The 48,490-nt window shown below is 35.9% G+C and carries 44 protein-coding genes; 16 read left to right on the top strand and 28 right to left on the bottom strand.

Going from position 1 to position 48,490, the window contains the following annotated elements:
• Positions 1 to 178 precede the first annotated feature (178 nt).
• From VJJ26_01215 to xerA, 5 genes are all read right to left on the bottom strand, one after another.
• Positions 179 to 2,485, bottom strand: coding sequence for a tail fiber domain-containing protein (locus VJJ26_01215; GenBank protein ID HLC06783.1), 2,307 nt, complete (start codon positions 2,483 to 2,485; stop codon positions 179 to 181).
• 392 nt (positions 2,486 to 2,877) lie between these two features.
• Positions 2,878 to 4,119 carry a hypothetical protein gene (locus tag VJJ26_01210; GenBank protein HLC06782.1) on the bottom strand — a complete coding sequence of 414 codons (1,242 nt, stop codon included), beginning with the start codon at positions 4,117 to 4,119 and terminating at the stop codon, positions 2,878 to 2,880.
• 343 nt (positions 4,120 to 4,462) lie between these two features.
• On the bottom strand, positions 4,463 to 5,554 hold the full coding sequence (gene recF, locus VJJ26_01205; GenBank protein ID HLC06781.1) for a DNA replication and repair protein RecF: 1,092 nt from the start codon (positions 5,552 to 5,554) through the stop codon (positions 4,463 to 4,465).
• The gene (gene dnaN, locus VJJ26_01200; protein HLC06780.1) at positions 5,547 to 6,680 is read right to left on the bottom strand and encodes a DNA polymerase III subunit beta; all 1,134 of its coding nucleotides are present in this window, start codon (positions 6,678 to 6,680) and stop codon (positions 5,547 to 5,549) included. The genes recF and dnaN overlap by 8 nt, the downstream gene beginning before the upstream one ends.
• Positions 6,681 to 6,805: 125 nt before the next feature.
• Positions 6,806 to 7,708 (bottom strand): site-specific tyrosine recombinase/integron integrase, encoded by a 903-nt coding sequence (xerA, locus tag VJJ26_01195; protein ID HLC06779.1) that lies wholly within the window; start codon positions 7,706 to 7,708, stop codon positions 6,806 to 6,808.
• A gap of 132 nt (positions 7,709 to 7,840) precedes the next feature.
• On the opposite strand from xerA, the gene VJJ26_01190 reads away from it, so the two are divergent.
• The 4 genes from VJJ26_01190 to VJJ26_01175 are packed head-to-tail and all read left to right on the top strand — an operon-like array spanning position 7,841 to position 10,555.
• The gene (locus VJJ26_01190) at positions 7,841 to 9,190 is read left to right on the top strand and encodes a polymorphic toxin-type HINT domain-containing protein (protein ID HLC06778.1); all 1,350 of its coding nucleotides are present in this window, start codon (positions 7,841 to 7,843) and stop codon (positions 9,188 to 9,190) included.
• Between the two features lie 9 nt (positions 9,191 to 9,199).
• Positions 9,200 to 9,556, top strand: coding sequence for a hypothetical protein (locus tag VJJ26_01185; GenBank protein ID HLC06777.1), 357 nt, complete (start codon positions 9,200 to 9,202; stop codon positions 9,554 to 9,556).
• The gene (locus VJJ26_01180; protein ID HLC06776.1) at positions 9,553 to 9,903 is read left to right on the top strand and encodes a hypothetical protein; all 351 of its coding nucleotides are present in this window, start codon (positions 9,553 to 9,555) and stop codon (positions 9,901 to 9,903) included. The genes VJJ26_01185 and VJJ26_01180 overlap by 4 nt, the downstream gene beginning before the upstream one ends.
• A gap of 37 nt (positions 9,904 to 9,940) precedes the next feature.
• Entirely contained in the window at positions 9,941 to 10,555 is a 615-nt protein-coding gene (locus VJJ26_01175; protein ID HLC06775.1) for a hypothetical protein, read from the top strand.
• A 62-nt stretch (positions 10,556 to 10,617) separates the two neighbouring features.
• Here VJJ26_01175 and proS read toward each other — a convergent pair whose 3' ends face one another.
• Positions 10,618 to 12,039: a proline--tRNA ligase gene (gene proS / locus VJJ26_01170; protein HLC06774.1), complete on the bottom strand. Its 1,422-nt coding sequence runs from the start codon at positions 12,037 to 12,039 to the stop codon at positions 10,618 to 10,620.
• Between the two features lie 139 nt (positions 12,040 to 12,178).
• On the opposite strand from proS, the gene VJJ26_01165 reads away from it, so the two are divergent.
• On the top strand, positions 12,179 to 13,048 hold the full coding sequence (locus VJJ26_01165; protein HLC06773.1) for a prolyl oligopeptidase family serine peptidase: 870 nt from the start codon (positions 12,179 to 12,181) through the stop codon (positions 13,046 to 13,048).
• Positions 13,049 to 13,245: 197 nt separating this feature from the next.
• The gene (locus VJJ26_01160; protein HLC06772.1) at positions 13,246 to 13,656 is read left to right on the top strand and encodes a hypothetical protein; all 411 of its coding nucleotides are present in this window, start codon (positions 13,246 to 13,248) and stop codon (positions 13,654 to 13,656) included.
• Positions 13,657 to 13,734: 78 nt separating this feature from the next.
• On the opposite strand, the gene VJJ26_01155 is transcribed toward VJJ26_01160, so the two are convergent.
• A complete protein-coding gene (locus VJJ26_01155) occupies positions 13,735 to 14,211 on the bottom strand; it encodes an FKBP-type peptidyl-prolyl cis-trans isomerase (GenBank protein ID HLC06771.1) in 477 nt (158 codons plus the stop codon).
• A gap of 63 nt (positions 14,212 to 14,274) precedes the next feature.
• Positions 14,275 to 15,228 (bottom strand): DMT family transporter, encoded by a 954-nt coding sequence (locus VJJ26_01150; protein HLC06770.1) that lies wholly within the window; start codon positions 15,226 to 15,228, stop codon positions 14,275 to 14,277.
• Between the two features lie 141 nt (positions 15,229 to 15,369).
• Between VJJ26_01150 and VJJ26_01145 the strand changes: the two genes are divergently transcribed.
• Positions 15,370 to 17,400 carry a hypothetical protein gene (locus VJJ26_01145; GenBank protein HLC06769.1) on the top strand — a complete coding sequence of 677 codons (2,031 nt, stop codon included), beginning with the start codon at positions 15,370 to 15,372 and terminating at the stop codon, positions 17,398 to 17,400.
• A 19-nt stretch (positions 17,401 to 17,419) separates the two neighbouring features.
• Here VJJ26_01145 and VJJ26_01140 read toward each other — a convergent pair whose 3' ends face one another.
• The 15 genes from VJJ26_01140 to VJJ26_01070 form a co-directional block, all read right to left on the bottom strand.
• A complete protein-coding gene (locus VJJ26_01140; GenBank protein ID HLC06768.1) occupies positions 17,420 to 17,857 on the bottom strand; it encodes a hypothetical protein in 438 nt (145 codons plus the stop codon).
• Positions 17,858 to 17,894: 37 nt separating this feature from the next.
• Positions 17,895 to 18,716: a TIGR00282 family metallophosphoesterase gene (locus VJJ26_01135; GenBank protein HLC06767.1), complete on the bottom strand. Its 822-nt coding sequence runs from the start codon at positions 18,714 to 18,716 to the stop codon at positions 17,895 to 17,897.
• Positions 18,717 to 18,718: 2 nt separating this feature from the next.
• Complete coding sequence (gene rny / locus VJJ26_01130) at positions 18,719 to 20,278, bottom strand: ribonuclease Y (GenBank protein HLC06766.1); 1,560 nt, start codon at positions 20,276 to 20,278, stop codon at positions 18,719 to 18,721.
• A gap of 119 nt (positions 20,279 to 20,397) precedes the next feature.
• Positions 20,398 to 20,688 (bottom strand): cell division protein ZapA, encoded by a 291-nt coding sequence (locus VJJ26_01125; GenBank protein ID HLC06765.1) that lies wholly within the window; start codon positions 20,686 to 20,688, stop codon positions 20,398 to 20,400.
• Complete coding sequence (locus tag VJJ26_01120; GenBank protein ID HLC06764.1) at positions 20,685 to 21,002, bottom strand: hypothetical protein; 318 nt, start codon at positions 21,000 to 21,002, stop codon at positions 20,685 to 20,687. Before VJJ26_01120 ends, VJJ26_01125 begins: the two co-directional genes overlap by 4 nt.
• 165 nt (positions 21,003 to 21,167) lie before the next feature.
• Positions 21,168 to 21,515, bottom strand: a complete 348-nt coding sequence (gene rplT, locus VJJ26_01115) for a 50S ribosomal protein L20 (protein HLC06763.1) — start codon at positions 21,513 to 21,515, stop codon at positions 21,168 to 21,170.
• 34 nt (positions 21,516 to 21,549) lie between these two features.
• Positions 21,550 to 21,765 carry a 50S ribosomal protein L35 gene (gene rpmI / locus VJJ26_01110; protein ID HLC06762.1) on the bottom strand — a complete coding sequence of 72 codons (216 nt, stop codon included), beginning with the start codon at positions 21,763 to 21,765 and terminating at the stop codon, positions 21,550 to 21,552.
• Between the two features lie 21 nt (positions 21,766 to 21,786).
• On the bottom strand, positions 21,787 to 22,329 hold the full coding sequence (gene infC, locus VJJ26_01105) for a translation initiation factor IF-3 (protein ID HLC06761.1): 543 nt from the start codon (positions 22,327 to 22,329) through the stop codon (positions 21,787 to 21,789).
• A gap of 15 nt (positions 22,330 to 22,344) precedes the next feature.
• A complete protein-coding gene (gene recA / locus VJJ26_01100) occupies positions 22,345 to 23,472 on the bottom strand; it encodes a recombinase RecA (protein ID HLC06760.1) in 1,128 nt (375 codons plus the stop codon).
• Entirely contained in the window at positions 23,469 to 25,394 is a 1,926-nt protein-coding gene (locus VJJ26_01095) for a SurA N-terminal domain-containing protein (GenBank protein HLC06759.1), read from the bottom strand. Before VJJ26_01095 ends, recA begins: the two co-directional genes overlap by 4 nt.
• A gap of 39 nt (positions 25,395 to 25,433) precedes the next feature.
• The gene (locus VJJ26_01090) at positions 25,434 to 26,078 is read right to left on the bottom strand and encodes an SPOR domain-containing protein (GenBank protein ID HLC06758.1); all 645 of its coding nucleotides are present in this window, start codon (positions 26,076 to 26,078) and stop codon (positions 25,434 to 25,436) included.
• Positions 26,079 to 26,087: 9 nt separating this feature from the next.
• A complete protein-coding gene (gene miaA, locus VJJ26_01085) occupies positions 26,088 to 27,050 on the bottom strand; it encodes a tRNA (adenosine(37)-N6)-dimethylallyltransferase MiaA (protein ID HLC06757.1) in 963 nt (320 codons plus the stop codon).
• Between the two features lie 128 nt (positions 27,051 to 27,178).
• Positions 27,179 to 27,715, bottom strand: a complete 537-nt coding sequence (locus VJJ26_01080; GenBank protein ID HLC06756.1) for a CarD family transcriptional regulator — start codon at positions 27,713 to 27,715, stop codon at positions 27,179 to 27,181.
• A 335-nt stretch (positions 27,716 to 28,050) separates the two neighbouring features.
• Positions 28,051 to 28,221 carry a hypothetical protein gene (locus tag VJJ26_01075; protein ID HLC06755.1) on the bottom strand — a complete coding sequence of 57 codons (171 nt, stop codon included), beginning with the start codon at positions 28,219 to 28,221 and terminating at the stop codon, positions 28,051 to 28,053.
• A gap of 131 nt (positions 28,222 to 28,352) precedes the next feature.
• The gene (locus VJJ26_01070) at positions 28,353 to 28,757 is read right to left on the bottom strand and encodes a hypothetical protein (protein HLC06754.1); all 405 of its coding nucleotides are present in this window, start codon (positions 28,755 to 28,757) and stop codon (positions 28,353 to 28,355) included.
• 1,148 nt (positions 28,758 to 29,905) lie between these two features.
• Here VJJ26_01070 and dnaK point away from each other — a divergent pair.
• Both dnaK and VJJ26_01060 read left to right on the top strand, forming a co-directional pair.
• Positions 29,906 to 31,786 carry a molecular chaperone DnaK gene (dnaK, locus tag VJJ26_01065; protein ID HLC06753.1) on the top strand — a complete coding sequence of 627 codons (1,881 nt, stop codon included), beginning with the start codon at positions 29,906 to 29,908 and terminating at the stop codon, positions 31,784 to 31,786.
• Positions 31,787 to 31,991: 205 nt separating this feature from the next.
• Positions 31,992 to 32,606 carry a hypothetical protein gene (locus tag VJJ26_01060; GenBank protein ID HLC06752.1) on the top strand — a complete coding sequence of 205 codons (615 nt, stop codon included), beginning with the start codon at positions 31,992 to 31,994 and terminating at the stop codon, positions 32,604 to 32,606.
• A 106-nt stretch (positions 32,607 to 32,712) separates the two neighbouring features.
• Here VJJ26_01060 and VJJ26_01055 read toward each other — a convergent pair whose 3' ends face one another.
• Positions 32,713 to 33,546 (bottom strand): alpha/beta hydrolase, encoded by an 834-nt coding sequence (locus tag VJJ26_01055; GenBank protein HLC06751.1) that lies wholly within the window; start codon positions 33,544 to 33,546, stop codon positions 32,713 to 32,715.
• Positions 33,547 to 33,675: 129 nt separating this feature from the next.
• On the opposite strand from VJJ26_01055, the gene VJJ26_01050 reads away from it, so the two are divergent.
• A complete protein-coding gene (locus VJJ26_01050) occupies positions 33,676 to 35,313 on the top strand; it encodes a hypothetical protein (protein ID HLC06750.1) in 1,638 nt (545 codons plus the stop codon).
• A gap of 89 nt (positions 35,314 to 35,402) precedes the next feature.
• Here the strand turns inward: VJJ26_01050 and VJJ26_01045 are convergent, their stop codons facing one another.
• Positions 35,403 to 35,657, bottom strand: coding sequence for a hypothetical protein (locus VJJ26_01045; protein ID HLC06749.1), 255 nt, complete (start codon positions 35,655 to 35,657; stop codon positions 35,403 to 35,405).
• A 273-nt stretch (positions 35,658 to 35,930) separates the two neighbouring features.
• Here VJJ26_01045 and ychF point away from each other — a divergent pair, with 273 nt between their 5' ends.
• A complete protein-coding gene (gene ychF, locus VJJ26_01040) occupies positions 35,931 to 37,037 on the top strand; it encodes a redox-regulated ATPase YchF (GenBank protein HLC06748.1) in 1,107 nt (368 codons plus the stop codon).
• A gap of 28 nt (positions 37,038 to 37,065) precedes the next feature.
• Here ychF and VJJ26_01035 read toward each other — a convergent pair whose 3' ends face one another.
• Entirely contained in the window at positions 37,066 to 38,541 is a 1,476-nt protein-coding gene (locus VJJ26_01035; protein HLC06747.1) for an AAA family ATPase, read from the bottom strand.
• A 162-nt stretch (positions 38,542 to 38,703) separates the two neighbouring features.
• Between VJJ26_01035 and VJJ26_01030 the strand changes: the two genes are divergently transcribed.
• The 4 genes from VJJ26_01030 (at position 38,704) to VJJ26_01015 (ending at position 44,398) form a co-directional block, all read left to right on the top strand.
• Positions 38,704 to 40,440, top strand: a complete 1,737-nt coding sequence (locus tag VJJ26_01030; protein HLC06746.1) for a family 1 glycosylhydrolase — start codon at positions 38,704 to 38,706, stop codon at positions 40,438 to 40,440.
• A gap of 114 nt (positions 40,441 to 40,554) precedes the next feature.
• The gene (locus tag VJJ26_01025) at positions 40,555 to 41,736 is read left to right on the top strand and encodes an ATP-binding protein (protein HLC06745.1); all 1,182 of its coding nucleotides are present in this window, start codon (positions 40,555 to 40,557) and stop codon (positions 41,734 to 41,736) included.
• A gap of 115 nt (positions 41,737 to 41,851) precedes the next feature.
• Positions 41,852 to 43,228, top strand: coding sequence for a family 1 glycosylhydrolase (locus VJJ26_01020; protein HLC06744.1), 1,377 nt, complete (start codon positions 41,852 to 41,854; stop codon positions 43,226 to 43,228).
• 36 nt (positions 43,229 to 43,264) lie between these two features.
• Complete coding sequence (locus VJJ26_01015; GenBank protein ID HLC06743.1) at positions 43,265 to 44,398, top strand: glycoside hydrolase family 3 N-terminal domain-containing protein; 1,134 nt, start codon at positions 43,265 to 43,267, stop codon at positions 44,396 to 44,398.
• Positions 44,399 to 44,698: 300 nt separating this feature from the next.
• Here the strand turns inward: VJJ26_01015 and VJJ26_01010 are convergent, their stop codons facing one another.
• Positions 44,699 to 46,393, bottom strand: a complete 1,695-nt coding sequence (locus tag VJJ26_01010; GenBank protein ID HLC06742.1) for a hypothetical protein — start codon at positions 46,391 to 46,393, stop codon at positions 44,699 to 44,701.
• A 192-nt stretch (positions 46,394 to 46,585) separates the two neighbouring features.
• On the opposite strand from VJJ26_01010, the gene VJJ26_01005 reads away from it, so the two are divergent.
• A complete protein-coding gene (locus VJJ26_01005; GenBank protein ID HLC06741.1) occupies positions 46,586 to 47,077 on the top strand; it encodes a hypothetical protein in 492 nt (163 codons plus the stop codon).
• On the opposite strand, the gene VJJ26_01000 is transcribed toward VJJ26_01005, so the two are convergent.
• Positions 47,059 to 48,105: a hypothetical protein gene (locus tag VJJ26_01000; GenBank protein ID HLC06740.1), complete on the bottom strand. Its 1,047-nt coding sequence runs from the start codon at positions 48,103 to 48,105 to the stop codon at positions 47,059 to 47,061. The genes VJJ26_01005 and VJJ26_01000 overlap by 19 nt on opposite strands.
• Positions 48,106 to 48,490: the final 385 nt, after the last annotated feature.

The raw sequence follows: 48,490 nt of genomic DNA, 5'->3' as shown, positions 1-48,490 counted from the left end.
AATCCTTCTAAACTAAGGTAATGATGTACCAATTAAAAAAAAGATAATATTATTGGTCACTCTATAGAAGCAAAAAGACTCTTGAATTAACAAGGGTCTTTTTTGTTTTATGCAAATTATCTGAAGTTATGCTAAGCGTTATATACAAACAAGAACTGATTCCATATAACTTGCTTTTTTATACAGCCACTTCTAGAACTTTAACTCGATTCGTCAGTTCTTGTATTTGCACAAGTAAACTAGCAATAATTTCATTCACTTGTTCACTTCTTGCGTGCTGTTTTTTCATTTCATTTAAAAGTAATACTGGCAACACATGATATTGAACTGTTTCTGGTTTCCCATCTTGACCTCTCACAACAATAGCAGGGAATACTTCATCAACTTCTTCTGCTATTAAACCATATTGTGTTGTGTTACTTTCATCACCATTATATATGAATATTACTGGACGTAATTTGAGAATATCTGCTGAATTATCACTCATATCATGTATGCCATGCTTACGTGTCGCTGATGATGAAATCGTTCCAAGTTGTCCAGCAGCATTTACAAGAACAGCAACGGCTGCTCCTGCAGTTGTTACCCCACTAATACCAGCAATAAAACAAGCCGTTTGTAAAGTTCCAATTCGTATAGTATCACTTTCTGAAGCAGCACCTGTATCAGCGCCTATATAAATGTTACCACTACCTGTTGTAAGTGTTAGCCCTGCTTGAGAACCAATTGCTATATTATTGCTTCCTGTTGTGTTAAACAATGCATTATAACCCATAGAAGTATTATTAATTCCAGTAGTATTTTGCTGTAAGGCATTTGCGCCTATTGCAGTATTAAAGGCACCTGTTCCATTGGCAGTCAATGCACTTGTACCAAATGCACTGTTGTTACCATTGCCACTCGTAGTGAAATTACCAGCATTAACACCAACAAATGTATTACTTGTTCCAAAATTATGAACGAATCTATTGCCTGCTTTTAGAATATTTCCTACCGCAGAACTGGTTGAGTTTTGTAATTCAAGATTATCACTCACAACACTGTCGGTAACACTTACTCTTCCCGCAGAAAATTCGCCAGTTGCACCACGCCTTACAATAGCATTTACAGTATTTGCGCTTACGGCATTGGTAACAGTAGCACCCTGTGTACCGGTAACTTCACCTGCTAACGCACCACTAAAATTGGTTGCAGTAGTGGCATTACCATTTAAACTTGCTGTAATTATTCCTGCAGCAAAATCACCTGCTCCATCACGCAATACTATTGTGTTTGGTGTATTAGCACTTGTTGCTGTTGTTGCGGAGTTAGCAACTTTACCGGCAGTACTAATTGTTGCCAATTTTGTATCTACTATTGCTGCTGATGCTGACACATCAGCGTTTACGATTAATGAGCTGGATAATAATCCTGATGCATCATTATGAACAACTCCTGCAGGAGTAAAACTTGGAATTTTAAGGCTACCATTAATAACTTCATCTGTGACTGATAGAGTAGTCAATGTCAGATCAGTAATCACGAGAGAACCACTGAATGTTAAATTCTGTATTACAGCGTCACTTATTGACAATGTACCACTAATAGATCCATCAACAACTGATAAATCATTAACACAAAGATCATCCATACAATTATTAACTACCAAATCATTAACTGATAATGTGCCACTTACCGCTAGATCAACAACTGATAAATCAGTAAACGATAAGGAACCATTTAGTGTTAACTTATCTATCGTTGCATCAACAACAGATAAGTTATTAATACAAAGATCGTCAATACAATCATCAATAGTCAAATTTATTATAGAAAGATTATTTATAGATGCATCTGAAGTAGAGAGAGTTCCCTCAATAATCACATCTTCTTTAAAGGTAGCATCACTTTCAAATAATGATGTTTTACAAACTCGTAATTTACCATGCAAATGTGCACCTTGTTTGGTATGAAGATGTTTTTTCAACGTAGTTTTACCCGAAACGTATAAATTTCTATGAATTTTTTTGGTTGATGATCTTAATAACATTTCATCTGGATCTTGTTCAAAATCTTCAAGATCAATAGTTAATATACCATCAACAACCTGATTGATTACGATATCAAGGTCCTTTGCTATATGTTCTGCTTGGACAACATCTATTTTTTTGTGATTGCGCTGCAAAACACTTTCAGCATATTCAAGTGTTTCAAGAGCAATGTTATATTCTGCACAAGAAAAACCATTCGAAAGATGTCTATTCAACGCATGAAGTAATGAATTATCATTGTCATCTAAATCGCTTATTTGAGCCACAACTCGAGTAATACCACTTAGTTCTTTGCCAAGATAAACATATGGTCCATCAGCATTATTATTAATAAAATCGGCTTCAAATTTTGAAATAACAATATCTTCTACCATTGAAGACAACGGCAGCGGTGCAACCATTAAAGACATTGATAATAGTAGAGAAAAAAATCGTGAAAATCTCAAATTAGCCATAGAAGCCCTTCTTTTTAAAAAGACAACACTATTAATGCGAAATCTATAGAAGCAAAAAAACTCTTGCGGTAACAAGAGCTTTTTTATTTTTTTATAAGAGCTTATCCGAAAATTCAAAATTATCTAAAATCTTTAATTTTATCCCTGTGCTCGTCAGCTTAACCCATTTCCAGTTCCTTCCAATGGGTACCTAATTGAAACGAAGTGAAGATTGGGTTAAAAAGGATATCTTCGAGCGCTCGAAGATATCCTTCAACCAGCCTTCGTCAAGACTTCGGCCGGCGCAGTCCGCCATAGCTTTAGCGACGGCGGGCAAGTTTAGGACGAGCGCACAAGAAATTGACCAGAATAGGAACTTAATTAATTTTCGGATAAGCTCTAAAATTATTTATTTATACGGTACTATAGTGATTATAAATCTTCAAATTATGGTGCAAACATGGGTCATCTGGGGCAGATTCCATAGCCTTTAATACAGCACATTTTCCTATTTCACACTCTCCAGCATATATTGCGCACTGTCCCAAAATATCATATCTCAAATAATCGTATATTTTTTTTTCAACAAAAAGACTATTCTGATAAGGATAAGGTAGTTGTGCAGCTCGCATTGCAAATAAATAGGCCGTTGCGTGTTGGTTATTGCGAATATAATAACATGATATTCTAAAAAGAGGCTCAGCTCGATATGGTATCATGTTATGTGCTTGTAAGTAGTAATATAAAGCATCTTCCCATCTATATTTTTGAGCAGTACCACTTTTTTTTGATTCTTCTAAAAGATACTCAATTGCATATCCGATGCGATATGCCGCTAAATATTTTTCTTCACTTAATAGACCAAGATCAAATCTTTTTTGATAATAAAAAATAGCTTGTTCCCATTCATTTAAAAACTGACACGTTTGGCCAAGATAAAATAATGTACGCATATTTGTCGGATCTTGTTCATGACTTTTTTTTAATAATGCATAATCACGAGCAAAACGAGCTTTCGATTTTTCTTGTCCACACGGTTGTGGTGCATATTCAAAGTAAAAAGCATCTGGTACTATTCCACTTGCCATATCAGGGATTGATTCATGAACAGGTCCGGTGTAACGAACATTATATCCACGACGTATAAGTCGTGGTACATAATTATTAATGGAATCTTGAAAAGTAAAAAGTCGTGTTAAATAGCAACTTCCTGTACAATCAGGAGCAATATAATCTTTATGTATTCTGCAAAAACTGATCAATTCATCAACATTATATGCATACCATTCAGCATCAAGCATTATTAAAAAGGTATAATTTGCAAAAATTTGTTCTGCTAAATCCAGTGCTCTATTGCGCGATGTGGAAAAATCTACAAATGGTTCTTCAATAATATGTGCATTCAAAATACCTGATTCTTTAAAGTAGGCATTTATTTTTTGCTGGGTACCATCATTCGAACCTGTATCAAATACAAGAAAAGATTGAATTCCGGCATCAACAAATGGCTTTAAGGTAGGAATTATAACATCAACCTCATTTTTAACCATTATAACAACGGCCAAGAGATTATCACTGGCATCAACATGCGATATATTTTGACCAAAAATGGAAAAAACTAAGAAAAGAATATGTATGACGATACATTTTTTCATTATTACTCCTTTTGTTATGATTTTTGGAAAATAACAATAAAGGAGTTAAATAACAAGAACAATTTTTGACTTATGGGCCAAAAAAAACCATCGCATTGACGTTTAAATCAATGCGATGGAAAAAAGGAGAGTAGTAATGAAGCCTAAGTTAAGGGTTTTGTGCGTCTCTGTAAGCAATTATTAGTACTAAGATTAACCATTATTTCAAAAAAGTCAAAGTTATTTTAATTAATTTATGTTGATATCTTCGACAAAATCAATAATAATTCTCAATTAATATATATGAAAAAATTTATTCAGTCAAAAAAGACGCCAAAAATAGGCCGAATCAACCTAAAACAATTCACATAGAAATTATTTTATAATCAGTCTGAGAAGCAATTAACGCGCTTTCCAAGGCACTATCGCGCCGAGGAGAGGTGAAAATTAATTGACAGTTAAGTTCAAAAAGAGCCGACAACAAAGATTTGCCCCGTTCCACATCAAAATCGGTCATAAAATCGTCCAAAAGAAAAATAATTGGGCCATTTTTTAGCATCAATTGCTTAATTTGAGCTATTTTAATCAGCAAAACGATCATTTTCTGCTGTCCTCTCGATGCATAAGCCCGAGATTTTTTACCTTCCAACACTATGCTAAAATCATCAACATGGGCCCCAAAAAGAGAACGTTTAAAATAACTTTCCGATCGCATAAGCTCTTCTAGAGAGGTATTTTTGTGTAGAAATCGCTCAAAAGGTAGGTCGCTACCCTTTTTTGCTTGGTAGACAAATGAAAGAGACAAATTCTGATCAATATACTGTGCAAGCATGGTATTAATGTCTGCCTCCAGCTGCGCAAGTAACTGCTTGCGAATTTCTTGTATATCTAACGAATGTTCCCACAGCTTTTTGGTCCAGATGAAATATTCTTCTTTATCGATTATTTCTTTTTGTAAAAGAGCGTTACGGTTTTCTAGAACAACTCGATATTCACGCATTTTAATAAGAAATGATGCATCATCAAGCAATAATGCCTGGTCCATAAAAGCTCGTCGCTCTTCTGGACCATCTTGAATTAATTTAAGATCATCTTCAGTAAGACTAACAACACGATAATATGACAACAAATCCTTATACGATACAGTTGTTTTATTATCAACTTTGACCAAACGCTTGTTATGTGCAAAACCTATTTGAATTGTGTGATCGATAAGATCGTTTTTCACCAGAAACTTTACAAAAAAAGATTCCTTACCCAAAGCTACCAAATCACGAGAAAGATGCGTTCTGAATGAACGCAAATAACATCCATAATACAATGCCTCAAGCAAAGACGTTTTACCTGTCCCATTTGCGCCACAAATAAGCACAATAGAACTATCTAAATCAATCGTTGTTTGTTCAAAACATCTAAAATCTTTGAGGTATATGCTCGCCAACTGCAATTTATTCATGTGTTTGAGCTACAGGCATCACAAGATAAAACATAGAATATGCGCTATTTTCATTTTTGGCTTGAGCATCAAAAATAATTGGCTTAGATTTACCTTGCAGATAAAACTGTATTTGTTCTCCTGGAAACACTTGTAATCCATTGAGTAAATACGGAGCATAAAAACGAATATCACACTCATCGCCACTAAAATCAAAAAGAGGCACTTCTTCTTCTAATGTACCAACTTCTTTATTATGTAAGGAAACTTTCAGTTTTTCTAAACCAAATGCAAAATTTGTTGCAATAAACTGTCCAGAAAGAAGACAAGATGAACGACGAAGTGTTTTAATAAAATGAGAACGTTCAACACGAGCAGGAACAAAACCTTTTTTATCTAAGATTGTTCCATATGCAGGAAATCCGTCAACAAGTAACTTGGTAAAAAAATTAAATGACTCACCAGAAAACACTAATTGATTACCGCACAAACCAAGAAAAATATTAGCATCATTACTGCTTTCTAAAATCTTTTTCACTTCAAATACAGCTCGGCGCGGTAATAACCATTTGCGTGATTCTTCCAAGGTGTAATCAGCCGTTTGTACCTGAGCAAGGCAGTGACCATCACTTGCAGTCATTTTTAATTCTGATTCAGATATTTCAAGCAATAAGCCATTTAAGGAAGAATTAGCATTGTTTTGTGGAATTAAAAAAGCAACCTTATTAAGTAGCTCAAGTATAAAGGGCGCATTTAATTGCATTAAATTTTCAATGCGTTCTGGAAATGGTGGAAAGTTCTGTGCATCTTGAATATTTAATACAACATTAACTAATCCTGCTTTTACTAAAAGGGATGTATCATCAAGAATAAAAGTGATATCCCCTTCTAATTCTTTTACCAAATCAAAAAGACGACGGCCTGAAACTAAAAACATGCGAGGCTCGTCAATATCACATTCTTTGAGCAGATAACTTGCTTGCAAACTAATTTCTAAATCAGTACTTTTTAGAACTAATTCCTTATGGCCCACCTGAAACAAGATTGTTGTGGTTGCATCAAGAGTAGTTCGCTTTGTACAAATAGGTTGCATAGAAGATAAAATAGATAACAACGGTTTTTGTTCTACAACAAATATATTTTTCATTAATAATCCTTATGAAATACGCACTTTTTTCAGTATAACCTACGTTATAAAAATAAAAAGTTTTTTACCCAATGTTCTACTCTGTTCTACATGGGTCCCCAACTGTAGCGAAGCAAAGGTTGGGGCTATGATCGCGGGTGTTTTTTATCATATATTTTTCGCAATTGTGAAGTTTCAACATGAGTATACACTTCTACCGTTGTAATTTCTTCATGACCAAGCAATACTTGTAACGAGCGCAAATCAACACCTTTTTCTAGCATATGAGTTGCAAATGAATGGCGTAATTGATGTGGTGATATTGCTCGTTTTATCCCAGCCCGTTCACAAAGTTTTTTTAAAATCCCCCAACATGATTGACGAGAAATAGGCTTTATTTTTTTTCCATACATTATCGGAAACAAATACATAGGATCTACTGATGCTGGAAAATTATTATGTGCATGTTTTTGTAAGTAATTATGCAATAACAATAATACTGCTTGCGGCAAAGGGATCATGCGCTGTTTGCCACCTTTACCTTCAATGGATATGAATCGTGTATCAAAATGAATATCAGATATTTTTATATTAATGAGTTCACTGACACGCATTCCAGAACTATACAATAAATACAGTATAATTGAATTACGAATACCCAAAGGAGAACGATCTTTTTCTGAGTGCGTAAGCACTTTGCTCACTTCTTCTTGTGTAAGATAGGTAGGGAGTCGTTTTTCAATTTTTGGAATATGCAACTCTTTTGCAATGTTTTTAATATCAAATACACGACTTATATAGCCAAAAAATGTTTTTAATGTTGATATTTTTCTGGCAATGCTGCGAGCAGAAAGCTTAAGGCCATACAGGTGATGAACAAAGGTTTTCAGTTCATCACCTGTGATTTTTTCTAACACAATATTATTTTTTTCTAAAAACCCAATAAATTGCTTAAGATCACGCTGATAGGAAAAAAAAGTGTTGTTTGCAACACGCTTTTCCGTCAAAAGATATGCTTCAAACTTTGTTTGAATATGCTTTGCATCCATGTTGACTTTCTTTTTTTAATGTATGTATCAATAAATTATTTCTTAGCTTATCTATGCACCTATTGTACACTAAACTACTTAGAGAGTTGTTATTTTATATAATTTCTAAGCTCTAGTAAAAAAGGAATATTGGTGCAGCGCACAACAAAAAAAGCAATCTTCGTTTTATATGTCGTTTCGTTTCTTTTTTTCCACAGCATCACACATGGACATGGATTTGGGTCTAATACACCGATACAACTAGGTAGCGGATCTTGGCAAACTATACATACTATTTGCTTACGCGCATTACATGATACAATTTCAGTTGCAAGTTATGATATACATACCTTTTGCAACGCCAATCAATATGTAATAACAGGAAGACGAAGCAAGTCAAATTGTTACATTCGACTCGGTTTTGATGTTGGATTTAATGATACCAGTCATGATGACATTATATGCACGCCCATGCAAGAGTTTTATATACCAGCAACTCATCAATGGATTCCCGCATACCTTCTCAAACCCGGTGATGCATTATTAACCAAAAATATGATTGCAAAACCAATCACATATAAGAAATTTGTTCCACAACCTCTCAGGATTTATACACTCGAAATACAAGAATCACACGCATTTTTTGTTGGTAAATATTCTATTTTGACTCACAACATTATTTTACCAATAGCCGCAAGTCTTGGATTCACCATTCCCTTTGGTAGCGTTGCAACAGGTGCAGTGGGCAGCTTTTTTGGCCCCATTGGTCTAATGGGTGGTGTTGTTCTTGGCGGTATAATTAGTATTGCAGCAAAAGCAATATATGAAAATCGAATACTAAGTTATAAAACACCGGTCTATAATATTGCCTCAATTAAAGCCTACTGCCATCATAAAGAAATTAATTCCACAATAAAACCTACCGGATGTTTTATTCCTGACCATGCAGCAAACACAACATACATACATGTAACACCCATAGAAAATCCGTTACCTCAAACAGCAATTGGCTGCATACAAATAGGCGTAATGCAAGAAAATCAAGTTGCAAAAGGCTGCAACAAAAATAACGAATTGGAAAAAACTAATAGTAATGGTTGTTTTCAGCCAGCTGAATATAATAATCAACCACTATTTAATACTCAAGACAAAGCATCTGTAACAGAAAACAATAAAATTCGCTATCAAGGCCCATATGTACGCAACTGGAAAGAATTTGAAGAAAACTGTCTTATTGGTCAACAATATGGAAAAAAGTTTATCAATACTGGTAAGCAAAACCCAAAAGATGGGGCCCCTATAAGACAATTATCTGAAGATATTCCAAAAACTGAAATGTTTAAAAAAGGATATCAGTTTGCACCAGACAGATTACACGGCGATCATTTTGAAGTCTGGGATAAAAATGGAAAATGGATTGGCGTTGCCAATCTGGATGGATCAAAGAATTACACAAAGTCTAACGCTGAAAAAAATCAACCTAAACGAAAATTAAACGATTAAAAGGAAATCATGGATAAACATCTAAAAGAAGTAGAAGATAGATTAGTACTAGCTAAGCAAAACTACCGAGGTCCATTTTGTTGTTTTAGTATGGACAACATGCTCGAAAATAGTGATCAACTTTACAATGTTGAATATAATCCCAAAGTACGAGAGTATTTCTTAAAGTCTTTAGAAGGACCATATATATGCACAATTGAATTTTGCCCATGGTGCGGAACTCAACTAATGAAAGAATTACGAGATGAGTGGTTTGATATCTTAGAAAAAGAATATGGATTAGATTTACCAGATATGCCCGAACAAAAAAAACTAATCCCTGCTGAATTCAAAACTGATGAATGGTGGAAAAAACGAAACTTATGAAACAAATAGAGGATAGATTAGCTCTAGCTAAACAAAATTATAAAGAACCACATTGTTGTTTTGTCATGGATTATTCTGTTGATAAATCAAATTCAGAAAATATTTCTCCTACGGATTATAGCCCCAAATTTCGAGAATATTATTTACAAGCAACCATAGGACCTGGTGGCAGACAAATTAATTTCTGTCCTTATTGCGGAGCTACATTACCTCAAGGGCTCAGTGATATGTGGTTTGATATTCTAGAAAAAGAGTATGGATTAGATTACCCATCATTTCCTGAACAAAAAAAGAAAATTCCTGCCGAGTTTCTAACAGACGAATGGTGGAGAAAACGAAAACTATAAACAAATGAGATAAAAGTTAACATCATAGGAAGAAAATATGCATGATAATATCAAGGAATTAAAAGCTCAATTTGAACTAGAACAACAAAATTATAAAGGACCATTTTGTTGTTTAGAAATGGATTCCATACTTGAAAATAGCAATCAGCTTTATAACGTTAAATACAATCCTAGATTACAAGAGTATTATCTAGAATCCATAGAAAAGCCATATATACGTACTTTTGAATTTTGTCTGTGGTGTGGATGTCAATTGCCAGAGGCACTAAAAGAGGAGCAATTTAATGCTTTAGGATTAGATTATCCATCTCTTCCTGTGCAACGATTAAAAGAAAAAATGACACAAATAAATGGAAATAATGAATATTTTATATGTTGTCCAGATATGAACTTTGTGTTGAATGATTCATTGTTTAATATCGAATATAACATTTCTATAAGAGAATACTATCTGAAGTCTGTACGAGAGTCATATATACGCACCTTCGAATTTTGTCCTTGGTGCGGATATCAGTTTATGTCAAATTTACGACATGTGTTATTTGATATTTTAGAGAAAGAATATGGGCTTAATCTACGCATACCCCAACACAGAGAAGAAATTCCTGCTGAATTTGAAACAGATGAATGGTGGAAAAAGCGAGGCCTTTGATTTCTCAACAAAGACTATAGCGACAACAACTTTTTGCTGTCGCTATAGTCTTTGTATACATTTTAATACGAACGAGCAACCAACACATCTTTTGTGCTTGGTTGTTTACAATGGAAGCATGTTGTAAAGGTAAGCCCTTCAATAATACAACGAATACTTGCTTTATATTGTTTCAGTTCCGCTTCGCATTCAGCTTTTTCGCACCAACTTGTTTGATAGAATTTTCCATCATTTTCCAAAGCTGGTCCAAAGTCAGCTAAGCTATCGCTTTTGTGACGCATACTAGCAACTTTGGCCTGAGCACGCTCAAAAAGAGTATTTTGAATAAGATCTAACAATTGTTGTATCTCAGCAACAATACCAGCCAATGGAATAAACTTTTTACCAAGGCCAATACGGTCAACAACAACTGCCTGGTTATTTTCTAAGTCTTTAGGCCCAATTTCAACACGCACTGGTACACCTTTAAGTTCCCATTTAAAGAACTTTGACCCAGGAGTTTTGCCATCTTCATCATCTATGTGTACACGTATGCCTTTTTCCTGAAGATTTCTTTGTAATGTTTGTACCGCTGTCATGATAGCTGAACTGTCTGTTCCTGATTTAAAGATAGGAATAATCACTACGTGAATTGGGGCTATTTTAGGAGGAAGGACTAACCCTTTTTCATCGCCATGCATCATAACGAGTGCACCAATCAAACGAGTTGTAGTACCCCAACTGGTTAAGTACGGATACGACTCTTTTTCTTGGCGATCCTGAAACTTCATCTCAAATGCATGAGCGAAAGATTGTGATAATAAGTGAGAAGTTCCCATTTGCAAAGCTTTACCATCAGGCATAAAAGCTTCAAAAGTCATTGTTTTTTCAGCGCCAGGGAATTTTTCATGTTCTGTTTTAAAACCAGTAGCAACAGGCACTGCAAGATAGTTGTGTGCAAGATTAACATATTCTGCGAGCATAGTTTTAACTTCTTCATACGCTTCATCATATGTTTCATGAGCTGTATGACCTTCTTGCCAAAAAAACTCGGTAGTTCGTAAAAAAGGCCTTGTGCGCATTTCCCAACGAACAACATTAGCCCATTGGTTAATTTTTATTGGTAAATCGCGCCACGAACGCAACCAACGAGCGAACATATAGTGAATAATAGTTTCTGAAGTTGGACGTATTACCAGTGGTTCTTCTAACTCTTTACCGCCTGCATGAGTTACAATAGCTAATTCTGGGGCAAAGCCAGCTACGTGCTGAGCTTCTTTTTTAAGAAAAGATTCAGGTATAAGCAAGGGAAAAGCGGCATTTTGATGGCCAGTTTCTTTAATACGCTTATCCAAAACATCTTTAATGTTTTCCCAGAGAGCATATCCATACGGTCTTATCACCATACAACCTTTTACCGGAGCATGATCAACAAGCTCAGAATCGTATATAACCTCATTATACCAACCGGAGAAATCTTGCTTTATATCAGGAAGTTTTTTCATAAAAAAGCTCACTTAGCGGTTTAAATTTATTAATTTTATGCTAGAATTATATTATATAGGCTAAAAAGTACAAAATCCACCTAGAAAAATGAGCATAAAGGCACTTTTGGTCTTATCAAGCCATTAAAGGGGATTCTCTGTGAATATCAAAAAAACTATTCTTGCTTACGTTCTCATAACAACTGTTGTAATGCCCACTTTGTGCATGCCACAAACAGTAACTCTCTTTTCTCACGGTATTGCTGATACGTGGAAACAAGTCCGTGGATACGCTAAATCATATACCAAAAAAGATATTGTTCATCACAATGACCGCTGCCTTATTAGTACACCCTTTGTGTCGTTCAATTATCCTGATGCAACCAATAGGTTTTACCGAGTTAACTATAACGAAACCAGTTTTGGACAAGAGAACGAAATTGGCCGCCTTCATAGTGCCTATCAACAAACATTATCCAAATTTGAAGATTGTGATGTTATCCTTTATGGACTATCTCGTGGAGCTTCCAATGTGTGTATCTTTGCAGGATTGAATCAATTAGACAATGTTAAAGCATTACTCCTTGAGTCTCCTTATTTTACCATGGGCGAAGTAATCGAAAGTATAATGATAAAGAAAAACCTTACATGGCTGCCTTTATCATATGGCGAAACTGTAGCAGAGTTTATTTTTAAGAAATATACGCGCTATGGTTATAGCCCTGCAAATTGTATTGAAAACATCTCTAAAGATATACCTATTTTTATAATTTGTTCAAAAGAAGACCATCTTGTTCCTTATTCAAGTTCGATTAATGTATACAAAAAATTAATTGAATCTGGACATAAGCACACCTATATTTTTATTACCGATCAGGGAAGACATGCTGCAATTTTGCAGGGACCTAATGGTGAAAAATATCAATGGGTTGTGAATGCATTTTATAAACGATACAATCTTCCGCATTGCCCTACTAGTGCTGCACAAGGCGAATCTCTTCTTGCCAATTGTCAACCAATATTTGTTTAAAAATTCCTATTCATGACATCCCTTTATTTTTGGTTATAAAAGTACTTTTTCACAGTCATAAACTGTATATCTACTTCTTTTAAATCTTGTTTTTAAAAAAAATATTTATTCATTCTGTTGATTTTATAAAATAGTTTTTTGTACAATTGAAATTGAAGTAAGTATAAGGTTGAGTACAAACCAAAAAAGGAGTCACTATGGTAGTTAAGAAAGCGAAAAAAGCTGTAGCGAAAAAAGCTACTGCAAAACGTAAGCCAGCTAAAAGAAAAGCTGCTGCAAAACGTAAACCAGCTAAAAAAGCAGGTGCTAAACGCAGAGTAGCGAAAAAAGCTACTGCGAAAAAACGTAAGCCAGCTAAAAGAAAAGCTGCTGCAAAACGTAAACCAGCTAAAAGAGCAGGTGCTAAACGCAAACCAGCTAAAAAAGCGGGTGCTAAACGCAAACCAGCTAAAAGAGCAGGCGCAAAACGTAAGCCAGCTAAAAAAAGAGCTGCTGCTAAAGGTATAATGGCTAACATCGCTGAAGCTATTAGCCATATCGGAGAACCTAAACGTAAACCTGCTAAACGCAGAATGACTGTAAGAAGAGCTGCTAAAAAATCTGAGTAGTTCTTGCCTCTATCAAGTAAAAAAAACTAGGGCTTTCTTATGGAAAGCCCTAGTTTTTTTTTATATCACTAATTATTTTTATGAAACTTTAAGCAATTCCACATCAAAAATAAGGTTTGCGTTTGCTGGAATAACTGAACCAGCACCACACGCGCCATACCCTAATGCCGATGGAATATAAAGACGACGTTTTTCGCCAATCTTCATAGTCATAACCCCTTCATCCCATCCCTTGATAACCTGTCCAATACCTATCTGAAATTCAAATGGCTTACCACGATTGTAGCTGCTATCAAATTGTTTACCAGGCTGACCATTAACATCAAGCCAACCAGTATAATGAACAGTTACTAATTTTCCAGCATTTGGACTGGCACCAGATCCTTCTTGAAGAACTTCATATTCCAAACCAGAGGCTGTTTTTGTACGTGTCATTTTGTTACTTCCTAATTGTGTTGTTTTGTTGTTGTTTACTATGTTTTTTGTGTTTTTACAATGTACAAGTAAAAAAGCGGTTGCTACCGTTAAAGAACAAACTACTACTAATCGCTTCATATTCTTCCCTTTAAAAAAGTTAATAATTGCTGATTATAGCAGTTTTTTTACTTGTGTTAAATTTTATAAGCCTTTTTCTTCAAACGCAATCGGCCTTTTCTCGTGAAACAGATAAAGCCCTAAAACAACAAAACTTATTGTCGCAAAGAAATGCCAGGTGACCTGTTCGCCTAGAAATATCCAGCCAAGTAATGCCGCAAAGAGCGGCGTCATAAAACCAGCGAATGATAAGAAGGTCGCAGAATAGCGGGATAATAAGTAACCATAAAGGTTATAGCAAATAATATTGGCAATAATAATAAGTGCTAAGCTATACGCACCCAACATGATAAGATTTTCACCAAAGGTACCATAATATACCGCGAGTGTTTCATGTGCTGTTGGAACATTTTTAATCGTTGGCCAGCCTTCCTTAACCAGCGAAAGCATCAGAGCCAATATTCCTCCTCCGGTCATTCCAATACCATTGATCATAATAAATGAGTATCCCTTATAAATAAGATCTTTCATAACCATCCAGCCATATGCACTGGAAATAACTGAAGCGATCAATGCTATTTCGTAGCAAGATATAAAACCAAGATGCCAACCTATTGTTTCTAGTGGAGTTTGCGCAATTAAGATGGGAATAAAACCTAAAAACCCTATTGCCAGACCACACAATTGCCGATACGATAACGTTTCTGCAAACAAAAAGTACGAAAAAATAGCCGTAATAAACGGCGATAGATTATATAAAAGACAAGTTTTAGCTGAAGTTACATATTCCAAGGCCCAAAATTCAAGCGTATATGCGCAAAAAATATGAAAAACTATAATGCGTAAGAACAAAGAATAATCGTAGGTATTGATTATAATTTTTCGCTTTGCAATAAGACGATAATATGCAAGGAGCAGGCTACCACCAAAAATCATACGCATTCCAATGAATAAAAATGGCGGTACATATGATAATGCAGCTTTGCCGAGCGTAAACGTACTGGCAAAAAGTAAATAGAGTACAATAACGAGAATCATAAATATAAACTCTCTAGGTATAATTAGACAACTGATAAATTATTAAAATTATATCACATCTGTTGCTTTTTTTAAATAATTTTTGTGATAGTAAGTATGATTATGTATATCTGTATTTAAAAGATGTAGATGGGGGGCGATATGAATTATGTAAGAACGATTCTTATAACTACTCTCTTGCTCAGCATATATAATCTTTATAATGCAGAGTTTTCTACAGATATCCAAGTACCCCCACTTATTGAACAATCAACTTTTGCTGAAGAAGAAATTCCATCAGAAGATACATCAAAACAAGAAACTGAGATCGAAGAAAAAAATGAACTGCAAAATTGGAATGATCATCTTGAGCTTTTAACTACTGACGGTGAGTATTGGGATAAAGAGAACAATATTCCGAGTGATGGATGGAAATCTACAGCCTTTGATTTGGCTGAAAAAGTTCTTAAGAAAGATATAAGTCTTGCCGAAACACTTAAATCAGATTTTCTTGAAGCTATTCAGAGCAAAGTAACGCTAGAAAAAGGCAATCAGCTCATTGAAGAATTTGATGCTATAATTAAAAAACTGTTGGCACAACTAGAAACTGAGAAAAAAGAAACAGTTATACCAGCTCCAGTAGTACCAGAAATAGTTACTCCAGAACCAGTCAGCCAACCTGAACCACTCCCACAACCAGAAACACCTGCTGCACCACAAGAAAACACAAGCACAACACAAACACCAGAACAAGCACCTAAAGATTTAAGCACTGAATGGAAAAATCAACTTAAAGAAGTGAAACAATCGGGTGAAAATTGGCTACAATTTTATGACATTCTCAATAAAACATGTGATATTGCAAAGCAAATACTTATATCCGAGCCTCGCAAGCAACAAACTCTACAAGCAGATTTTTATGACGCTCTGCAAACACGTGCTATAGCAGGAAAAAAGCTTTTTTCGCTTAACTCTGATCAAACTATGACTTTCTTCAATAACTCAATCGGCATTTTTAGTCCAGAAGAACAATCTTCATACTATCAACAATCGCAACAAGAAGCACTTGCTCTGCAAGAAAAATATGCTAAAGAAGATGCTCTTGCAAAAGAAGAACAAGAAAAACAAAGACAAAAAGAAGAACAAGAAAAAATGAAAATCTTAGCTGCTTTTACCAAATTAGAAGAAGAAGGAAAAGTAAGCAAATCACAAGTGCATGCAGTAGTAACAGAATTAGAAAAAATGAAACTAGCAATGGCTCAAAAAGATGCTGAAACTAAAAAACAAATAAAAGAAGCACGTGAAGCCCTTGCCAAAAATATGGAACAATTAGCAGCAGCGCAAAAAGCTCCTGCTGAAAAAGGAATATTATCAACCTTCACTGAAGCTGTCAGTAACTGGTGGTATGGACCTGGCGACCAAAAACCAGCCGGATTATCAGCAGAAGATCAAGAAAAACTTCTTGCCGTTATGCCACAAGGAGCAAGAGAAAGATTTAAAGATTTTCAAAATATACTGCTTAATTTTAATGCAGCGAAATACTGGAATCAACAAGATGAATTACCTAATAAAATTTGGGTCAAAGAAATGCAAGGAATAGTTAAAGATCTTGTAACAAAACATCAGATTATTTCTCTCCCTGAAGTATCTACTATTGTTCAAACAGTTTTGATATCAGCAGAGAAAATGTCACCTGCTAATATCAAGAAAACTATAGATATAATTGGAAAACCGGTAAAAGATGAACAAGCAAAACAACAACGTCAAGAAGCTGCAAAGCAACAAAAAATACAAGGAATAAAAGACAAAAAAGAACAAATCCTTCTTGCGCAACAAAGAAAAAAAGATGAACAAGAACGAAGAGAGCAAGAAATAAAAAAACATGAACAAGTCAAAACATCATATAAAGATGAAAAAAAACAATGGTATGACTTATTGGAACAAGTTGCTCAGAATAAACAAGCAACAATAGACGCAAATCATGCTCGTACGCAAGAAGCTATTCAGAAATCACAAACTCTATTAAATCTTGCAAGCAATATTCCAACAAAAAATAAGGCTGCTATTTCGCAAAAATTAAAACAAAAATTTAGTGTTGCTCTTTTGGAACAACAAAAAAATAATGTTGGTCCAGTAAATATTTACCAGACCATGGATTTATTTAATAAAGAAATTAATAAGATGTTTGATTAGCTCATCATTTCATTATTTATTAACGGCTGTTAATGTTTATCAATGATTTTTCAATAAAAAGTACCTTTTTATCAGTTGGATTGTTGTCTTTTTCCACAATAATAAAGAAAGGATCTTTTTGAAAAATTTCCTTCCGCCACCTCTTTGCTGAAGACAAATCATAAGTTTTCTTATCATCTGAATTTTCTGACAATTTCAATTTTAATGTATAAGAATAACTATAAAAAGATTTCTCTTTCCGCTTTCCGATACGATGAGAAGTATAGAACACCTCAGCTACATTACGAAGTGCACAATTCATTTTTTGTAATTGGAGATAAACAGGAGAAAGTTGTTTTTCCACAGCAATTATTTTATAAGAATCATCTATAAATTTCGCCAAAGGAACTTCATCCATGGCATGCATCATAAATATCGAACAGCTGAATAAGAGATAAGAAGCTACTATTTTTTTCATGTTATTATATTTATTTATTGATTATGTTATTTACGTATTAATCGTCTTCGCCATCAACCTGCAAATCATTATCGATGATCATCACGCGTTGTATTTTGACAGCTTTTCCTGTTGCAGTATCAACTTCTATCCAAGCACCGGATATAACAATAGGAACCGATGAATCTGGAACAAATCTTACCGGCAAGGCAGTCAAAAAGTTATGAATAATTGGTTCTTTTTTCATTCCAAGCATTGAATTGAATGAACCAGTCATACCAAGATCGGTAATATGGGCAGTTCCGCCAGGTAAAATACGCTCATCTGCTGTCTGAACATGCGTGTGCGTACCAACAACACCACTGACACGACCATCAAGAAAAAATGAAAGAGCCATTTTTTCTGATGTTGCTTCTGCATGGAAATCAACAAAGATTATGTTTGTTTTTTCCTGCAACTGATTGATAATAGCATCTGCTTTATAAAAGGGACAATCAATAAGTTCCTTCATAAAAACACGGCCTTGTAGATTAATAACACCAACACGGTGTCCTTCAACCATAAAGGTTGTTACACCAACACCTGGAGTTGCCGCAGGAAAATTTGCCGGACGCAATAAATTGCTGTGTTCATCAAGATACGGATAAATTTCTTTATGTTTCCAGATATGATTACCACTGGTGATAACATCAACACCATTATGCTCAAAAAAACGAACATTTTTTGTGGTAATACCACGGCCATGTGCGCAATTTTCACCGTTAACAATCACCGCATTAATATTATGCGCACGCTTTATCTTATCAATATGTTTTTGGAATATTGCTCGACCAGCAGCTCCAACAACATCTCCAATCAATAATACTCGTAATGTATCCATCTTTACCTTGCATATTCAATTGAACGTTTTTCACGAATAACATAAACTTTAATTTGTCCAGGGAACGTCATTTCCTGCTCAATTCTACGGGCAAGGTTGTGAGCAAGTAGATTTGCCTGTTCGTCATTAAGACTATCTTCTTCTACAATAACACGTATTTCGCGACCAGCCTGAACAGCATATACTTTTTTAACACCATCAAATGAAGATGCTATTTCTTCCAATTTTTCTAAGCGTTTAATATACGCAGTTAATGTTTCTCTACGAGCGCCAGGGCGTGATGCTGAAATAGTATCGGCAATTACAACAATAATTGCATAGATCGATGCAAATGGTACTTCTTCATGATGGGCAGCAATAGCGTTGACGACTATTGCATTTTCGCCACAACGTTTTGCAATATCAGCACCGATTGAAGCATGCGGTCCTTCTATTTCAGCAGTAACTGCTTTACCAATATCATGCAACAAACCAGCTCGTAATGCTAATGTGCCATCAAGACCTAATTCTTCAGCAATCATGCGTGCAAACACGCCAACTTCTTTACAATGCACTAACACATTTTGGGAATAACTTGTTCTAAAATGTAATTTACCAATGAGTGTGATAATTTCGGGATGAATGCCTTGTAAATTAAATTCAAGAACCGCATTTTTACCATATTCCTGAATAATTTCTTCAATATCTTTTTCGCATTGAGCAACAGTTTCTTCAATACGCGTTGGATTGATTCTTCCATCGGTAATGAGTTTTTCTAACGTACGCACCGCAACTTCACGACGTATGGGATTAAAACCAGAGACAGTTATATCTGGAGCTTCTCCAATGATAAACTCCATTCCTGTAGCCATTTCCAACGCTTTAATATTTCTTCCTTCTTTTCCAATAATTCTTCCCTTCATTTCTTCATTGGGAAGATGGACTATTCCGGATAAATAAGGAGCTACAAGATCTGCCGTATATCGCTGCATAGCGCTTACAAGAATGTTAGTTGCACGTTCTTTTGAAGTTTGACGAGCTTCTTCTTCAACCTTTTGTACATATTTTTGACTAGCAAGACGCACTTCGGCTTCGATTGTTCCAAATAATGCATTTTTTGCATCATCTTTTGACATGCTGCTTACATATTCTAATTTTGTTATAAGCTCGCTATAGAGGTTTTTTACTTTGGTATCGTTAATACGAACGGCATCTTCTAGCCGAGACAAATTACGTTCTTTTTGTTGTAACTCAATACGTAAATCATCCAACTGTACTTCACGTTTTTCTAGATGTTCAGATTTTGTATTTAACTTTGTTTGGAGACGATCAATTTCAATGCGTTCACGTTTAAGTTCTAATTCAAACTCTTTTCTTTTATGATACATTTCATCTTTAATTTTTATTAAAGCTGCTTGTTTTTCTGCATCAATATCACGCTTTGAATTCTTTAAACGATCTTTAGCATCATTCAGCAACTCGGATGCTGCTGCACTTTTTCTATATGCAAGCAACAGAAAAACTAATGCCGCACCGAAAATGGCGACACTAGCTCCTATAAAAAGAATAGACATATCCATCATGAGCATTCCTAAATGCTAGACAAGCTTTGTGCTTGTAGCGTAATTAACGATAATAAAATTAGTGCTAAAGCAGAATGTAAGCTTACACTAATGGAATGCACACAAGAAGAAGATTACTTTTACAAATTTAATAACGAAAGTTCTTGATCAATATAATTTTCTAAAGCAACTATTTTTTGTTCTTTATTGCTATGTTCACGTTCGCAATGTAGCAACTTATTTGCAATACGCAACGCTGATAATACTGCTATTTTTTTTACATCAGTAATAGCAAAATGATGGCTAATTTCTTTCATTGTAAGATCTACCATTTCTGCTGCCCTTAATACAAGTGCCTCAGTTTCATCGCTAGAAAGAACATAGTGCTCTTCAAAAATTTGTACTTTATAACTCTTTTTTTCATTCATCATGGTTGATTTTCATTCTCAACAATTGAATCTATACTCTTTATTAAGTCATCAAGAACCAGGCGTGTCATAGAACGTTCTTCTGTGAGCTCCTGAACATGGCCAGTTTCTTTTAGTATTGATTTTTCTATTGTGTTCAATTGGAAAGTCAATTGTGCATTACCTTCAGCAAACTTTTCATTCTCTACTTTTAATTCAGCAATTTCGCTTTTTAACGAATCATACTTTGACTGCAAGGCATCATGTTTCTGTTTCATGTCTTTAGCTAATGCAATCAAAGTTTTTATTTTTTCTTCTAGAACTAATACTACTTCCATAAGTCTCCTTTTTTTTAACCCCAAGTTCTTATCCCGGCTTTCAGTTTTTCTTCACCCGGGCACCCAATACAGAGCGGAGCGAGAATTGGGTCAATCAGAACAACTAGGCAGATATTCATTTCTGGAAGTTAGTCTAATGATTCATAAAAAGCATTGTCAAGAAAACTATTGTTTAGTTATCTCAACAATCTTAGAAAACGCAGCCGGCTCAAATATTGATAATTGACTAAGCATTTTTCTATTTAAGTCGATATGTGCAACCTTGAGACCATGAATAAATTTGCTATACGATGTTCCATGAGGTCTCACTGAAGCTGTGATACGAGAAATAAAGAGTGAACGCATATCACGTTTATAAAGTTTTCTGCTTTTAAAGGCAAAAGCCCACGCACGCATCAATGTTTCATGAGCTCTTTTGAAAATATTTTTGCGTTGCCCCCAAAAACCCTTAGTTTGCTTTAATAAGCGTTTATGTCTTTTTTTTGTAGCTATACCGCGTTTAACTCGTGACATTATTAATCCCTAAATTAATTATTAATTATATTTATTAGTATGGTAGTAAAAGTTTAATTCCAGGCAAATCTGCTGCAGAAAAATAGGTCGCTTTACGTAATTGACGATTTGTTTTAGCATTTGCTCTAGTCATCAAGTGGCGTCTAAACGCCTTACCACGTTTAATTCTAACGATTTTTCCACCTGTTTTTGAAAAACGTTTCTTTGCAGAAGAATTTGTTTTCATTTTAATTTTGGTCATCTTTGCCATTGATCATCCCTGATAGTATGTTTATTTTAAATAATAAATACGTGACCACATTTTACCCATTTTTGAGTCTTGTTCTTGCATAAGATTGTCTGTCCAATCATGCCCTTCAAAACTCTTTTCTATTTTGGCAAAAAGCTCTGATCCACGTGCGTCTTTAGTTGCTATTTCTCGACCTCTAAATGAAAGCGTTATTTTTACGCGCTTTCCTGTAGTTAGAAATTGTACGGCTTGCTTAATTTTTGTTTGATAATCATGCTCGCCGATCTTGGGACTCATTTTTATTTCTTTTATCTGAATAACTTTTTGATGCTTTTTAGCTTCAATAGTTTTCTTTTTCTTTTCGTATAACACTTTGCCAAAATCCATGATTTTAACAACGGGTATACCATCTTTACCGCTTTGTGCTATTAACACAAGATCAAGTCCCGCTTCTTCCGCCTGGCGTAAGGCCTGACTTCTGCTTATAGTACCAATATTTTCGCCATCCTGCGTTATAAGTTGAACGCTTTCAGCACGAATTTGCTGATTAATTAACTGACCGGTTTCTTTTTTATCTTTCAACATGGACCTTTTTCTCTATTACTCAAACTCTGCTTGCGTATCATTTTCTTTTATTTGAACATTAAACTCCGGTACAACCAGAGCATTTTTTTCAGCGACAATTGCCTCAGAGACTTTTGCATACACTGCATCAAACGCTTCCGGTGCTTTCAAGTACTGTAACACTTGATCGCGACCTTGAGCTATTTTGTTATCATTAAATGCAAACCATGAACCTGATTGCACAATAATTTTAAAGTGTAGGGCAGCATCAAGAAGATCAAGCTCCTTACTGATACCTTCACTAAATAATAAATCGACTTCAACTTGTTTAAACGGAGGAGCAACTTTGTTTTTTACAACACGTACTCGCACACGATTACCAATGTTGACGTCGTTTTTCTTAAGACTCGCTATTCTACGAACATCAAGCCTAACTGAAGCATAAAATTTTAACGCGTTACCGCCAGTTGTTGTTTCTTTGTTTGCAAAAGGCATAGCACCAATATTTTGTCGAATTTGGTTAATAAAAATAAGTACTGTTTTCGACTTGTGAATTACAGGAGTTAATTTACGCAGCGCCTGAGACATAAGCCTTGCCTGAAGTCCCATGTGAGAATCTCCCATGTCACCTTCAAGTTCAGCTTTTGGAACTAAAGCAGCAACTGAATCAATTACTATAACATCCACAGCTCCTGACCGAACGAGCATTTCTGTAATATCAAGTGCTTGTTCGCCGTAATCCGGCTGAGAAATAATCAATTCATCTGCATCGATACCCAAATTCTTGGCATAGGTAACATCAAGAGCGTGTTCTGCATCTATAAATGCACAAATACCACCACGTTTTTGAGCTTGAGCTATAACATGCATAGCTAATGTTGTTTTGCCAGAAGCTTCTGGCCCAAATATTTCAATGATCCTGCCAACTGGCAATCCGCCTATTCCAATTGCTCTATCAATCAATATAGATCCTGTTGAAATAGCTTCTATATTATTGTTTTGAGACTCTCCAAGCTTCATAACGGCACCACTGCCATATTGCTTATCTATTTGGGAAAAAGTTACCTCGAGCATCTTCTTTTTCATCGATTGCTCGGCCTGGCGCTTGTCTCTTATGCTCTCTTCTTGAGATGCAGATGTTGTTGATGTTGTTTTTCTTTTCATTCTGAATATTCTTCTTCAGTTATTTGTGTTAACTCGTTAGTTTCTATTGTAGCATTTCTATGCAAAGAAGCAACAACGCTCTCTATTTGCATCTTCATACGATTTGATTCTAAATGGGGCAATATCTCGGTTTGTGCAGAAATAAGGTCATTTTGGTCATATTCCTCGATAGCATCTACTTTTATCAAGAAGCTGACCCTTTCACCACTGTGAACAAAGATAGCTCCAGACTTATCAAATCCAAGCATTGCCTTTGCCGGAAGACCTTTTTTATCAAGTTCTTGAATCTTTTTACTATCGTTCGGTTGTATCATATCTGTGTGATGTAAAGATGCACCAAATTCCTTAGCAAGCTGATCAAAAGAAGACTGAGTTGCGGCTTTTTTTGCTTCTTCTACGGCACTTATCATTGCATCATACGCTCGTTCTTCATAAAGATCGCCTTTAACAACATCTTTAATTGAATCAAACTCTGGTAAGTTGCGTTCTGCAATATTTGTTAATAAAACAACAAATCCAGTTTCGCCCTCTACAAAAAAGCCATATTCATCTTTTTTCAACCCAAAAAACTCCTTGGAAAGGCGTGTATCATTTTTGATAACACCAAGCGCCATCTCTTTTTTGCCTGTTTTTTGAGCAATGAATGCTTCTATTCCCTGTGCATCGCCTTGTGTCACAATGGCTTTTATATCTTTAACAAAGCTCTTCTTAAACTGTTTTTCTGCCAGGATAGTTTTCATTTCACTTCTCACTGCAGAAAGCGGTTTGTATGTGCGTGGAATTCGTCTGACTAACTGAACGATGACTTTTCCATCTTTAGTTTCTATTACCGATGAAATTTCACCTTCTTTTTGTAAAAGGAATGCTTCTTTTTCAAAATCACCTTTTTTCTCTCCACGAGCAAATGGTTTTAATAATTCCCATTTTTTTGCCCATGACGAATTTGGATCATTTATTATTTCTTCTTTTACCCTTTCGAGAGTTACATCAGGGTACTGAGACAATTGTTTTTCAGTAATTTGTCGCACTTCTACTTTAATAGGATCAAGCACATATTTGCTTGCCTTATTATCTTCATAATATTCACTTATTTGTTCTTCAGAAATAGAAGCATTGTAATTGCGTGCACCAAACTTCCAAACAATACCGTCTCGTTTTTCTGGCACCCAATAGCGACGACGTTGAATATTTTCTTTATCATAAAATACGCGTGCATCTTCATCACTGATCGCATTTCTTTTTTCTGCTGACAAAAATGAATCAAATGAAAAAGTAAGATACGAAAATTGTTTGCCAAGATTATTTACTATAAATTCCTGCTTAATGTCAAAAGAAGGAATATATGCTGATAGTGCAACAAACTGCATAGCTTGTAACTGAGCAAGGCTTTGTTCGATTTTATTTTCAAATTCTTTAATAGAAATGCCTTTGTGTTGTAAAAACATTTTGAGTTTGTCAGGATTGAGCGCTCCTGTTTGTTCAAAAATAAATGGTGGCAATACTCGTTGTAAATGGCGACGTGCAAATTGTGCATCATTAATGCTTTCTGCGATGTAATCTGCGTGAACAGATATTCCCAATTCTTTCACCAATTGGCCCATCAATGTTGTTTTAACAAGAACGTCAAATGCTAATGATTTTGGATCGCTTGGCCAACCCATTGCTTGGAATAAAAGATCTGCGTATTGCCCATACTGAGCACGAACTTGTGCAAGAAATTCACTTTGCTCAGCAATTTCGCGTGCAAACTCTTGATACGATACTTTTTCACCATTGACTTGTAATGCCCATGATGCACCAGCTCTCTCTTGCCTCATCAGTGAAGGTATAGAGATCATACCTGCACCTAAAACTACAACAATAAAAAATGCAACATAACGAAACGTCGAATGTTTAATCTGGTTGCGAATAGTGATAATCATACCATATACCTTTCTTTGGACTCTTTTTTATTTAAAAAACTAACACGTGCGTATGCTTGCATCTTTAATATTTTCTTCTCTTGTGATCCTATCAACCAATTCTGATAAATCATTTTTATTGGCATATGCAGGAGTTACTACCTGATACCAATAAGAAGTACGACCTTTTACCGTTTTACTTACTCGTTTTTTTATTTCTGTATCAATGCCTTTTGATGCAAGTTTTTTTACAAAAAGTTGTGCCGCTTTTTCCGTTCCAAATCCTATCAATTGCGCATAATAGTGTGCTGATGATAATTCCTGAGAAGATGATATTTCTTGAAACTCAGTATTATCCGATTCAACAACTGCTATTTCTTGATTGATAGATTGGGGTACTTCAACAATATCTGCATCTGTTACCAACAAAGTGTTTGTCATTGGCTGTTCATTTTCTTGCGCAGTTGCAAGTACTGATGTGTAAATTTGATCTGCAAAAGCTTCTTGTTGCACTTTTTCAGAAAATTGTTCGACTACATTTTTTTTACCCAAAAAATATCCGGTCATAAAAATGCAAAACGATATAAACAACAATCCAGCCACTATAAAACTCAGTTGTCTGTTTGGTACAAATAGGCCCTGATTATTTGAGCAATGACATGCTTGTTCATTTGTTTTCTTAAAAGAATCTTCCCATTTATTCATATTTTTTACCTAACGCAACAACAATCGTTTTAACAGTTCATTAAGATATAAATGAATTTTTACATTCGTCAAGTTTACTACCTCAAGGCATCCTATGCTTGTACTAGTATACTGCTTTTCTTTTTTAATTTCACGCTCTAACTTACGCCAAAAGGTAAATTGTCGTTTTGCGTACTGTCTTGTTCTGGCACGTATAGTATCTACCATATTGGAAAACGTGGTTGCAGTTTTTTCACCTGATACATAATCAAATATTTCGCTGTATCCAATAAGGTTTTTATTTTGAATAAAATCTTTCCATGGTGTATTGATAAGATTTTCTGCCTCTTGTATCCAGCCACAATCAAACATTTCTAGCACACGTTGATTGATACGATTTTTTAATTCCTGACGATCGCGTTCTACAAAAAGCAACATATAATCTGCTTCTGGTTTGTACACGGGAGCATACGATGAGGGTAATTTTCCGGTAGCATGCCAAATGCTTAATGCACGCTTGATACGGTATTCATCTGCTTTATCAATATGTAATGCTCGTTGTGGATCAATAACATAAAGTTCTTGCCACAGATTTGTGCCTTTGGGATATACATGCGAAATGTCTTTGTCTTCTAGTGCAACTTGGGGAGGAAACAGCAGAGCATGCAAGTAAAACCCAGAGCCTCCAACAAGAATAGGAAGGTTTCCACGTTGTATAACTTCTTGTACTGTTTTGTATAATAAGACGCGATACTCACTCACGGTATAATTGGCAGGAGTATCAATAATATCAAAAAGATGGTGTGGTACTGGACTGTGTTTCCAATCCGGTTTTGCTGTACCAATAGAAAGAGGGGTATAAAATTGACCTACATCCATGTTAATAATCTCAGATGGCATGCGTTCAGCTATAGCAAGAGCCATATCAGTTTTGCCAACCCCAGTAGGTCCGTAGATGATGAGCATAAATGGGCGATCTATTTTGTTCTTCATACTATATAAGCATACACGAAAGTTACCAACTTATTAACCCCAGCTTCTAACCCAATCTTCACTTCGTTTCAATTGGGTACCCGGCAGAAGTGAAGATTTTGGTTAAAGGCTGGGGTTATAAATGTACGCTACAAAGTTTTAACAAAGCACGATTCATTATTGTGTTTTACTTTGTATCCAACTAAATCTTTTAGTTGTTTAGCCGCATCAGCAACTCCTACTTTAGTAACAATTGAGATCTCTTCGATGAGAAGGCTTTCTGTTTGCTGCAACAAACTTTTTTCACCAAACGAAAGCTCTTTATTAACTTCAATATGTCTTAGGTCTCTATAGATTGCGCATAATTCTAATAAATTGCCACTGCGAAGTTTTCCTTGATATTCTTTATTACGCTTGTTCCAATTACTGACTGCAGCATCAAGCTGCTTGGCAATTACTGGTTGCGCCAATATTTTAAAAATATCATTAATATATTCAGCAGAACTGAGGGGTCTAATTCCCACAGCGCTAGCATTATCTGTTGGGACAAGAATTGTCATATCTTTATTAAGAAATCGTAGTTCAAAGAATTGTAATAAACGGCCTGCGATTTTTTTTTCGATAACACAGCTGATAATAGCCACCCCGTGACCGGGGTACACAACTTTCTCATTGCGAGCAAACATAGCTACCCTTTCATAAAAAGGTAAAGCTTCTCGCAAGAAGAGTTTTATACACAGTTAAAATCTTAACACACATTTACAAAAATTTTAAGTACCAATATTCAGGAGTAACTTATTTTTCGGAACACACAAAAAATCACAAACAAAAACACTGCGTGGAGAAAAGATTTTATCTTTTACCATGCAGCGTATATAATAATTATTTTTTATATACTAGGTCAAAATTACTTGTGTTTTTTCTTTAGCGCTCGTTAATTATCAATTAGAAGAGAAATGCAATTGAAAGTTTTTTACTTTTGACATGCAAAAACTTCCAATTCGAATCCTAATTATATTTGCTAGTGTTTTGTTTCTTCTAAAGTTCTGCATCCGTGTTTTTTGCATAAGACAAGAAAACTCGTTTCCCATTCTGATGAATAGCTTCCGAAATCTAGTCGACAACCGCGGTGCTTAAGGCCATTATTAGCAAATTCTCCAAGATAATTGATATGAAGTTCAAGATCATTCATGATTGGTCCCTTGGGATAGTCGGGAAATACGTATAAAGAGCATTTAAAGAAACAGAAATTCTTACAATCAAAAGGATCTTCTTGCAGCAAAAACTCGAACGCCTTCTTACTATTTTGTTCCATTGCTCTTTTTAACCATGTAGAATAAGCAACATATTACCCTCACAAAGACCACGAGCATTTTTAATTTTTTTATGCACCAAGTGTCTGTTCATTAATCGACACGTTGCATCCAATTTGTCAATGACGTTTTTGCCGCTTTCACCAATTTTCAACAATATTTCCAACGGAAGCGGAACATTCTCAAGGGCACAATCCTCAGATGGTCTAGGTTCTATAAGTTTTATATTATTTCGTTGATTTTCCAGATCTTGTTGCATCCGACTAAAAGCTTTCCTTCTAGCAACTTTCATTTCTGGAGAATTCTTGAGTTTTGCTTTGCGAGACGGTTTATAATAAGGCATCATTCCAAAAGATGTGTTGCAAGCTGAAATCATCAGCACAATAACGCTCATTTTCATCATAAGTCTATTCATAATAACCCCCTGAATTCAGCAATAGGGCTCTTTGGTTCATATTGAGCAAAAAGGCCTTTATTAAATCTTACATGTTATTATACAGAAATTGCTTAATAGCACAAATGGTAATAAATTATAAGAAAAAGAGATGGAATCAATGGTAGAAAAAACAGAGTAGCGCTTTGCAGACAAAAAACTTGCTCAATTGCCACAAGGGCCGCTGTTTCCCTTTTAAGGAATCTTAGATATAAAAAAACAAAAGTGTTTTTCAAAAACGAATAAACAACATTAACTCATGCAAAATTTGATGATGATTATGCTAAGAAATTAACTGAATTTTATCTTAAATCGCAAACGCGTTAATTGGTACGATCCCCTTTTGCATGTGCGGGCGTGGCGTCCAATTGGTAATTGTTCTTATGTGTTTATACGCGTACATGTGTTGCATAGACTTTTTCCTTTTTCTTTTACTCATAATCTTGCGTATACCAATCCCCCTTTTAAGCAACAAACTTCGCAGTAAAACTTTTTTAATCTTTCTTCTTATATGTCTTAGTGCTTTTACTTATATAGAGACAGTCCTTAGTTCTTACTTATATAGTTCTTATATATTCCTATGTCCCTATAATTCCTATAATTCCTTATTCCTTCTTTCCTTCTCTTTTACTATCTTCCCTTATCCGTTTGCTTCTTATCCTGAATTCCCCCTTCCTATCTTATAACGGAGTCTTGAGGCCCCCGCCTGCGTTGTTTTCCACAAAGAAAAGGCGGGGGGCCGAGGACGGAGTGCCGGGTGCCCGCGGGTGTTCGCAGAGCGGAAAATAACAAAGATAAGGAAAAAAGGCGTATAAAGTTGTTTGCTTTGCCCGGCACTCCGTCAATTATCCGACATGTATAATAAAAACATCCGAACTGCGCTTCAATTGCTGCTAACATCAGGATCAAAGAGCACCCTTCTGCCGGCCCAAGATGATAAAATCTTAGCGTATACCACTAATATTTTTTGAGTTAGCAGTTGACAGGGTAAGTTTTTTTGTTATCCTATAAAAAGAGCTTGAAAAAAGCACAATTACATGGCACTATGAGCACTCGACCGAAGATCCTACGCAAAAAAGCCATGAAAATTAGGCCAATATCGTATAAACATACAACCAAAAGGATGAAAGATGGCAAAAATAATTGGTATCGATTTAGGTACAACTAACTCGGTAGTAGCATTCATGGAAGGCGGACAAGCCAAAGTAATACCTAACAAAGAAGGTTCAAACACAACTCCTTCTATCGTAGCGTATACAAAAGATGGTAGCCGTTTAGTTGGTGTCTTGGCAAAACGTCAAGCAGTAACAAACCCAGAAAACACACTCGCTTCAGTAAAACGTTTCATTGGCGCAAAATACGAAACAGCTGCAAAACAAGCTAAAAACGTTTCATACAAAATATCTCGCAGCGACAATGGCGAAGTAACTATTGAAGCACAAGGCAAGAAATTTACACCACAAGAAATCTCTGCAGCAGTATTAACTTACCTCAAACAAACAGCAGAAGATTACCTTGGACAAAAAGTAACAGACGCAGTTATCACTGTTCCCGCATACTTTAACGATGCGCAACGTCAAGCAACAAAAGATGCTGGTCGCATTGCAGGTCTTGATGTTAAACGTATTATCAACGAACCAACAGCTGCAGCATTAGCATATGGTGCCGATAAAAAAGGCAACTCAACTATTGCAGTGTTTGACTTTGGTGGTGGTACATTTGACGTTTCAATCTTAGAAATTTGCAACGGCGTTATTGAAGTTAAATCAACAAATGGTGACACCATGCTTGGTGGTGATGACGTTGATCATAAACTTATCGACTTCTTAGTAGAAGAATTCAAACGCGAACAAGGCATTGATTTAAGCGCAGATAAAATGGCATTACAACGTCTTAAAGAAGCTGCTGAAAAAGCGAAAATTGAACTTTCATCAATGTTAGAAACAGAAATCAACTTGCCGTATATTACTGCAGATGCTTCTGGACCTAAACATTTTAACACTAAAATATCACGCGCTAAACTTGAATCACTCTGCGCAGATATCTTTGCTCGTTTAATCAAACCATGCACACAAGCATTGTCTGATGCTAAATTAACAACTAAAGATATTAACGAAGTTATTCTTGTTGGTGGTTCAACACGTATCCCTAAAGTACAACAAATTGTTAAAGAAACATTTAACAGAGAACCAAACAAATCAGTAAACCCTGATGAAGTTGTTGCTCTTGGTGCAGCTTTACAAGGTGGTATTTTAGCTGGTGACGTGACTGACGTATTACTTCTCGACGTAACACCACTTTCTCTTGGTATTGAAACTCTTGGTGGCATTGCAACCAAACTTATCATGAGAAATACTACAATCCCTACTCGCAAATCTCAGGTTTTCTCAACAGCAGATGATGGACAAACTGCAGTAGATATACGCGTAGTACAAGGTGAACGTGAATTTGCAAAAGATAATAAAATGCTTGGCCAATTCATGCTTGATGGCATTCCAGCAGCTCCACGTGGAACACCTCAAATCGAAGTAACTTTTGATATTGATGCTAACGGTATCGTAAGTGTTTCTGCTAAAGATAAAGCAACTAACAAAGAACAACGTATTTCAATCACTAACAGCAGTGGTTTATCTAAAGAAGAAATCGAACGCATGGTACAAGAAGCACAAGCTCACGAAGATGAAGATAAAAAAGCTCGTGAAGCTGTTGAAAAACGTAACCAACTTGATAGCACAATTCTAGCAGTTGAAAAAACACTTAATGAAAACAAAGCTAAGTTGTCTCAAGAAGAAGTTACTGCAACAGAACTCGCTATTGAAAAAGCAAAAGCAGCTTTAGTTGAGCATGCTGATCATGCAGCTGGTCTACAAAGAGCTCATGATGAGTTAACGCAAGCTTCTTACAAGATTGCTGAAACTCTTTATAAGCAACAACCATCTGCTGACGCTTCAGCTGAACAACAAGAAGCTCCTCAACAAGATGAGCCAATTGACGCTGAAATTCAACAGTAAATAATAGATATAGAGCTTTGTCTCTATAAGCTTTTCAGCAGATAGAAACAACGAAACCCCCTCGAACTTAACCTCGAGGGGGTTTGATATGATAAAAAATATCAAACTGAAAACACAGTCTAATTGGCGCCCTTGACACCAATACAAATATATATTAATATGGTTATAATAAGACCCCTAAAATACCTAGTTGAAAAAGGGATTAATGATGACTTTTCAAATACTAACAGCTCTTGCTCTTGTTACGTGTGGATCGATAGAAATATCCCATAAAAATGAATTCAATACACTAAGACCAACACAATTTCCACCCTGTGTCAGAACAATAGAAATATCTGAAACTGATGAAGAAGTATACAACGAAAAATGTATAAATGAATCGCAAAAAATGCAGTCAATATCGGAAGATGATGCCTGTTCTTGCTTTCAATATGTACTTCAAAAAACTATCGGCCTTGAAGATGAAGTTAACTTTCCTGGTAGATTACTCAGTATAGTTTTTGAAGATTATTTTGAACAAACAGATAAGCCATGTGCAAATGACATCGTTGTTTATACTTATGATGAAAACGAAACTATTATGATGTATCACTTTGGGATTGTGATTGATAATAATACAATAGAATCTTTATGGGGATCTGAAATAAGGCGTCATCAGCTTTTCAATGTCCCAACATACTTTGGCAATGCCGCATGGTTCTATACACTCAAAAAAGAATATAAAGGACCTGAAGGTAAAAAGAAAGCAATCGCAAGCATAAAAAAATGCTTGAATCTGCAGAAAAAAATATTAAAAGTAACTTCTTTTTTTGCTAGGTAAACCTTAAAAGGAATAGTAAAATATGAAAATAGTAAACATCAAATCATTACCTAAATTATTGCATCTAGAATGACTTATCCCCCGGTCCAATTCCCGGGGGATTTTTTCATTGTTTAAAAAATTCCAGCAAATCGGCATTCACTTGATCTTTCAGTGTTGAACACAAGCCATGCGGCGCACCGGGATACACTTTTAAAACAGCATCCTTGATCATCTGGGATGATAATTTACCCGAAATATTAAATGGCACGATCTGATCATCATCACCTTGCAATATCAATGTCGGCACATCAAACTTTTTAAGATCTTCTCTAAAATCAGTCGCAGAAAAAGATTTAATGCAATCATACATTGCATTGAAGCCTCCCACCATCCCTTGCAGCCAAAACACATCTTTTAATCCTTGTGAAACCTTTGCTCCTGGCCTATTTGCACCAAAAAATGGCTCTGCTAAGTCCTTAAAATATTGTGAACGGTCTTTGAGAACACCTGCACGAATATCATCAAAAATTTTTATGTCCATGCCTTTTGGATTTGTGTCAGTTTTAAGCATCATCGGAGGAACCGCACTAATTAACACAGCTTTTGCAACTCGTCCTGTACCATGTCGACCAATGTAGCGAGCAACTTCACCACCACCAGTTGAATGACCTACATGAATTACATCTTTTAAATCCAACGCTTCAATGAGTTTGGCAAGATCATCAGCATATGTATCCATATCATTGCCGTCCCATGTCTGAGTAGAACGACCATGACCTCGACGATCATGAGCAATACAACGATATCCATGCTGTGCGAGGAATAACATTTGGTCTTCCCACGCATCTGCAGTTAATGGCCAGCCATGGCTAAAAACAACTGGTTGTCCAACTCCCCAATCTTTGTAATAAAGCTTAATCTCAACAGAATTTTCATTACCTACCGAAATGTAACTCATAATCGTTTCCTTTACTAAACAAACCTATGATTCAACACAAGCATAAACATGTATTCCAAAACATTGCAAAACCTCACAATCTCTTCTTATTATCAACACACAAATCACTACACAAAAAAAAGGAGAATCATGCACATATCAAATATGTTTCTACAACTAACATTTACTCTGTTTCTTTTTACTTCACACTGCCATGCAATGGATGAACCGCAAGAAGTAAGAAGTGATCCTCAAAGTGATTTTCAAAAAGCAAAAAAGACTATTGGAACTCTCATTGGCCTTATATCTCCCGAACTGAGCACATACCTTAATGGAGAACCTGAAGCAATTACCAATAATCCCTATAAAAACCAAGTTGCATATGTACGGCAAACACCTGGAATAAGCGATGGCGAAAAAGAGTGTCTTATCGCACGTCTGCCTATCGTTAAAGCAGGTCTGCAAAAACTTCTGAATCGTCAACTAGAAGATCACCAAATACCAAAGATTGCTTTTGTCATGAGTGGTGGTGGATATCGTGCACTATTGTGCTCACTGGGTTGTTTACTTGGATCAGAAAAAATAGGACTGCTTGATACAAGTACTTATATCACAGCTCTTTCTGGTTCTACGTGGGCAGTTGCACCATGGATTTCTATAGGTTTACCATTAAAAACATTTAACCAATATATCTTAGATTGTGTAGCAAAAGCATTCACCGATGTCACAGATGAGGAAGAATTATTACTATTCCAAGCTGCCATCGTCAAAGCATTATATAAGCAAGCTAAAACTCCGGTAGATTTGTATGGCGCTTTACTCGGCAACAGATTGCTTGCTGCATTGGGTGATAAAAGACATATGACTTATATATCAGAACAAGCAGAAAAAATTAAAGACGGAAAATATCCGTATCCAATTTATACGGCAGTTGATGGCAATGAAGACATTATAGAAAATCCAATGTGGTATGAATTTACTCCTCATGAAATTGGTGCATGTAACAGCACAACACATATACCAACATGGGCATATGGCAGAAAATTTAAAGAAGGAAAATCTGTAAATAACGCTCCTGAAAAAAGTCTCAGCTATCAGATGGGAACATACGGATCAGCGTTTGCAGCAAATGTAAAAACAATAAAAGAAGAACTCGCAAAAGTACTCGGACATGAAGACCTTATCGAAAGTATTGCAACATCCATTGAAGGCGAACGCCCGTTAGATTTTTATGCGAAGGTACCAAACTTCACTTATAAAATGAACACAGGAAAACCAGAACCCAAAGAACAATTGTTCGTTGATGCTGGTCTTGATTTCAATAATCCAGTGACTCCTGTTGTCTATCCAGAACGTAAAGCAGATATTCTTATTATATGCGATGCATCCGCTGATAGAATTGGGGATGAACTTAAAAAAACATGTGATTATATGAAGCGCAATAATCTTGCATTTCCAGAAATTAATTTTGATGTCATAGGCAAAAAAGCCATGCATGTGTTTAAAGATAAAAACAATCCATATGTTCCTACAGTGCTGTATTTCCCACGCATTAGTGACCCTGCATTATTACAGAACTATCAACATAATCACCCTCAATCTACAAAATATAATATATTGCAAGACTTTGATCTTGACCATGAAACCAATAACGGATTTGCAAAAACTATACACTTTCAGTATGAGCCACAAGATGCAGAACGCGTGATACGTCAGATGGAATTCAATGTACGAGCTAATCAAGAAAAAATTATTAAAACATTTAAGTGGGTAATTGATAACAAATAATAAGACAAAACCAGTAAAAAAATCCCGCTACAATGCGAGGATTTTTTTACTGGTTTTTAATGTACGCATTTACATAAAGAAATGCATAATTATTTATTGCAAGTACAAGGACATGAGCCACATCCAGGACAGCACATAAACATCGCTTTTACAAATGAAACTAAGCTGATTATACCAGAAAGACCGATGATCCATATAAGAGCCATGCTCATTCCTGGCATCATATTCACGAGCCACACATAACCATCGTAACCCCAATTAGCTGTTAGTACATTGATTGAAACCAAAGCTGTAATCGGCCATGTCACCATGCAGACCATTTTCATTACTGGATGATTCATCATAAGAAAGGACTCCTTTTTTATAAAAAAATATATATATAAAAACTACCTTTTTATTATTAACATACCCTATTTTTTTGTGCAATAAAAAACATAAACCATTAAAAACAATTGATTAAAAAGCCTTTTTGACGCACAATAAAAGATATATTGAAATCGTTATTCTATTTATTTTTCCTCTTGCGCTCATTCTGAACTTGTTGAAGAATAAAGCGCGCTGATCCTTCAACAAGTTCAGAATGAGCGCGGGAAGAAATATTATGAAAGTTACACTCCATGAGTATCAAAGCCGGACTTGTTGGACTTCCTAATGTTGGTAAGTCAACCCTATTCAACGCATTGACCAAATCAAGCATTCCAATGGAAAATTACCCCTTCTGCACAATTGACCCTCATGTGGCAATCACAGAAGTTCCTGATGTACGCCTTGAGCAGCTCAGAAAAATTTATAATTCTAGCAAAATAATTCCTGCAACAGTAACGTTTGTTGATATTGCAGGCCTTGTTAAAGGTGCCGCAACAGGAGAAGGCCTAGGAAACCAGTTTTTAGGCAACATCGCCCAAGTTGATCTTATTTTGCATGTATTGCGCTGCTTTGAAGACCCAAGCATCATCCGCTCAACAGAAATTGATCCCATCAACGATTTTGAAATTATCATGGCAGAACTCATGCTCAAAGATATCGAGGCCATTGATAAACGCCTTCCAAAAGTAGAAAAATCACTCAAAGGCAAACTCTCTGGCGCAGAACAAAAAAGCCTTAATGATGAAATAGAACTGTTAAAAAATGTTCGCATTGCCCTCGAACAAGGAAATGCTCAAACAGCACGATCATTAGTAATAAATGCCCATGTTCAAACTACACCACTACTCAGCACAAAAAACTTCCTTGTTATTGCAAACATTGCTGAAGGTGAACTAGAAGACAAACAATATCTCAATAACAAACACTACCAAGCCTTAGTGAAACATTTTGGTACAGAACATGTTGTGCCAATTAGCGCACGCATTGAATATGAACTCACACAAATGGACGTAGCAGAAGCCCAAGAATTTATGGATATGATGGGCATAATGCAACCAGGCCTTGATACCATTATTAAAAAAACCTATGACAATCTTGGATTGATCACCTTCTTTACCTGTGGCCCCAAAGAAATTCATGCCTGGCCAGTGCGCAAAGGCACCACAATCCGCCAAGCTGGTGGAGAAATACATTCTGATATAGAACGTGGATTTATTTGCTCAGAAACCTTCAGCGTTGACGACCTCATGGCCCTCAAAACAGAACCTGCCATTAAAACAGCAGGAAAAATGCGCATAGAAGGCCAAAACTACCTGGTCCAAGATGGTGATATCGTTCACATTAGATTTAACGTGTAACAATAATTTTTTTGTAAGAATAGGAAACTTAATCATGCCAGTCTTCTCCATCAAGAGCTTCCCATTCTTTAATAATTTTTAATCTATCGTCATCGCTATTCGCTTGCATAAAAGCCTCTTTAAGAGCTTGCTTTTTTTCCTTTAGCGCATGTCCGGTGAACACATATTCATATGCCTTTATATCGTGCCCAAGATCTTTAGCAACACTCGCGACAGCATATAAAGGATATGAATGTATTTTTTCATGCACAGAATAATTTTGTGTTGAAAATCGTGATCCATAGGGAGAGTCTTTATGACTCTCCAAAAACATATGCATACTTCTGAGCGTACTACCAGAACCACTTTTCACTTCCACAGGAATCACTGATCCTTTATGTGTAATCAAATAATCAACTTCCGCCTCACTACCAGGCGTATTTCTACGCCAATAGAATAGTTTCGTCTTATAAGAGGGATGAGCATAAGCTAAAAATTCTTGACCAATTGTCGCCTCAATAATAGATCCCTTATTAACAAACTCCTGTTCAGGTTGCAAAAACCATGCTTTTAAATCAAGACCCAGCATGGCTTGTGCAAGCGCACTATCCAAAAAAATGACTTTAAAATCTTCAAGATCAGCTTCTGCACCTAAAGGAACTCCATTACCTGCACTACGTACCACAGAATGCACAACACCTGCTGTTGTTAATAAATCTAAGCATGGCGATAATTCACGCTTTCTATACTCTCCTTCAATTGCGCTATATTTAAATTTTGTTCCCAAAAACCGCGGAATCGCATCAAATAAAGTCGATACATATTTAATCTGAAATTTATCCGCATATTTACCAAAATCCTGACGATACGTATCGAGCAATGTATGATGCACTTCAAAACTCAGTGATGGATTTCCACTATCTTTCCAAAGCATTACCGCTTCAGGCATACCACCAATTGCGCAATATTCACCAAATAAAGAAAGTAATTTGTGGTGAACTGGTTCACTTAATGGGACAATAAATTTTCCTGGCACAAGTTCTTGCGCAAGTATTTCATAACCACATGCACATAAAAATTCGAAAAATGAAAGTGGATACATATACAACGAAACAACACGCCCAACAGGAATCCCCGTCGATTGTATCGTAAAATCAAGCAGTGATCCAGCAGCAATAACATGGAGTGCCGGTAGTTTTTCATAAAAATAACGAAGCGCAGTCAAAACTTTAGGAGTATTTTGGATTTCATCAAAAAATAATAGTGTTGATCCAGGAATTATTCGTTTACGGGTGAGCAAAAAAAGATCGCGAATAATGCGCTCTGGCTCAAGATCACCTTTTTCAAAAATGCCTTGAGCTCCTTCTGTTAGTTCAAAATTAATCTCAACCATATTCTCGAAGATTTTTCCTAATTCACGCACCGCATATGTCTTTCCAATCTGACGAGCACCACGTAATAATAAAGGTTTTCGATATGGTGAATTTTTCCATTCACGCAGGTAATAATCAACAAAACGCTTCATAGGAAAATCTTTCATGGTTAAAAAAGACGCATGATTTTAAGATATATGGTTAAATTTTACGCATACTTTATTAAAAAGGTCAATAGGCTTTTGACAAAAAAGCACATGTGCTACTCTAAATACAGATGGAATTTACTATTGTTCGCCAAAAAAAGGACCCTCATGACACACAAAAAACGCATTCCAGTCTTTATTTCGCTCTTATTAACGGGTATAATCGCCCTTTCGACTATCACAATTAAGCCCATTGAACTGCCAGCGCAGCTTCAAAATGCCCAGATATACGCAAAACAGCGCGCAAAATTTGCAAAAGTGATGGCACAAGCCATCGCCAAGCATTTTTGGCAACAACCGTGTCCTCACACCCTTATTGAAGAAAGATTAGCGCAAGTGTACGGACCAGGATTATTTCCTACGCAAGAAAACATCAACGGCGATGTTGAAGCATTATATGCTGCGATTTTAGAAAATTTACTTATTGATATATCGCCAGAGGAGTTCCTTCTTGGTGCATCTTCATCTGCATACCAAATTGAAGGTGGCCTTGATGCAACTTCTGCCGCTGCCCGCTTTTATCATAATGTAGCAGGTTTACCAATAGCTGGTGACGCAATTGATTTTTATCATCGTTATGAAACAGATATTAAACAGTTAGCAGAAGAATTACATATTAACGCGTATCGCATATCTCTTGCATGGAATAGAATTCAACCACAACAAGGCATGTTTGATATACAAGCAATTGAATTTTATAGAAATGTAATAACCACCCTTCTTGCACAGGGTATTAAGCCCATGGTTGTGTTCCATCATTATGATATACCACAATGGTTTGAAGATTTAGGCGGATTTGAATTGCAAGAAAACGGAAAGTATTTCCAACAATTCTGCCTTACTGTTTACACCGAGTTGGCGAGTGAACTAGGTGATTGTCTTATCTCTACGTGTAACGCACCAGAAGGACCTGCATTTAAAGGATACTTCACTGGTGATGGTACGCCAGGTGAAAAAAATAACATACAAAAGACACACACCGTGATTGCTAACATGTACTATGAACTTGTTGACACCGCATTAGCAATTCAAAAAGAATACACTACATTAAAACGCACAAACCCAGAATTAAAACAACCATCAATTGGTACACAAATTAACGTAGTGCTTCTTGATCCTCATGCTGATAGCCAAACAAACTGGAAAAACAAACTAAAAACATCTCTTGGTTGTGCTATGGCAGACTACATTCAGTCTGGTGGAACATTTAGCTTTTTGGTAAATGGTGAATATTGTATGTACACACCTAATGCTGATTTTATGAAAGTCGCAAAAGGTATTAATGTGTATCGCTATCATCCACATGCACATAAAGCATTTGATTGGATTGGTGTGAATATTTATTCAAACAGATTCTTGAATGGTTTTGAGCAAATTACTGGCGATAAACTTATTGAAGCAGATGAAGAACGTTATACTGACAACGCAAACTACCGTAACTACCCAGAAGGTATTTACCGCGCAGTGCAGATGATATCAGATAACGTTGCGGTTCCTCTTGGTAAACTAAAAAACAAAAACGGTAAACCACTTCCAATAATTGTCACGGAGAACGGTATCGCAACTAAAGATGATGCCAAACGTACACGCTACTTCCAACGTGCAATCTGGACAATTACACAGCTGATTAAAGATGGATACGCCGTTGTTGGTTACTTACCATGGACATCGCATGATAATTATGAATGGCCTACGAAAGATAACCCGCAAGGTTTTGACTCAAAATGTTATGGCTTTTTTGCAGTAAACATGGATAAAAATTCATCAAAGTATTTACAAAGAACACTCAAAGACGGTTCGCGTTATTATGCCAACTTTGCACAGACATTTTTTACTGTGGCATAAGTAATACTCGTTATTAACCAGCCCTGATTGTTGAAATCAGGGCTTTTTCTTTTATTTTTATCAAAAGTCGTGCTAATCTGGTAGTCAATGACCAAAATAGCACAAAGGAATCCTATGCACTTATTGAATCGCGATATCCATGACACAATTTTACGATTTGCCAAATTTCCTGTTGTCGGTCTATTTGGCCCTCGACAATCGGGAAAAACAACTCTGGTTAAAAATATCTTCAAAAATTATGTCTATCTTAACTTCGAACATCCTGAAACGCTGGAATTTGCCAAACAAGACCCAAAAGCATTTTTAGAAAAATACGAAAACGAACATGGCATTATTTGTGATGAATTCCAACATTTTCCGCAACTGCTTTCGTATATACAACTTGAAGTTGATACAAAAAAACGCCCAGGTTACTTTGTGCTCACCGGCTCACAAAATTTTTTGATGAACCAAGCAATTAGCCAATCTCTGGCGGGAAGAATTGGTATTTTGACATTACTCCCACTATCAATTCATGAATGCGCCGAAAACAAAATTTTACTACCCGATACCAATGAAATGATTGTTAAAGGAAGTTATCCAAGAATATATACCGAAAACTTTACACCCGATGAATTGTATCCTTCATACATTCAAACATACATCGAACGAGATGTCCGATTACTCACTAATGTTGAAAATTTAAGCACCTTCAAAAAATTTATGAAATTATGTGCGGGAAGAGTGGGACAGTTGTTAAACATTTCTGATATTGCAACCAATTGCGGCATCACTCAAAAAACAGCAAACAATTGGATCTCCATTCTTGAAGCGAGTTACATTATTTTTTTACTACAGCCCTACCATGGAAATTTTAATAAACGCATTACAAAAACCCCAAAATTATATTTTTATGATACCGGTGTTGCATGCTCACTTTTAGGTATAAAACAATCATCAGATCTTGAATTGAGCCCATTTCGCGGACACTTATTTGAGTGTTTTATCATTGCCGATTTATTTAAACAGCATTTCAATAAAGGCACCACCGCGCCACTCTATTTCTGGCGAGACAAGAATGGGTTAATAGAAATTGATTGCTTGATTGATAATGGTGGCAACCTAACGCCTATCGAAATTAAATCAGGAAAAACAATTGTTGCAGATTTCTTTACGTCACTTGAAAAATGGAATGCAATCGCTCAAGCAGATCCTAGTCACGGTTATATCATTTATGGTGGTGATGATGCACAAAGAAGAAGTAAAGGAATCGTTATTGGTTGGCAACAGGCTGGCGCCATCATCAACAAAATATAAATTTTGCACACTATAACAATCTTGCTAAATATCCATCTCCTATTATCATTATAGTAGATGGATATTGTTATTCATCATCCCTATTTGTCACTGCTACATCAACATAAGGCACACTATGAAGCACATCAAAACAATAAAATCTCTTTGCAGCATAATTACACTCGTTCATTGCACATTACTGCCAACGACCTATTGGAAATGGCAAAATATTACTATAAATACAGTACAATTCCCTGCATCATTTGAGTGGGGACTTACTACCCTCGCATATGAAACTGAAGGTTATGCAAAGACAAGCACTTGGTATGCGTGGGAAAACCATATGAAATATGATGGAACACCATTTACCAAAACTCGTTCTGGCAATGGCATTGCACACACGCAAAACTATAAAGAAGACGTGCAACTGATGAAAGAGATGGGTATTACAACCTACTGCTTTTCTCTTGACTGGAGTAGAATTGAACCAGAGCAGGGACGTTTTGATGAAACAGTGCTACAACATTATGCAGATCTGTGTGATGAATTAATTAAAAACAACATTGCTATTACTGTCGTTTTAAAAGATTATTGTGATCCATTGTGGTGGGGTTACGTAGGTGGTTTTGAACATGAAAAAAATATCTATCTTTTTGAACACTATTGTTTAAAAATGCATGAACTGCTTGGTACAAAAGTAGATCGTTGGATTACCTTCTGGGCACCTGAAAATTATGCTGTACTGGGATATCTCATTGGTAGTACTCCACCAGGAGTACGCAGTCTGCACCGTGCAGCAACTGTATTAAAAAATGAATTTGAAGCACATGTACGTGTGTACAAAGCAATCAAAGCAGCTCCCCACGGCAACACCAGTCGAATTGGTATTATCAAGCATGTACACATCCTTGAACCATGGCACGTTTGGGACCGTGCAAGTTGTTACATTGCAAACATGCTCACCAATAATTCATTTTATACTTTTTTCACTACCGGAACATTTACCGTTAAAATTCCTCTTCCTGGTAGAGCCGGCGCATGGGTACAACATACCAATGCATATGCACCAAAATCACTCGATTTTATTGGTATCAATTACCATAGTCACGGTTACATGAAAAATATTTTTAATCATATTGGCAACCCAAGTGAAATTCCAACAGATGTTACTGGTATCACGGTATACCCTGAAGGATTGTATTTGGCAATCAAAGATGTATCGGACAATGTAGCAAAAAAACTAAATATTCCTATGATCATTACGCAAAATGGTATTGCTACACATGATGAAAGCATCAGAGACTTATTTATCAAACGTCACCTGTATGCGCTGCATAAAGCAAAAACTGAAGGCCACAACGTAGAAGGATATTACTACTACAGCTTTTTAGATGGTTTTTCATGGGGCAGTTATGACACGCAATTTGGGCTTTTTTCCGTTGATCGCAAAACATTGGAACGCAAGCAAAAAAGTGGCGCGCAATATTATCTTGATATAATAAAAAAAAGATAATCTTGCATAACATCACATCACATGATATAAAATTGTATATTCATAAAAAAGGAATATCATGAATATACGATTTTTTTTGCATATGTACTCTGTGCTTGCACTACCTTTTGCAACACACATTTCGACATAAAAAACCTCACCTTAGATCAAAAAATTGGCCAGCTCTTTATGGTTGCTACAGTTGCAGATGAAGAAGTTGCCAAGGATTGTATAAACAGAAAAACATATCGTCTTGATAAAGAATATATTGAACAACTTATTGCGGAATATCATATTGGTGGAATAATTTATTTAGGAAAAAGCGATTACAAAAAACAAATACAACGAACAGAACATTTTCAAAAACTATCAACAATTCCACTGCTTGTTGGACAAGATCTAGAACCGGGCAGAATTGGAGCTGCACGCTTTCCCGATTTTTTTAATTTTCCCACCAATAAACAACTCAGTACACTCAATGATGAAGAACTCACCTATCAAATAGGCCGTGCTATTGGTGGATTATGCAAAACACTCGGAGTGCATATCAATTTTGCACCCGTTGCAGATGTTAATAATAATCCAAAAAATCCTGTCATTAACGATCGATCTTTTGGTGACAATCCAGAATTGGTAGCACAATATGCCATTGCTTTTGCTCGTGGGCTGCATGATGTGGGAATAATTGCATGTGCAAAACATTTTCCAGGACATGGCGATACTAATGTTGACTCACATTATGATTTACCACTGATACCACATGACAAAGAAAGATTACATGCAATTGAACTTTATCCTTTCAAGCAGTTAATCGCTGCGGGCATTCCAACCATTATGATCGCACATCTTGCAGTTCCTGCCTATGAATCCCAAGAAAAATTACCTTCAACTTTATCAAAAAAAATTGTCACCAATCTTTTGCGAAAAGAACTTGGTTTTGATGGTCTTATAATTACCGATGGTCTTGATATGGCTAGTGTTACACAAAATTATTCCGATGGACAAGCTGAACTACATGCGCTACTTGCTGGTAATGACATTTTACTATGTCCTGTTGATGTTCCAGATGCAGTTGCTGCAATCAAACAGGCAATTCATGATCAACACATCACTGAACAAGAAATAGATACACATGTTGAAAAAATTCTAGATGTTAAAAACGCGCTTAGAACTTATGCATCAATCAATTAAAAAAACAAATGCTTTACTTTTCCGTTCGCCCTGAGTGTTTTTGTCCTCAAAAAAGTATCGAAGGGTAATCCTAGAAATAATTAATATTTACATTGAAGATTCAGAAATCAGAATAATACTAAAATCTAAACAGACTCTTATTAATTTACACCCTTCGATACATTCTACTTCGCATAAAGCTTCGTAGAACACTCAGGGCGAACGGAAGGGATGGGTATTCTCAATGTTTCTTCCGTACATCCTGAGTGTTTTTGTCGCCAAAAACATATCGAAGGATCAGGACGAACGGAGTTCAGGTACTTAATATGACAACCCACCCTTAACCCAAATCGCCCATTGTGAACACATAGCATTATTACAAGGATTGGTATTAGCAAATTCACCAGAAAGACCTATACCCAAATACGGATCAATATCATCTCTGTTATCCCAAATGCAACCAACGTAACCAAATATTTTGTTTGATAATGCACGCGGCAAAATACCAGATTCATTATTAATATCATTATCACTGAGTAATATTGCAGGGTTGGAACCACGCACTTGTACTTGTGGTATCGCTAGTGCAGCAGAATCTGTAGCATTTAACTGATTCAATATACCCGCAGCAGTCGAGGCAAGCGCAGGTTGATTATCAGCATTTAAATTTGCAAAATTACCGTTACCATTATCCTGACCTTTTAAGATAGTCGCTTCACTTTGCGTAGCGTTCAAAGCAATAGCACTGTTGTCTGCTGTAAAACCATAAATTTGTGCATCACCTTTCAGTGCAAATCTATTTTCAATAAACGTATCCCGACAATGTAATTTTTCCTTACTATTCGCCCAGAAATTATAACCCAAATCAAGTTCAAAACCATCTTTTTGATATGCAAGCTTTAACACAATATCGGTTTGTACACCGATACTTATGTGTGTATCAAACGTTGTGTAATTAATCGCAGGAAACAAATTACCTATGTATTGATTTGTAGGAGCACTGCCATTAATAAGTAAGTCTTGTGCAGGACTTTCAATTTGTTCTAGTAAAATATACCTGCTACCATTACCATTTTTGGTAAAATCAAAAGAACGCTTTTGTTGTGATGTGCACAAGTGCGACACATGAGCATCAAAATATAATCCTAAGCGTTTACCCTTCTCTTTATTTTGCCACATAATTCCATGTGCAGATACACCTCCACCAACATCCCAGTGATGTCTGTTACCTACAATATCTTCAAAAATGAATTCTGCGTTTGTTGCATTCCCTGTTGGTGCACCTACACGAAAATTCAATCCCACATGATAACGCGGTTGATTATAATTCCATCCCAATGTTGCGGTAAGTTCTGCTATTCTACTGCGCGTTTGTCGGCCAAAAACCTTACCATACTGCAATGGATCTTGCATATCACCAAATGTTGTATTTCCACGTAATGCTTCAGTCACACTTTGCGGCAGGCTTGATGCAGGAATATTTATATCACTCATATACCCTGCTGGATAGAAAGCTGTTCCTGGATCAATATTGACTTCTCGGGCATAAAGATTCCATTTTGTTTGAACAATAGGTAAATGCACCATTATAAATAAACCAGGAAGATATGCGTCAAAAGCCTGAAACCAATTAAAATCTACAATCACATTACTAATATGCGGAGAAAAAATAACGGTACTAGAAAAACTTGCAGGAAGACCAAAATAATCTGCTAAAATATCACCTTCTTTACGATCCGCTCTACTACCGGAAAAGTGAAGACATTCTGACCCAAATAAAAATTCTGATATTTGATGAGGCCTAATCGATCTGGCATATTCTACTGTCGCAGCAATTGTTCCGTAATTACTGTCTTGATCATATTTATAGATAATTTGTTGCCATCCGGCAAGTTCACGAACCCCATTCAATCCTTGCGAACGAATCCCAAAAACTGTTTTATCTCCAAAACAAATCAAATCCATGTTCGTAAAAAATGTCACTCCAACAATAAAAAATAGTAAAACTTTTTTCATTACTTCCCCTTATGCTGATTATGCTGATAAAGGTATTAGCCCGTTTCTTCTAGCATCAGCCTAGAATAAGCATCAAGAAAAACACAATAATTTCTCTACCTCAGCCAGAAAACTGTTGCCTTACATCTTGTATTTTTTGTTATATTAAAACTGAATTAATATGTTATTTTTTATAAAAGGATAATTTAAATCATGAAAAAAATATTGTTTTTTATTGTTCTGGGGATCTCTCTGGAACTATCAATAACTACAGCTTATTCCATGTTTTCATCAACAATCCAGATGAAAAAAAGAAAACCTCAACCACAAAAAGAAAGACAGTCGAAATTACCCTATTTTAGAAAAATCATGGAAAAATGGGCACATTTTAATGAATTTACCAAAAAACACGCTTATAGACTTTCTAGAGATGGCATGGAAACATCATCTACCTGGAGAAGAGCTGCAGTACGTGCTGCTCAAAAAGACAATAATGATATACAAGCGATCGCACTCCATATTGCCAGTTTTATACAAGAAGCAGCGAAACCATTATTTTATCATCAGAATAGATTTATCTACAATGAACCTGTAATCGAAGCTATGAAAAACGCTTCGATAGATACTGCAGATTTAGCTAAACATGAAGAACTAACAATTCGCATACTTTATGATGATGAATTTGTTTATTCAGAGCCTCTGTGATGATCTCTAATGAACACTGCATTTAATTCATTTACGTAATCAAAAACAGTCTTTTTTCTCTCTTTTGTCAAAGCATCTGCCGCATCTATCACATGATCAACCCAATACGCATTGAATATCTTACCTTGCGCAAATTTTCGTTGCTGACAACCAAGAGCAAGTTTTTTTGCAAAATTATAATCAAGACACAATAGGCTATTACGTGCACGCGGAGAAACAGATACACTTCCGTAACAACCAAAACTTACCAATTTACGATTTTTATCACTCTCAGTTATCCCAAATTCTTTTTCTTCACCACACATAATATTTTCATCCGTGGTACCGTAATTATTCTCCCAAAAATAACTATCTACTGGCCAAGTATAATCAGTATGACTTTCATAAATCTGCGTAAACATTACAAGCCGCTTATTGTTACTACGCATCCACCCCAATGTTGGCCACTCACCTTTTTGGCGCGCCGCTACCCAATCTGATGGTTTTAAAATCGGGTCATAATTATTTTTTGAGATAATTTCTTTTATATCACGTACCATTTTTCCAAGATCAGCATGATCCTGAAAGACAATAGTTATCACTGCTTTTGGATGACTCTTCAGAAAATTAAAAATACGGTTCATCTCATAGTGCAATGTTTGATATAACGGCTTACCATTTTTCCTAAATACAATACTTTCTTCTGTCGGATGAGAACATACAACACTCACACCTTCTCTAATAATTGATGACCAACTATTTGACCAATCATAAATACTTATCATCAAGCCGCGTACTCCGGTTGATAACATTCCCAAGATCGTCTGCTCTTGCAATATATATTCAGTAAAAAAGCGAGGATACTTTTCTGCCGCATGCGCCCCAACATACCGATATTGTGCATAGTTCAATGCATCTTCTGGTTCCTTGAAATAATCTTTATCGGCATTTGCTTGCTTTAAATCTTCTTCATAGCGATCATCATATGAAGGAATATATGGCGCAGTAACAGCACTTACTTTTGTATTTACTGTAAATAAGGCGATCAAAACAAACGACCTACCCAAATGAGAACTTTTTCCAGCGCTCGTCCTGAACTTGTTGAAGGATTGTATTCGAGCGCTCTGATCCTTCAACAAGTTCAGGATGAGCGCAAAGAATACATGAAAAAACTTAATAATTATTGCTAGATACTTCATCTTGTTATTACTCCCTACCCCTAAAAACAATATGTCCAATTGTAATTTTACACAATTAGCATCATAAAATTCTAGAGATCAATATTATTTAGACTTAGAGCCCATCCCTAAACTAGAAAAAAGCCTTTAGAAAAAGTAAAATCTCCTTAAGAAACAACCGAAAATTGATTCAAAAGGAGATTTACACATGTGCCATACTAAAAATTGTTATGAAATTTGCATAAACAAAGCGTTT

This window comes from Candidatus Babeliales bacterium (assembly GCA_035288105.1).
Classification (GTDB): domain Bacteria; phylum Babelota; class Babeliae; order Babelales; family Vermiphilaceae; genus SOIL31.
The sequence above is the reverse complement of the archived record's forward strand: the minus strand, read 5'-3'. Positions and strand labels throughout refer to the sequence as shown.

Bases quoted from the DNA above. Each gene is read 5' to 3' on its own strand.
- VJJ26_01185 (HLC06777.1), top strand. From the start codon at position 9,200: ATGGATAAACATCTAAAAGAAGTAGAAGATAGATTAGTACTAGCTAAG.
- VJJ26_01035 (HLC06747.1), bottom strand. From the start codon at position 38,541: ATGAAGCGTTTTGTTGATTATTACCTGCGTGAATGGAAAAATTCACCA.
- VJJ26_01070 (HLC06754.1), bottom strand. From the start codon at position 28,757: ATGAATAGACTTATGATGAAAATGAGCGTTATTGTGCTGATGATTTCA.
- rny (HLC06766.1), bottom strand. From the start codon at position 20,278: ATGATGGATATGTCTATTCTTTTTATAGGAGCTAGTGTCGCCATTTTC.
- VJJ26_01150 (HLC06770.1), bottom strand. From the start codon at position 15,228: ATGATTCTCGTTATTGTACTCTATTTACTTTTTGCCAGTACGTTTACG.
- VJJ26_01010 (HLC06742.1), bottom strand. From the start codon at position 46,393: ATGAAAAAAGTTTTACTATTTTTTATTGTTGGAGTGACATTTTTTACG.
- VJJ26_01120 (HLC06764.1), bottom strand. From the start codon at position 21,002: ATGGAAGTAGTATTAGTTCTAGAAGAAAAAATAAAAACTTTGATTGCA.
- VJJ26_01050 (HLC06750.1), top strand. From the start codon at position 33,676: ATGCACATATCAAATATGTTTCTACAACTAACATTTACTCTGTTTCTT.
- recF (HLC06781.1), bottom strand. From the start codon at position 5,554: ATGAATAAATTGCAGTTGGCGAGCATATACCTCAAAGATTTTAGATGT.
- VJJ26_01215 (HLC06783.1), bottom strand. From the start codon at position 2,485: ATGGCTAATTTGAGATTTTCACGATTTTTTTCTCTACTATTATCAATG.
- VJJ26_01145 (HLC06769.1), top strand. From the start codon at position 15,370: ATGAATTATGTAAGAACGATTCTTATAACTACTCTCTTGCTCAGCATA.
- dnaK (HLC06753.1), top strand. From the start codon at position 29,906: ATGGCAAAAATAATTGGTATCGATTTAGGTACAACTAACTCGGTAGTA.
- VJJ26_01055 (HLC06751.1), bottom strand. From the start codon at position 33,546: ATGAGTTACATTTCGGTAGGTAATGAAAATTCTGTTGAGATTAAGCTT.
- recA (HLC06760.1), bottom strand. From the start codon at position 23,472: ATGAAAAGAAAAACAACATCAACAACATCTGCATCTCAAGAAGAGAGC.
- VJJ26_01125 (HLC06765.1), bottom strand. From the start codon at position 20,688: ATGATGAATGAAAAAAAGAGTTATAAAGTACAAATTTTTGAAGAGCAC.
- VJJ26_01020 (HLC06744.1), top strand. From the start codon at position 41,852: ATGAAGCACATCAAAACAATAAAATCTCTTTGCAGCATAATTACACTC.
- VJJ26_01060 (HLC06752.1), top strand. From the start codon at position 31,992: ATGATGACTTTTCAAATACTAACAGCTCTTGCTCTTGTTACGTGTGGA.
- VJJ26_01160 (HLC06772.1), top strand. From the start codon at position 13,246: ATGGTAGTTAAGAAAGCGAAAAAAGCTGTAGCGAAAAAAGCTACTGCA.
- ychF (HLC06748.1), top strand. From the start codon at position 35,931: ATGAGTATCAAAGCCGGACTTGTTGGACTTCCTAATGTTGGTAAGTCA.
- VJJ26_01155 (HLC06771.1), bottom strand. From the start codon at position 14,211: ATGAAGCGATTAGTAGTAGTTTGTTCTTTAACGGTAGCAACCGCTTTT.
- VJJ26_01090 (HLC06758.1), bottom strand. From the start codon at position 26,078: ATGAATAAATGGGAAGATTCTTTTAAGAAAACAAATGAACAAGCATGT.
- VJJ26_01045 (HLC06749.1), bottom strand. From the start codon at position 35,657: ATGATGAATCATCCAGTAATGAAAATGGTCTGCATGGTGACATGGCCG.
- infC (HLC06761.1), bottom strand. From the start codon at position 22,329: ATGTTGAAAGATAAAAAAGAAACCGGTCAGTTAATTAATCAGCAAATT.
- rpmI (HLC06762.1), bottom strand. From the start codon at position 21,765: ATGGCAAAGATGACCAAAATTAAAATGAAAACAAATTCTTCTGCAAAG.
- VJJ26_01175 (HLC06775.1), top strand. From the start codon at position 9,941: ATGCATGATAATATCAAGGAATTAAAAGCTCAATTTGAACTAGAACAA.
- VJJ26_01005 (HLC06741.1), top strand. From the start codon at position 46,586: ATGAAAAAAATATTGTTTTTTATTGTTCTGGGGATCTCTCTGGAACTA.
- miaA (HLC06757.1), bottom strand. From the start codon at position 27,050: ATGAAGAACAAAATAGATCGCCCATTTATGCTCATCATCTACGGACCT.
- VJJ26_01180 (HLC06776.1), top strand. From the start codon at position 9,553: ATGAAACAAATAGAGGATAGATTAGCTCTAGCTAAACAAAATTATAAA.
- dnaN (HLC06780.1), bottom strand. From the start codon at position 6,680: ATGAAAAATATATTTGTTGTAGAACAAAAACCGTTGTTATCTATTTTA.
- proS (HLC06774.1), bottom strand. From the start codon at position 12,039: ATGAAAAAACTTCCTGATATAAAGCAAGATTTCTCCGGTTGGTATAAT.
- VJJ26_01095 (HLC06759.1), bottom strand. From the start codon at position 25,394: ATGATTATCACTATTCGCAACCAGATTAAACATTCGACGTTTCGTTAT.
- VJJ26_01030 (HLC06746.1), top strand. From the start codon at position 38,704: ATGACACACAAAAAACGCATTCCAGTCTTTATTTCGCTCTTATTAACG.
- VJJ26_01075 (HLC06755.1), bottom strand. From the start codon at position 28,221: ATGAATGATCTTGAACTTCATATCAATTATCTTGGAGAATTTGCTAAT.
- VJJ26_01080 (HLC06756.1), bottom strand. From the start codon at position 27,715: ATGTTTGCTCGCAATGAGAAAGTTGTGTACCCCGGTCACGGGGTGGCT.
- xerA (HLC06779.1), bottom strand. From the start codon at position 7,708: ATGGATGCAAAGCATATTCAAACAAAGTTTGAAGCATATCTTTTGACG.
- VJJ26_01140 (HLC06768.1), bottom strand. From the start codon at position 17,857: ATGAAAAAAATAGTAGCTTCTTATCTCTTATTCAGCTGTTCGATATTT.
- VJJ26_01210 (HLC06782.1), bottom strand. From the start codon at position 4,119: ATGAAAAAATGTATCGTCATACATATTCTTTTCTTAGTTTTTTCCATT.
- VJJ26_01025 (HLC06745.1), top strand. From the start codon at position 40,555: ATGCACTTATTGAATCGCGATATCCATGACACAATTTTACGATTTGCC.
- rplT (HLC06763.1), bottom strand. From the start codon at position 21,515: ATGTCACGAGTTAAACGCGGTATAGCTACAAAAAAAAGACATAAACGC.
- VJJ26_01135 (HLC06767.1), bottom strand. From the start codon at position 18,716: ATGGATACATTACGAGTATTATTGATTGGAGATGTTGTTGGAGCTGCT.